Below are 56,986 nucleotides of genomic sequence, written 5' to 3'. Positions count from 1 at the left end.
AAAAACCGACCCGGAGAAGCTCAGGATACGATAACCGGCGTCGGTCCCGGTCTCCAGCATCCAGTCCGCAGTGTCTTCTCAACGAGCAACGCGAGGAGGTCAGCATGAAACAGACTGCGCTCCACCAGAAACACCTGCGTGCTAGCGTTAAACTGACCGAGTTCCAGGGCTGGCAGGTACCGCAGGCTTTTACGGATGCCCAGGACGAGCATCATGCGGTGCGGGGCAACGCCGGCCTGTTCGACGTCGGTTTCCTGGGACGGATCGAGGTCACGGGACCGGCTGCCGTGGAGTTCCTGCAGAAGATGTTCACGGGGAACATCGCCAAGATCCCCGAACACTCTGCGCACTACTGCCTCCTGTGCAACGACAACGGCGGCATCATCGACGATGCTATCGTCTTCAGGCTCTCCAACGCCGGCACATCCATGCGCTTCCTGCTTTCGACGAATGCCGTGAACGCCGAGAAGGTCCTGGAGTGGCTCACTGCTCATGCCTCATCGGGAACACAAATCAGCGATGTGACCGGGTCCCTTGCACAGCTGTCGCTCCAGGGCCCCCGGTCGGCCGGCGTTCTTGAGAAATTCCTCGGCGCTCAGTTCAGGAAATTCAAACCCCGTTCCCTGAAGGAGCTGACCCTCCCCGACCTGCCGCTCCTCGTGGCGCGGACCGGCTACACCGGCGAGCTTGGCTATGAACTCTTTATCGCAGCCGACAAGGCTGAGACCCTCTGGGATTCGCTCCTGAACGCGGGAAGCGACTTCGGGCTGTTGCCCTGTGGTATGGCGAGCCGCGATACCCTGCGGCTCGAAATGGGCTACCCGTCCTACGGATACGATATTGACGAAAAACGCACGCCGCTCCAGGCGGGCCTGACAGCCTTCGTTGACTTTAAAAAGGAATTCATCGGTAAGGAAGCCCTGCTCGCGGAGAAGGCTGCCGGTGTGCGGGAGAAGCTCGCGGGTTTCCTCCTGACCGAGAAGAGCGCGCCCCGGCCGGGCGGCAGCATCTTCTCCGAGAACCGGCAGATCGGTGTAGTGACCAGCGGCGCATTCTCACCTGCGCTCCGGAACGGCATCGGGCTCGGCTACGTGGTGAGCCGGTACGCCCAGCCCGGCCAGGAGATCGAGATCGAACTTCGTGACAGGGAAATCGTCGCCAACATCGTGGAGCTGCCGTTCTACCGGAAGAAGTAAGGAGGTTCCCGTACGGACGGTCCTTGCCCCAAACACTACTGCGCATCATAGTTTTTCCTGGATTCATCGAGTCGTTGTTTTCCGTTCGGCAAGACGTGTTTCCTGTTCATCACACCTGAGAGAGTCAAGTCCTTCCGGAGGGATCGTTTCTCAGTGTACGCAGTACGTTCGCAGATGAACGGCAAAAGTAGCTTCCGACAACGGTACCACGGTACCGTTGCTGTCCCGTCGTGATACAATTGTGATAAAAATAATTAAACCTGTGTGTATCACGGTGATTGCACGTCACGGCACTGAGAAATCGTAACAACATGACCGGTCGTAAGCATCCCTCTCCCCTCGGAAATCCAACACTGTTTTAATCCGGCACGCTATTCCCTATTCCCGCTTTGTCCCTGCCGTCACTTTGTGGTAATATGACCCATGGAAACGAAAAAGGCCGTCATCCCGGTAAGAGGAATGACCTGCGTCAACTGCGCCGCGGCGATCCAGAAGGACCTGTCCAGGCTCATTGGCGTGAAAAGCACGAATGTCAACTACGCGAACGAAAAGGCCGTTGTCGAATTCGACCCTGCGGTCGTCAGCCTTGATCAATTCATCTCCAGCATCCGCGAGTCCGGTTATCAGGCAGTGACCGAAGCCGTCACCATCCCGGTCATCGATCTGGATGTCTCGCGGGTGCCTGAGCTTGAGCGAACTGCCTCGGCTATCGACGGCGTGTTGAACGCCCGGGTAAACGCGACAGCGGGCACTGTCGAGCTGGACTACATCCCTGGCCAGATAAGCCTCCGCGATATCCGCCGGTCGATCGAGCGGGAAGGCTTCCGCATACCCGTCCAGGTAGAGGGCCGTACTGCCCTGGACATCGAAAAAGAAGCGCGGGAGCGCGAGCTCCATGAGCTCAAGACGAAGCTTGTAGTGAGCGCAACCCTTTCCGTCCTCGTCCTGATCGGGAGCATGCAGGACATGATCCCGGGGCTGTCCCTCCTCCCCCGACGGACCATGTGGTTCATCCTGTTCCTGCTCACCACGCCGGTGCAGTTCTGGGCCGGCCGCCACTTCTATCAGAACGCCTGGGCCTCGATCAAACACGGCAGCACCAACATGAACACGCTTGTCGTGGTCGGGACCTCCGCGGCCTATGGGTACAGCGTTGCGATCACCTTTTTCCCCGGTCTGTTCGGGCACATGGGCAGCCACGGCGGCGCGTACTACGACACCTCGGCGATGATCATCACGCTCATCCTGTTCGGAAAGTTCCTCGAGGCCCGTGCAAAGAGCCGGGCCGGTGAAGCGATCAAGAAGCTCATGGGGCTCCAGCCAAAGACGGCGCGTGTCATCCGGGAGCAGGGCGAGCACGACATTCCGATCGAAGAGGTCGAGGCCGGCGACCTGATCATCGTGCGTCCGGGCGAGAAGGTGCCCGTGGACGGGGTGATCCGGAGCGGATCGTCCTCGCTGGACGAGTCCATGCTGACCGGCGAGAGCCTTCCCGTTGACAAACGGACAGGCGACACGGTCATCGGAGCCACGATCAACAAGACCGGAACCTTCACCTTCGAGGCGACCAAGGTAGGCCGGGACACCATGCTCAGCAATATCATCCGCATGGTCCAGGAAGCGCAGGGGTCCAAAGCGCCGATCCAGCGCCTGGCCGATTCCATTTCGAGCATCTTTGTCCCGACGGTCATCAGCATCGGCCTGGTGACGTTCCTGATCTGGTACCTCCTCGGTCCCGCCGAGACGCGGTTCACGCTTGCGCTCGTAAATTTCATCGCCGTGCTGATCATCGCCTGCCCCTGTGCCATGGGACTGGCAACGCCTACGGCTATCATGGTCGGGACCGGCAAGGGTGCCGAGCACGGCATTCTGTTCAAGAACGCCGAGAGCCTCGAACGGGCGCAGCGCATCGATACGATCGTTCTGGACAAGACCGGAACCCTGACCCGCGGCGAGCCGACCGTCACGGACGTGGTCGCGAATGGAATAAGCGAACAGGAGCTCCTTGCCTCTGCGGGTTCAGCCGAGAAAGGGTCCGAGCATCCGCTCGGAGAAGCGATCGTTCGCTGTGCTCTTGGCCGGGGCATCGCTCTCGAACAGCCTGATGAGTTCGAGGCCCTGCCGGGCCACGGAATCCGCGCGATCGTCAAGGGAAAAGAGGTCGTGCTGGGCAACGAAAGGCTCATGTCTGACAGGGCCGTGGTCCTGGGCCGTCTTGCCGTTGAGGGCGAAGGGATCTCTTCCCGGGGGAAAACTCCCATGTTCGTCGCGATCGACGGCAAGGCTGCAGGAATCGTTGCCGTTGCCGATACGCTCAAAGAGCATTCCCGGGAGGCGGTGGAGCGGATGAAGGGACTCGGCCTCGAGGTGTACATGCTGACCGGCGACAACCGGAGGACCGCTGGGGCCATTGCCGGAGAGCTCGGCATCTCCCGCGTACTGGCGGAGGTGCTGCCCTCGGACAAGATGGAGAACGTCAGGAAACTCCAGGCCGGTGGCCGGGTGGTTGCGATGGTCGGTGACGGGATCAATGACGCACCCGCGCTCACTCAGGCCGATGTCGGCATCGCGATCGGGACGGGAACCGACGTGGCGATCGAGGCCTCTGACGTGACGCTGATCAAGGACGACCTGCGCGTCGTTGCTGAGGCCATGAGGCTCTCGCGCAGGACCATGCAGACCATCAGGATGAACCTGTTCTGGGCGTTTTTCTACAACGTCATTGGCATACCCGTGGCCGCGGGCGTTCTCTACCCCTTTTTCGGGGCCGGCGGCCTGCTGAACCCCATGTTCGCCTCCGCTGCCATGGCCTTCAGTTCGGTCAGCGTTGTGACCAATTCCTTGAGATTAAGAAAATTCTCTTAATCGGGGACGAGCATGGTTTAACGGGCCATCGCAAAATTATGTTTGTTCCTTTGCCGTCGTTCCCCAGACAGCGGATTATCGACAGCTTGGACATCAAACCAGTGTTTCGCCACAATTCAACAGGGATACATTCGGACATAAAGCCAACACATGCAAAATCCTTCACTTACTTGGTTTCAATTGATCATTATCCGCGTCCCGTAGTCTTTCTCCTCTTCGTCCTCTGCGGTATAATGTTTCCATGAAGTTCATCGCTGATGTCATGCTGGGCAGGCTTGCAAAGAAACTGAGGCTGCTCGGCTTTGACGTTCTCTATGACCGTTCGCTCGATGATAACGAGATCATCCGGATATCCCTCGAGCATGAGAGGATGATCCTTACCCGCGACAACGGCCTTGCTCACCGTCCCCTGGCCTCCCGTCACCTGTTCATCCGCTCCGACATTGCGCAGGAACAGGTGAATGAAGTGCTCTCGGCCCTTCCCTCTTGCGCCGGCTTCCCGCAGCCCCTCACCCGCTGCTCTCTCTGCAACTCGACGCTTATCCCTCTGGCGAAGGAAATATCCAGGGATCGGGTTCCCGACTACGTGTATCACCATGAGCACGATTTTCTGCAATGCGGATCGTGCGGAAGAGTTTACTGGGCAGGCAGCCATGTCAGGAACATGAAATTGACCGGCCGGGCGCCCGGCGATGGACAATGATTCTGGGGAACCCTTCCACAAACGATAGCCCCGGTCCGTTAATCAGGACCGGGGCTATTTCCATGATAACAGGGCTCGACTGCATGAGCAGAAGGCTTGCCTTCAATCACCCGGAGTGATCGTAATGGTAGGGCGGACCGGCTGGGCGGGGGCAGGCGCCGGCGCAGTTAGATCAGTTGGGGCAGGCGTGGTCGGAAGGGGCGACGAGGCGTTCGTAGCGGTCTGTCCGGTTGCCTCCTGGTTTTGCACCACGGGTCTCGGCCTCGGACGGAGGGGTTGCGGCTGTTTCGGGGCAGGCGGGGGGTTCAGGATACCCGTGCGCGTTATGGCAAGGTCCCTGATCGGTGCGCTCCCTGCATCCCGTACTTCAATCTCCTGGCCGTTCAGGATCAGTTTCAACGCATTTGCACGGCCATAGCTCAGGAGAAACCGCTCGTCGGCGCTCCAGATCAGGCTTTCTCCTTTTCTCAGCACTGCCTTCTTTTGCGGGCTCGTATCGGTGCGGACCAGCAGCCATGTGTCATCCATCGCCACGACTTCAAGATAGAGCTTGCCGGCGTTCAACGTTCCGCCGGCTGAGTCCGTCGGAAGAGACGACAGGAAGGGGGAGCCGGCGTTCTTCTCCTGCTGACGACTCTTACCGCTATGCCTGCCGGGCATGGACGTGAACAGGAGCAGGAGCAATGAGATAGTGATCGCAGCTCCCCAAAGATAAGGTTCGATGGACCTTTTCACCCGGGGGCCGCTCTCCACAGGTTCCTTCTTCTCTTCTGGAGCCGCGCTGACCTCTGCAGCGGGTGCGGCAGCCGGGGCCTTGGGTGTGAGTTCTGCGTATCGTTTCTGCAGCTCGTCCTGGTCCAGGTGGAGGAACTTTCCGTAATTCTTCAGAAACCCCCTGACGAACACGTCGCCGGGCAGTTTTGAAAAATCCTCCTCTTCAAGGGCTTTCAGGTAATTGACGCTGATTCGCGTCTGCTGGGCCGCATCGCGGATATCGATGCCCCTGGCCTCGCGGCCGTTTCGTAGATACTGGCCTAACGTACCCATCAATTTCACCTCAGGGTCTTCAGATAATCTTTTGCCTGACGCGCCAGATCGCTGCCGGGTGTAATCTCGGCGACCTTCCGGAACTCTTCCACTGCCGCCCTCTTGTTGCCGTCCTTGACAAGGGCAACTCCCAGGCTGAACCTGAGGTTAGCGTTCTGAGGAGATATGGCCACCCCCTCCCGGAATTCCGTGATGGACTCCTTTACCCTGCCCGCGTCGAAGAGAGCCGATCCAAGCTCATACATGATGAAGTCGTAACTTGCATACCGCTTTGCTTCGCGGAATGCTGCTATGGCCTTTTCGTAATCCTTCTGCGCCAGGTAGACGCGTCCGATGTTCAGATAGGGAACATGGGGCGTCGCATACAATTTGTTCTCAAGCGCCCTGTTGAAGGCCTTCAGGGCTTCCTTCCACTTCTGCTGCTTGGAATACACCGTGCCCAATGCATTGTAGGCTTCGGAATAATTCGAATCGATCGCCAGCGCTTCCTTGTAATAGGCTATTGCAGCGTCATACTGTCCCCGGCTATCGCTGATCACGCCCAGCATGTAGTAGGATTGCTTGTAATCGCTGTCCGTCTGGATTGAGCGGTTGAATTCTACCGAAGCCAGTTCATATTTCTTCTCCTGGACGTAGGAGAGGCCTTTCATGTAATAGCCTTCGGCCATTTTAGCTTTGTCCGGACCGGTGCCTGAGGTGGTTGCACAGGCCGCTGCAAGAAGGATGACAACAAGTAACGATCGCATCATACATCAGACTCCTTCACATTAAAAGGAGGCCAACAGGCGGGCCAGAGCCTCTTTTTCTCTGCTGACCATACCTGTTGCGCTCCGGACATCCTTCTTGAGCTGCGCCATCGGCGCCTTCACCACGCCTGCCTTCACGGCTTCCTCGAACACGACCTCGGGCGTCACCGTAGTTTCTTGGTGGTCCGGTTCCGGAGCAGGGGCCGGCGCCCGGGGCGGCGCGGCCGCCTGTGCAGGAGGGGCAGCTCTCCGGGGAGACGGAGATGACGGCTGGACCTGCGCCGGGCGCGTTCTGTCGGCTGGTCCCGCAGCAGGAGTCGACGGCTGTTGCGGGGGCTGCGGTCGCTCGACCGGTGCCGGAGGCTGCTCCGGCTGTGATTGCGGGGCCACGGGCAGCTCCTGCGGTTGCATGACTGGCGCAGGCTGGACCGGAGGTGCCGTCTGGACGGGTTTTTCAGCGGGAGGCGCGGCCTGAGCCGCAGCAGCCGGCTGCGCTGCATCTGCTTTTGTCTCTTTTTTTCTGCCCGAGAGAAACTCCTGGTCTTCGATCCATCGCTTCCTCTGATCGGGCGACATTTTAGCGAAATCCAATTCATCAAGCATCGCCCCGAGGCCTTCGGCAAAGCTTCGCGCTTCGTCTTCCACGTCGGCCAGACTTTCTTCCGGGAAGGGATTGCTGGAATGGGAATAGTAGCGCCTCCGGTCGGTGCTGATGAAGTAGAGCCCGACATAGGCCTGGATCTTGCCGCCCTCGCGGAAAAAGAAGACGTAACTGCGCGCCTCCTCGAGGCTTGTTTCGGGGTTCGCCACCTGGTGGTTGTTCATGGAGAACAGCACCCGGATGAGGTTCCTGTCGGCGATCTTCAGATCGGTTATGGTAGCGTCAATCGTAAACATGGCGTTCGGATCGGAACGAGTGGATCAGGGGAACGACGCGCCTGCTGCGCGGAGTTCCGTCCTTTCAGATATCCTCGAAATGCGTGAGCTGCTTGAATTCGCGGTACCGCCCCTCGATCTCCCGGTAATCAAGGCTCCTGAGCCGATCGAGGCTGAAAGCCTCGACATTAAGCGACGCCATGACACTGCCGAAGATCACGGCCTTTCGCATGCTGTCCTCTGAGAAGTTCATCGTGCTCGTGAGATAGCCCATAAAGCCGCCTGCGAAAGTGTCTCCCGCGCCGGTAGGATCAAAAACCGTCTCGAGCGGATACGCCGGAGCACTGAATACGCTGTGGCCGTTGAACATAAGCGCCCCGTAGCTCCCCTGCTTGACCACGACGGTCTTCGGTCCCATGGCCTGCACCGTCCTGGCCGCCTTCACCAGGCTTGCCTCGCCCGCTAGCTGCCGGATCTCCGCCTCGTTGATCGTGAGAACATCGACTTCCTTCAAGGTCCGCTTGAGCGCGTCGGGCTTGCTTGCTATCCAGTAATTCATGGTGTCGCAGGCAACCAGCTTCGGCCTGTTGACCTGTCTCAGTACGTCAAGCTGGATCTCCGGATCGACGTTCGCCAGGAACACGACGTCGGAACTCTTGAAATCGGGGGTGATGGCAGGCTTGAAGGTCGCCAGAACGTTCAGGTGGGTGGCCAGCGTCCTGGCCTCGTTCAGGTCATAACCATACTCGCCCTGCCACCGGAAGGTCTCGCCTGTCTGAACCTCCAGCCCGCGCGTATCGATATTCTTGCTCTTCAGGAACTGGATATGCTCCTTCGGGAAATCCTCGCCGATGACCGCGACCAGCCGGACATCGGTAAAATAGCTGGCAGATGTGGAAAAATACGTTGCCGAACCGCCTAGCGCGTTATCAACGTTCCCGAACGGGGTCTTGACGGAATCAAGTGCGACGGTACCGACAACGAGCAGACTCAAGAATGACCTCCGACAAATAATATATAACCACAGATGAACACTGATGAAACCGGTTCAATGGGTCTCCATCCCTCTAGAGAGAGTCTTCGACATTTTCGCATTCCCTGTGTTCATTTGTGGATACCTGGTTCCCGCATCCCGCTTCACTTCTTCTTCAAATATTTTCCGATGATCGGCGCAAGGTCGTTCTTCGTCTTCGCCGGCATCAGTTTCTGAGGAGTCATGATCGCGTTCCGGAGCGCATCGCCGCAGGAGCAGGACCTGGCCTCCGGCAGTGTCCGTACGGCTTCCCGGATTATGTCCTTGGATGCTTCGATATTGTGCCTCATCACTTCGAGAACGGCTTCGACCGTCACGGCCTCCTCGCTGTGATGCCAGCAGTCGTAGTCGGTCGCCAGGGCGATCGTGCTGTAGCAGATCTCCGCTTCGCGCGCCAGCTTCGCCTCCGTGGCGTTCGTCATCCCGATGACGTCAACGTCCCATTTCCGGTAGGTGAGCGACTCGGCACGGGTCGAGAACTGGGGCCCCTCCATGCAGAGGTAGGTGCCCTTGCGGTGGACCGTTGCTCCTACTTTCAGACCCGCCTCGATGAGCGTGGTGCAGAGGGTCCCGCACACCGGATCGGCCATGCCCACATGGGCCACGATGCCGTTTCCGAAGAACGTTGACCGGCGGTGTTTCGTGTGGTCGTAGAACTGGTCCGGAATGACGATGTGCCCCGGCTCGATCTCCTCCCGCATGCTGCCGACGGCGCTCACCGAGATGATCCGTTCCACGCCGAGCGTCTTCATGCCGCAGATGTTCGCCCGGTAATTGATGTCGGTGGGAAGGATGCGGTGGCCGCGGCCGTGGCGCGGAAGAAATGCCATTCTGATTCCGTGGAGCGTTCCGATGATGAAATCGTCGGACGGCCTGCCGAACGGGGTGGAGAGCCTGACGGTCCTGACCCTGGTCAACCCCTCCATTTCATACAGACCGCTTCCGCCGATCACGCCGACCCTGATCGCTTCTTTTCCTGCATTTCTCTGAGCCATGCCCGAGTGGTCCTTCGGTTTCCGGAATGGAGATACGCTGTCGATGAATTGGTCACTGGTCTGCTGCTGACAGGCAAACGACGTTCCGGATGCGCCGTCGCGCCGCGGATGCGGCGCTCTGAAGCCCTCAGCCCTGAACCGGCTGTTCCTGATCGGCTTTCTTCGCGTCCACCTCCAACAGCTCGATGGGCTTGTCGGGAATGATTGTCGAGATCGCGTGTTTGTAGACGAGCTGCTGGTTGTCCTGCTTCATCAGGATGACAAAGTTGTCAAAGCCCTTGATGGTGCCCGTAAGACGCGCACCGTTCACGAGGTACATTGTAACCGGGATCTTTTCCTTGCGCATCTGGTTCAGGAAAATATCCTGAAGATTCACCTGCGACTTTCCCATCCAGCCCTCCGGGAAGCACATGCACGCTCCGGTGCAGCGCATTCCTGACAAAATAATTTTGATCATCTTATACTAACTTATTTGAAATATCAACGGATTTCTTTATTCGCGCCCCAATTTCCCCGGGTTCGGTCAGGCCGGTCACGTCGATCCACACAGCATTCGGTTCCCGCCGAAACCAGGTGAACTGCCGCTTCGCAAAGCGCCTGGTATCACGCTTGAGCAGCATGATCGCCTCCTCCCGCGTCGTCCTGCCGAGAAAGAAGTTCATGAAGTGCTGATACCCGAGGCCCTGCAGGGACGGAAGTTCGGGGTCGTAGCCCCTCTCCCGGAGCGCCTTCACTTCGTCCTCGAGCCCCGCCGAAAGCATCTGCTCGACCCGTCGCTCGATGCGGGGATACAGCTCCGCCCTGCTTCTCGCCAGGAAAACCAGGGTGAACCGGTACGGTGCGTCCTGGAACGCATGCTCGCGGTGAAAATCCGAGAGCTTCCGGTCACGCAGATAGAACACCTCAAGCGCCCGGACCGTTCTCCGGAGATCATTCGGATGGATCTTGACGGCAGCCTCGGGATCGACCTTCACCAGGTCGGAATAGAGGCAGCCGGGGTCCTCCGATTCCCGTTTGAGGAGTTGTTCCCGGAGATCCAGGTCCGCCGGAGGCCCGTAGAACAGGCCGCGGGTAAGCGCCCGTATGTACAACCCCGTGCCGCCGACAACCAGGGGGACTCCTCCCGAGGAAAGGATACCCTCGATGGCAGTCCGCGCGTCACGGAGATAGTCGCCCACGCTGTAGGGCTGATCCGGCTCGACGATGTCGATCAGATGATGATAGACCAGCCTCCGCTGCTCAGCAGTCGGCTTCGCCGTGCCGATGTCCAGGGAGCGGTAGATCTGCATCGAATCGGCGCTCACGATCTCCGCGCCCAGTTCCCGGGCCAGCTGGATCGAGGCGTCCGTCTTGCCTACGGCAGTCGGCCCGGCAATGATCAGGATAGGTTTCTGCTCGGACATTGATCAGTAGTTGATGGTCTCGATCGGGAACTGGTTCTGGCGCCAGCCCTTCATATGACCGTCCAGGGAATAAATCTTTTCATACCCGGAGAGATACAGGGCCAAGCTGGAAATGCCCGAGCGCGGCCCGTGCTCGCAATAGAGCACCAGGGGATCGGTCTTCGGCAGCCCGAGCGCCGCCAGCCCCGAACGGATGGAATAGAACGGGATATGCACGGCGCCCGGCACATGGTCCCGGTCGTACTCCCCCTGGGACCTGACGTCGACGATCAGCGGCTGCCTGCCCTCCTGCATCTGCTGCAGGAGTTCCTCGCGGGTGATCCCCGTAGCGCAGGATGTGGAAAGGGCCAGTGCCGACACCAGCACAACGCCGGGAGCTATCATTCTTGCCATCATTGCCGCCTTCATAACCGCCTGAATACGCGATACAGGCGATTATATTCTTTTGAACATTTTCCTGATATCATCCACCGAGAAGCGGACCATGGTCGGCCTGCCGTGCGGGCAGGTATGCGGCATGCGGCACCGGGACAGGTCCGTCAGCAGGCGCTCCATCTCGCGGAAATCAAGCTTCCGGTGGACCTTGATAGCCGGGTGACAGGCCATCACGCTCAGGATCTCATCCCGCAGCTGCCCCGCCCTTCCGCTCGTGCCGTGAAGGCCGACCTCGTCAAGGATGTCAAGAAGCAGCCGCTTGTGGTCGGCACCCACGAGCAGTGCGGGCACCGTCTTGATCATGAAGGTTCCGTTCCCGAAATCCTCGACGATGAAGCCGACCGTGCCGAGTTCAGGGATGTGTTCCGCGAGCAGGGCGGCCTGAGCAGGGCCCACTTCGACCGGGAGGGGCACCAGAAGGTCCTGGAGCTGAATATCTCCGGCGGAAAATTGGTCCTGGAGCTTCTCGAACAGGACCCGTTCATGGGCCGCATGCTGGTCGATCATGGCCATGCCGTCCCGCGACTGCGCGATGATAAAGGAACTGTGGATCTGGGCTATGGGAACGAGGATATCGACGAGGTCTTCTCCCGGTAGCCGTTGCTGCACTGCCGAAGCCTGCGCAGCCCCGGCAGCTCCCGGGTCCCGGGGTTGATCCGGTCCCAGATCCGATTTTCTCCGGCCGTACAGGACCGACGGATAGGACCTCTCGTTTGCCCCATTCATCCGTCCCGTTCCGTATGCCGCAAGCGCTTCGCCGACCGATTCTGCACGGACCGTCGAGGCTCCCGGTTCCTGCTGCCCCGCGTGCATGGCCTGACCGCGCAGGCCTTCCCTGATGACATCACGCACAAGATCGTGGACCTGTGGCTGATTCCGGAACCGCACCTCCGCCTTGGCAGGGTGGACGTTCACATCGACCAGCGCCGGGTCAATGGAGATGAAAACAAAGGCCATCGGATGACGATCGCGCATCAGCATGTCGCCGTGAGCACCGTACAGCGCATGGGTAAGCGAAGCATTTCTGATCGCCCTGCCGTTCACGTAAAAGTCCTGGTACGTTCTGTCGGCGCGCGTGACGCCGGGCCTGCCGAGCAGGCCATACACCCGGATGGCATCCCTGCCGCCCGAGAACTCGGCCATCTGATCTGCAATTTCCGCTCCGTACAATTGAAACGTGCGTTCTCGCAGGGACTGCGATGCCGGAAGGTCCAAAACCTGCTTTTTGTTGTGCAATAGGCGGAACCGGACACCGGGGTGGGCCATGGCCAGCCGGGACAGCGCCGTCACGATGTGGGAAAACTCCGTTGCCGGGCTCTTCAGGAATTTGAGCCGTGCGGGAGTATTGAAGAACAAATGCGCTATTTCCATCGAGGTTCCCGACGGTGCAGCCGCCTCCGAAGCGGCTTTGAGCATTCCTCCTTCGATCTCGATCAGGATGCCGGCCGGCGACCCCCTTTTTGCCGTGATCATCCGCACCTGGGACACTGAGGCGATGCTCGAAAGTGCTTCGCCGCGGAAGCCCATGGTCCGAATCGCTTCGAGATCGCCGTCGCTCACAATCTTGTTTGTCGCATGGCGCTCGAATGCCATGCGGGCGTCTTCCCCCGACATCCCTGACCCGTCGTCCGTTACCCGGATCATGCGCCGTCCGGCCTGTTCGATGTCAACCGTGATTTCGGACGCACCTGCATCCAGGGAGTTCTCGACAAGTTCTTTCACGACCGACGCGGGCCGCTCCACCACCTCGCCGGCCGCTATTTTGTTAATGACATGATCGGGAAGAATTTTTATGAGAGAAGGCATAGACGAGAGCAGACTGAATCCACAGATCAATATTTCAGTTTCGCCTTTTCCTGGTTTGCGACGACCACGATCACCAGCCTGTCGGGATGGAGATACTTTCCCGCAACCCGCTGGATGTCTCCGCGCGTGACGGAATTGATCAATCCGGAATACTTCTGCGGATAATCGAGCCCGAGATGATATATCTCGATCGAGGTGAGCAGCGCTGCTATTTTCGCCGACGTGTCCATGCGGAGCGGAAAACTGCCCGTCAGATAGGCCTTGGCGTCGGCAAGTTCTTTTTCGGATACCGGTTCGCTCTGGATCCTGCGGATCTCTTTCAGGGTTTCGGCGATGACCTCGTTCGCCGACTCGTTCTTCGTCTGGATGCTCACCGAAAAGTGGCCGGTCTCCTTCTGTGCTGAAAAGGCACTGTGCACACCGTAGGCAAGGCCCTTGTTGTCACGGATATTGTCCATCAGGCGCGAGGAGAAGCCCCCGCCGCCCAAAATGTAGTTCATGATCAGGACCGCGTAGTAGTCCGGGTTCTCGCGGCTGATGCCGATATGGCCGAGGTCTATGCTCGCCTGGACGACGTTCATGTCGATCTTTTTCACGGTCACGGCATCGATGACCGGAACCGGGACGCTCGTCTCCGCAACAGGCTCTATCCGCTTCCAGCCTTTGAAGTATTCGTCCAGCAGCGGTATGATCTCTTTTTCCGTCACGTCACCGACCACCGCGATGATCGTCCCCGACGGGCTGTACCGGGAACGGTAAAAGTCAAGGATGTCCTGCCGCGTCAGCTTGGGGATGTATGCGGCCACATCATCGTTCGTCCGGCCGTAGGGATGATCGCCATAAACCAGTTTCTCGAACGCTTCACTGGCGACGATTCCCGGCTCCTCCTTCTGCCGCTGGATCTCTGCAAGCGTCGAGCGGACCTTGCGGTCGATCTCCTTCTGATCGAAGACAGGGTGCATGAGCACGTCCGAGAGCAGATCGAGCCCGGTCCGGAGGTCCTTTTTGAGCACTTTCAGGCCGGCCGAAGCGAAGTCGTCGCCGCCTCCCGTGGACAGCGAGCCGCCGATGAAATCGATCTCGCTGCTGATCTTCTGCGCCGTCCGGCGCTCGGTCCCCTGGGTCAGAAGAGCGGCCGTGATCGACGCGAGGCCCGGCTTGTCCGCAGGCACGGCTGCATTGCCCGCCCTGAGCGCGACATTGATCGTGACCATGGGGATATCATGCTTTTCCGAGAGCAGCAGGACCATGCCGTTCTCGAGCACGATGCGCTTCCCGATCGGCTGGGCTGGTGCCGCCAGAGGCAATGCCAAGAGGATCACGATCAGCGTGAGAGAGTTTATTATAGACTTCATAGCGATTGTTCTCCGTTCCTGCAGGGTTGCACGCTGCGGCCGTTAATGGTGTTCCATGATTCCCGACGATGTGTGCCCTCCCCTGTTCATGGCTTTTTCGCCGCTCTCCTTGATGGGCACCAGGATGCCCACCGTCCGGTTGTCTTCCGAAAAATATTCCTTGGCAACCCGCATGACATCGTCCTTGGTTACCGTCCGGATATTGCCGACGTACTTCTCGAGCAGTCTCCAGTCCGCCACGCTCTCGAACTGCCCGATCAGCATGGCCTGGTAAAAGATCGAATCCTGTCCCATGATAAAGCTCGACTCGATCTGGTTCTTAGCCTTCTGGAGCTCGTCGTCCGCGACCGGAACGGTCTTGAGCTTTTCGATCTCGGCATACAGGGCCTTTTCGACCTCGTCCGTTGTTTTGCCCGGCATCACCCCTGCATATACATAGAAGAGGTTCGGATCGTTCGCGATGTTGTCATAATCGCCTCCGGCATAGAGCGCGATCTGCTGATCATAGACAAGCGACCGGTACAGCCGGGAGCTCTTTCCCGACGAAAGGATGCCCTGCAGGACCTCCAGCGCATAGGTGTCAGGATTCTTGATATCGGGCGCGTGGTAGCCCGCAAATACGGCCGGGAGTTCGGCAGGCCTCCTGACCGTCACTCTCCGCTCTCCCTGCTGTTTCGGCTCGACAGCGCCGACCCTGGGAGGAGCAGGCTGGCTCGGGATGCGTCCGAAGTATTTCTCGATCTTGGGCAGGAGCGCCTTCGCGTCAAAATCGCCGGCCACGACGATCGTCGCATTGTTCGGCGCATAGTAGGCCCGGTAATGGGCAAAGAGGTCATCGCGGGTGATATTGTTGATGTCCGCCATCCAGCCGATGACCGGCCATTGATAGGGGTGCGCCATGAACGCCATGGCCATCATTTCCTCGACCATGGCCGAGGTCGGATCGTCGTCGGTCCTCATGCGACGCTCCTCCTTCACGACCTCGCGCTCCGACTGGAACGCGCTTTGTTCGATCAGCAGGTTCTGCATGCGGTCCGATTCGAGATCGAGCGAGATGTCGATGCGATCGGCGGAGAAGTTCTCGAAATACGCTGTGTAGTCCTTGCCGGTGAATGCATTATCATTCCCGCCGTTCCGCATCACGGTCTGGGAAAAGGTCTTGGGCCCGTGCTTGGCCGTGCCTTTGAACATCATGTGTTCGAGTAGGTGGGATATGCCCGTGGTCCCCAGTCTTTCGTTCCGCGAGCCGACCTTGTACCAGACCTGGAACGTCGCTACGGGGGACTTATGGTCCTCCTTCAACAGCACCTTCAGACCGTTCGGCAGCACTTTTTCCGTGACGTTCATGGTCTGGCCGTGAACAGCCGACGACAACAAAAGCGACAGAACGCCTGCAACCAGTAAAACTAGTATTCGGTTCATGCTTCCCTCTCCTGTTTCCCGGCGATGAAAAGACCGCTTCTCAGCAACAGATCAACTCATGGATCATCCATTACCGGCCCGTATGACCGAAGCCTCCGGGGCCTCGCGCGGTCCCGGATAATGATTCTACTTTCACGAACAGGGCCCTTTCCACCTTTGTGAAGACAAGCTGTGCGATCCGGTCACCCCGATGGATAGTAAACGGTTTTTCGCCGAAATTGAACAAAATTATGCCTATTTCGCCGCGGTAGTCCGCATCGATCGTACCCGGCGAATTCAGCAGCCCGATGCCGTGTTTGAGGGCCAGTCCGCTTCGGGGGCGGACCTGTCCTTCATACCCCTCGGGAATCGCGACCGCAATGCCGGTGGGGACCAGCTTCCAGGCACCCGCCGCAATGGCGGTCTCCCCTTCGACCGCCGCATACAGGTCCACGCCGGCTGCATGCTCCGTCTGATAGTGAGGAACGGGCAGCCCTTCGGCATTCGTGAGCTGCGTTATCTTGACCGTGAACTGGTCGAACATTGTTGGCAACCAAACAGTCAGGTAGCAGAAATCATCCGGCAGCATACGATGATATTCTTCTGTCCGCCGTCTCTAAATCTCCAGGACCGAATCCGGAACATCGGACTTGTTCAAGGGGCCGAGGATGGTAAGCGAGATGTTCTCCTTCGTAAAGAGGTGCTGCGCAAGGTGTTGCACCTGCTCGCGGGTAACCTTTTCCACGCCCTTGATGATATCGTCCATGGAAAGGTACTTGCCGAAATAGATCTCCTGGCGTGCAAGCCTGCTCATATGGCTGTTGCTGCTCTCGAGGGAGAGGACAAGACTCCCCTTGATCTGGTTCCTTACCCGCATCTCCTCCGCCGGTGTGATGCCTTCTTCCTGGATATTCCTGATCTCCTTCAGCACGAGTCTCACCACTTCGAGCGCATTCGACGGGTCTGTGCCGGCATAGATCGTGATGAGACCGGTGTCCCGGTACGCGGTAACGTAGGAATAGATGGAATAGGCAAGCGCGTTCTGCTCCCGTATCTCCTGGAAAAGACGGGAGCTCATGCTGTTCCCGAGAACGGTATTGAGCGCCGATGCCACGAAGCGGTTCTCATGAGCATAGTTCAGGCCCTTGCTGCCAATGCAGAGCTGCACCTGTTCAAGCTGTTTCTTCTTGACCGACACATCCCGGGTAAAGGCCGGGGTGGCCTCTTTCTTGGGGATCCCCGTGCGCGACAGTTTTCCGAAGCTCTGTTCCAGGAGATCAACAAGCCGGGCGTGCTCGAAATTCCCCGCAACGGAGATCACGATCTCCTTCGGGCAGTAGTAGTCGTTGATGTAGGACAGGATATCCGCATGCTTGAGCCCCTTGATGGTCTCCCGCGTGCCCAGGATGGGCCTGCCCAGGGAATTGCTGGGCCAGACGGTCGCCGTGAACAGTTCGTGGATGTAGTCATCGGGCGTGTCCTCAACGCTCTTGATCTCCTCAAGGATGACCTTGCGTTCCTTGTCCATTTCAACAGGATCGAACCGGGAGCCGAGGAGGATGTCGGAGAGAAGATCGATCGCGATGGGCAGGTGTTCATCGACGACCTTGACGTAGTACGTTGTCGTCTCCTGCGACGTGAACGCGTTCATCTCGCCGCCTATGGAGTCCATCTCGATGGCGATGTCCTTGGCGGTCCTCTTCTCTGTTCCCTTGAAAAACAGGTGCTCGATGAAGTGGGAGATGCCGCCCAGTTCCGGGGGCTCATGCCGGGAGCCGACCTTGACCCAGACACCGATGGAGACGGACCGGGACTTGGGAAGGGTCTCGGAAACGACCCGGATGCCGTTGGAAAGCGTGTCTTTTCTGTACATGGAGGTTCCTTAATGAGAAGAGGTAGTCGTCGGTGCACTCATCGTCACCGCAGGAACTCCCTCCACGGTAATTCGTCTCAACCCGTCGATGTCTTCGCTTGACGGCTCACGGCATTGTTTCGTTCCATGCCGGGAATATTATTTTTCCTTCTGGTTGTGGTTACCGCCGTGCAACTGGGCGGACCGCTCCTGCATGATCTTCTGAGACAGGTGGCTCGGTACGTCCTCGTACCCGGAGAATTCCATGGTATACATCCCCCTGCCGCTCGTGAGCGAGTTGAGCGACGGGGCATAGGAGAGCATCTCCGACATGGGAACCAGCGCCTTGATGGCCTGCCCGTTCGCCTGGGGAACGACTCCCTGCACTTTGCCGCGCCGGGAATTCAGGTCGCCGATCACGGCTCCCAGGGTGTCGTCCGGCGAGATCACCTCGACGCTCATGATCGGTTCGAGCAGAACGGGCTTGGCGGACTCCACGGCTTTCTTGAAACCCATGGAACCCGCTACCTTGAAGGCCATTTCCGAAGAGTCGACCGAATGATACGACCCGTCGAAAACCGTAACCCGGATGTCCACAACGGGATAGCCGGCGAGGGTACCCTCGTGCATGGCCTCGGCCACGCCCTTTTCCACGGCCGGGATATACTGGCGAGGGATCACGCCGCCCACGACCTTGTCGACGAATTCGAATCCACTCCCCCGCGGAAGCGGCTCGATCTTGATCCATGCGTCGCCGTACTGGCCGTGGCCGCCGGTCTGTTTCTTGTATTTCCCCTGTGCCTCGGCCTTCGCGCGGATGGTCTCCTTATAGGGCACCTTGGGGGTCTTCATCGTTACGTCCGCCCCGAACTTCCGCTTGAGCTTCTCCAGGGTGACTTCCAGGTGGACCTGTCCCATGCCCGACAGCACCATTTCCTTGGTCTGTTCGTCATAGGTGAACCGGAGCGTCGGGTCCTCCTCCAGGAGCTTGTGAATGCCGGTGCTCACCTTGTCGTCATCGCCCCGCGTCTTGGGCGCGATTGCGTAGGACATGACCGGGTCGGCGAACTTTGCGAAGTTCAGGACGATGGGATGCTGCTCCGAGCAGAGCGTATCACCCGTCACGGTTTCCTTCAGCTTAGCGACGGCTCCGATCTGACCCGCGGTCAGGGCCGGGGCGGACACCTGCTTCTTCCCCTGGATATGGAACAGGGTGCCTATTTTTTCTTTCATCTGTTTTGTTGAATTAAAAACCGCGGAGTCAGCCTTCAGGGTGCCGGCATACACGCGGACGAGAGACAGTTTTCCTGCAAAGGGATCGTTGATGGTCTTGAACACCATGGCGGCCAGATGCTCTTCGGCCGCGGGCTTGAGAGTGATCTCGGCTCCCGATTTCGTTTCGGTCCCCTTGATTTGGACGATCCTCGCGTGCTCGGCGGGCGACGGCAGGCACGTGATGATCATGTCCAGGAGCGGCTCGATCCCCATGTTCCTGACCGGAGAGCCGCACAGAACGGGCAGGAGCCCCCCCCCGGTCGTGCCGTGTTTGAGGCCTGCGATAAGATCCTCCTGGGAAAGATCACCCTTGTCCAGATACTTTTCAAGGAGGCTGTCCTCGGTCTCGGCGATCTGCTCCACCATCTTTTTCCGGTATGCGGCAGCCTGCTCCTTCATGTCCGCAGGGACGTCCTTTTCCTCGATCTTGCCGCTTCCGTCGTGGGCGAACATCCTCGCTTTCATCGTGATCAGATCAACAACGCCGGAGAATTTGTCCTCCAGGCCGATGGGCAGCTGGAGAACAACGGCATTCTTGCAGAAGTACTTCTCCATGTCGCCGATGGCCCGGAAAAAGTCGGCGCGTTCCTTGTCGAGTTTGCTGACGAAGGCAATGCGGGGGATCTCGTAATCGCAGGCAAAACGGTAGATCTTTTCGGTCTCTGCTTTCACACCGGAAATGGCCGAGATGATGAGCACGGCGCCGTCAACAGCGCGGAGGGTTCCCTTGGTCTCTTCCAGGAAATTGATGTATCCGGGAGTATCGATGATATTGAGCCTGACGCCCTTCCAGTCGACGTAGCCGAGGGCGGAGGTGATGGTGATCTTCCTCGCGATCTCTTCGGGTTCGTGCATGAAGACCGAGGTGTCATTATCCACGCTTCCCAGGAGCTCAACGGCGCCTCCGGCGAAGACCATGGCGTCGGCAAGCGAGGTCTTGCCTGCCGCCCCGTGCGAGAGAATGGCAATGTTGCGGATGTCCTTGATGTCTGCGCTTTTCATACGACACTCCTTTCGGACGATAATATGCTCTTATGCATTCATGCTACCAGATCTCGGATTTTATCTTGCCTCCCTGTTTCAGCAGTACGTCGACGACGGCTTCGTTGAAATAATTCGTACCACTACGGATGCCTTCATCCACCATGCTCTCATAATACTTCTTCCCCTCCGCCAGTTCGTCGGTCAACACGTCGAAGAGGCTGTCTTTTTCGATCCCCTCCTTGACCTTGGCCTGGTTGTACAGCAGGATATCGGACAGGATCGTCCGTGCCAACCGTCTTGCTTCATCTGGAGTTTTGATCAGTCTCATAGTCTTTCTCGCCCTTTGTGCCTCAGCTCAGGAAAGGATCTCGCCGATCACGGGTTTGTATTTCTGTGTTTTTTCCACCTTCTTATTATAGCCCCGGATGAACATGAAAGATACCACGAGACAGGCGGTCCCGGCGAGAAAAGCCCACAGGTCCGAGTCTGCAGCTCCGTACGCGATCGCCGTCTTCTTCGCCAGGATGGCCCCCGTGATGAATGCGGCCATCGGAATACCGTACAGGATGATCGAGGCCTTGAGATAGATCTGGGGCGCGATGACGACTTTGACCTTCTGGCCCTTCCGTGCCCCGAGCGGGTTCGCGGCCTCCATCAGCTCCTCATCGCCCGGATGACAGACACCGGAAGCGGCGCACTGTTCGCAGGCGCTTTTTTTCAGGATCGCCACTTTGGCCATATCTCCGTAAATTTCCGCTACGATGCCTTCTTCTTCGATCATCTGATAACCTCGACTGACATCAGGGACGGGACCGTCTGGATCCGGGAGGGGAAGCCCTTCGCCGGATCTCTGCCCTTTCAGCCCGGCTCCGGCTCACGGCTTTTTCTTCGCCCGGAGCAGTTTGAATTCAATGCTGTCCACGAGCGCCTGCCAGCTCGCCTCGATCACGTTCTCCGATACGCCGACGGTGCCCCACTTGTTCCTGCCGTCTCCGGATTCGATCAGGACGCGGACCCGCGCGGCCGTCCCCGCGGCGGCGGTCAGGACGCGCACCTTGTAGTCGATGAGCCGTACGCTCTCCAGTCCCTTGCCCGGGAAGTACTTCGGCAGCACCTTGCGAAGCGCCTTGTCCAGTGCATTCACCGGCCCGTTCCCCCAAGCGGCCGTGTGCTCGATATTGCCCCCCACCTCCACCGTAACGGTCGCTTCGCTGACCGCATTGGGATCGACCTTGCGCTTCTCCGTCAGGATGCGGTAGTCGATGCGATCGAACATGGAGAAGACGGACTCATAGCTGTGACCCGCGCGCAGCATCAGGAGCTCGAGCGATCCTTCCGCACCCTCGAATTCATACCCCTCGTTCTCGAGTTCCTTGACCTTTTTGAGGATCGTTCCGAGCTCGGGGCTGTCCCGGGTAAGCCTGATGCCGAGTTCCGCCGCCTTCTGAAGGATGTTGCTCCTGCCCGCCATATCGGAGACCAGGATGCGCCGCCGGTTCCCCACCAGCTCCGGCTTGATATGTTCATAGGTCAGCGAACTCTTTGCCATGGCATCGACGTGCACTCCGCCCTTGTGGGCAAATGCGCTGTCGCCGACGTAGGGCTGGCGCTTGCGATGCGGCAGGTTCGCCAGCTCATCCACATAACGCGACACGTCGCGCAAACGGGACAGGCTGGCGTCCGGGACGCATTCGATCCCGAGCTTCAGTTTAAGCGTCGGGATGAGGGAGCAGAGATTGGCGTTTCCGCACCGCTCACCATAGCCGTTCATCGTGCCGTGCACCTGGACCGCGCCCATCCGTATCGCCGTCAGTGAGTTCGCCACGGCGAGTTCGGCATCGTTGTGCGCATGGATTCCGAAGGGCGTCGCGATCGTCCTTTTCACCCGGGCGATGATCTCTTCGACTTCGTGGGGCAGCGTACCGCCGTTCGTGTCGCACAGGACGAGGCAGTCGGCGCCCGCTCCCTCCGCGGCGAGTAGCGTCTGGACGGCATACTCGGGGTTTGCCTTATATCCGTCGAAGAAGTGTTCGGCGTCGTAGACCACCTCATCAAGGTGTTTCTTCAGGAACGCTACGGAGTCCTCGATCATGTCGAGGTTCTCGTTCAGACTGGTCCCGAGCGCTTTCAGAACGTGCAGGTCCCAGGTCTTGCCGAAGATCGTTGCGACCGGCGCACCTGCGGAGACCAGCGCGCGCATGCTGGGGTCAGCGGCGGCCTTGAGCCGGGCGCGGCGGGTCGACCCGAACGCGGAGAGCTTCGCCTTCCTGAGCCTGACACGCCCCATCTCCTTGAAGAACTCCACGTCGCGGGGGTTCGAGCCAGGCCAGCCTCCCTCGATATAGTGGACGCCGAACTGGTCGAGCTTGCGCGCAACACGGATCTTGTCCTCGACCGAAAAATTCACATCCTCGGCCTGAGCACCGTCGCGGAGCGTGGTGTCGTATAGTTGCACTTTGGGCTTCATAGAATTCCGATAGAGAGTGAGGGTAAAGTTCAAACCCCGGCATTCGGAGGAGCGTCCCCTCCTGGCTCCTCACGGCATCATCACGCAGCTTTGTCCATCTCAAAAGCGTCGTGCAGCACCCGGACGGCAAGCTCCGTATACTTCGCATCGATCACGCAGGAAATCTTGATCTCCGACGTGCTGATCATCATGATGTTGATGCCTTCCTTGGCCATTGCCGAGAACATCTTCGCCGCCACACCGGAGTGAGAGCGCATGCCCACGCCGACGATCGATATCTTGGCAATATCTTCCTTGATGTTCACATTTTTCGCGCCGATCTCGGCCACGACCTTCTTCATGACCTCCAGAATCTTCTTGGCATCGGTCCTCGGCACCGTGAATGACATGTCCGTGAGGCCGCCCTCGCCGATGTTCTGAATGATCATATCAACCACCACGTTGTTGTCCGAAATGGTATTGAAGATATTCGCTGCAACGCCCGGCTTGTCCGGCACACCCTGGACCGTCACCTTCACCTGATTCTTGTCATATGCCACGCCGGACACGACCACCTTCTCCATATCTGCATCCTCCTTGGTCACCAGGGTACCCGGGTTGTCGTTGAAGCTCGAGAGCACCCGCACCGGTACATTGTATTTTTTCGCGAACTCGACGGACCGGGTCTGGAGCACTTTGGCCCCGAGGCTCGCCAGTTCGAGCATCTCGTCATAGGATATCTTGTCGAGCTTTCGCGCCTGCGGGACCATGTTGGGGTCCGTCGTATAGACGCCGTCAACGTCGGTGTAGATATCGCAGACGTCTGCCTTCAGCGCCGCGGCAACGGCCACGGCAGAGAGGTCCGACCCCCCGCGGCCGAGCGTGCTGACATCATCCTTTTCCGTGATGCCCTGAAAGCCCGCAACCACGGCGATCTTGCCTTCCCTGACGGCACACCGCAGCCGTTCTCCGGTGATTTTCTCAATGCGAGCCCGGGTATGGACGCTGTCCGAGATGATCCCGGCCTGCCGGCCCGTGAAGGACTGCGCCTTGTGCCCGAGAGACTGGATCGCCATGGCGAGCAGCGCGATGGTGACCCGCTCCCCTGTGGATACGAGCATGTCCATTTCCCGGGGATCGGGATTCTCGCTCACCTGGTTGGCCAGGTTGATAAGCTTGTCCGTTTCCCCGCTCATGGCAGATACGACCACCACGACGTCATGACCCTCCTCTTTGGTCCGTACAACCCGTCTCGCCACGTTCCTGATACGTTCGGGATTCCCAACGGACGTACCGCCGTATTTCTGAACTATGAGCACCCTTCTCCTCCGTTGTTCTGGTAATAATCGTCGCCACAGAGAGCACAGAGAATAAAATAAATATCGAAATTTGGAATTTTGAACCCTGAATATTTTTTGAGACCGATCTGTCCTCCGCGGCTCAATTTATTTATGCTTCATTTCTTCAAAAAATAATCCATCAGCTGGTACCCTTCTTTGAAGACGAGCGCGTCCTTCCGCAGCGCGATCCGTTCGTCGTAGTGTACCGGATCCCCGGTTCGCTCCTGCCTGTTGTCGAACAGAACGAAGGGGACCGGCTCGCTTGAATGGGTCCTGAGCTCGAGCGGAGTCGGATGGTCCGGAAGAACCAGGATCCGGTACTCGTCAAACTGCTTCATGCCGTGCATGATGTTTCCTACGATGAATTCATCGAAGTCCTCGATTGCCTTCATCTTGTTCTTGAGGTCGCCCGTGTGCCCCGCTTCATCGGGAGCCTCGACGTGGACGTAGACGATATCCCTGGCCTTGAGCGCCCAGAGCGCGTGCTCTGCTTTGCCGACATAGTTCGTATCGATCCAGCCCGTTGCGCCGGGGACATCGATCACTTCAAAACCCGCGTAAATGCCGATCCCTTTGGTAAGGTCGACCGCCGAGATCATCGCCCCTTCCAGTCCATACTTCTCCCGGAAGGTCGGCATGCTCGGCCTTCGCCCCTGGCCCCAGAGCCAGATGCTGTTCGCAGCACGTTTGCCGTTCTCCAGCCTTTTCCTGTTCACGGGATGGGACGTGAGCAGGTCCACGGATGCCTCCATGAGCCCGTTGATCGTCTCCTTGCCCTCACCGCGGGCCAGATAGTCCTGAATTTCCTTGTCCTGGATGTCGTGGGGAGGCGTGCACTCGGTCCCGTCATTGCCTCCCTTCCAGACCATGAGATGACGATAACTCACTCCCGGGTAAAAACGGATGCGGTCCGTGCCCAGCCTGCCGTCGATCTCCTCGATCAGAACGCGCGCCTCCTGGCTGCTGATGTGGCCCGCGCTGAAATCCTCCATGACGGCGCGGCGCCCGCCGCCGGCGGTCATGCCGCCGGTGATGCGGAGCGTAACCAGATTGCAGCGGAAGGCGACATCATCGGGAGCCAACTCAACCCCGATGCTTGCCGCTTCCAGGGGTGAACGGCCGGTATAGTACTTCCGGGGATCATAGCCCATGACGGTTAGGTTTGCCACATCGCTCCCCGGGGGGAATCCTTCAGGCACCGTGTGGACCATCCCCACCTGGCCCGCCGTCGCAAGCTGATCGAGATTGGGCGTCTTCGCCGCCTCCAGACAGGTTTTCCCCCCCAGCATCGCGTGCGGCCGGTCGGCCATTCCATCGCCAAGCAGAATAATATATTTCATAGAAGAACTATCGCCCTGACGCCCAGCATCGATACATCGCAGACCGGGCAGTTCCGTCCGCTCCGACCGCTGGTGTGGTATCCGGCGCGGAACCCTGGCAAAAAAAGGGAATCATCACGCGCCTGGGACGTCCCCTTCCGTGGTTTCGACAGCTACGCCCCGCTCCTTCAGGTACGCAATCCCTTCCTCGAGTTTCTTTTCCGTGCCCTCAAGCTCCAGCACCACTTCACCAACCGACTCGGTTACCTTGGCGCGCCTGATATTCGGCATGATGTCGAATTTTCTGGCCATGGTGAAGATCACCGGCTCCTTGATCAGGTCCTGAGGAAATGTCAATTTGACTCTCTTTGTAGCCATCCTCTTCTCCTTGACCGGCAGCAATCGAATACTTGCGAATGGGATGAGGCAGAGAAGCGGCGATCTCACGAATCCTCGATGCTTCCCGCCAGGAAGGCCGGTCGTTACTTCCCTCCCGCTATGGCCGGTACGATCGATATGTCGTCTCCGTCCTTGAGGGCGGTCTCCTCCCTGTTCACAAAACGGATGTCCTCTTCATTCACATAGATGTTGATGAACCGCCGTATCTTTCCGCCCTCGGACAGCCGCTCCTTCATTCCCGGGTAGTCCCTTTCGAGAGCGTCCACGAGTTCCGCAATGTTCTTCGCACTGCATTCCACTTCGGCCTTGCCGTTCGTGATCTTCTGCAACGGCGTCGGGATCCTAACCTTAATAGCCATGCATTCCTCCTCCTGGATGATGAAACTCCTGTCACCGTCCTTTCCGAGGACGATGACGTTCTCCCGGTTACAGCACCGTCACCGTTACTTCTGCTACCTTGCCTTCTTCTATGGAAAAACCCCGTGCCACCGGTTTGGAGCGGTCCATCAGGGACAGAATGACGTAGATCGCGTCGGGGTAGTTCGGGAGCTGCGTTCCGGGCCAGTAGGCCTGCTCCACATCAACAGAGGAAGGATATGCCTGACCGGTTGGATGGGAATGGAACAGGCCGATCATCTCGAGGCCGCTGTCCCTGATGTTCTTCATCACGCGGAACTGCTCCTCGGGGTCCATTTCGTAGTAATCGGGACCCGGCTTTGCGTTCCTCATGGGATATACCTTCTCCACGCTTCCATTCCTGCCACCCAACATGCCGCAGGCTTCGTTCGGGTAGCCGGCAAGGCAGTGTTCCACGATGACCTGAAGGTCGCTTTTATTTATTTTCAGCATAAGGCCCACGCATTCCAAAATCGAACCGGGCAGCACAACAAGGGCTGCCCCTGCATTCCGCTCTCCGTCATCTCAATGGTGCATGGAGCAGAACTGCTCGTAATCGATCAGTTCGGTTATCGTCGGATGCTCTCCGCAAACAGGGCATTCCCGGTTTCGCGGGACCTTGACAGTGCGGAAGTGCATGTCCAGAGCGTTCCACAGCAGGAGTCTGCCCTTGAGCGCGTGACCTATTCCCAGGATAGCCTTGATGACCTCGGTCGCCTGGATCGTGCCGATCACACCGGTCACGACACCGAGGATGCCGGCTTCCTGGCACGACGGGACCATGCCCGGCGGCGGCGGGACCTCGAAGAGGCAGCGGTAGCAGGGGCCTTCCCCCGGCACGATGGTCATCACCTGCCCCTCGAACCGGAAGACGGCCGCGCTCACCAGCGTTTTCTTGAGCATGACGCAGGCATCGTTCACGAGATACCGCGTCGGGAAGTTATCGCTCCCATCCACAACGATGTCGTAGTCCTTAATGATGTTCTTGATGTTCGCAGACGTGAGCCGCTCCTTGTGGGTCACGACGTTAACGTCGTGGTTCAGCGTCTCGTAGGTCTCCTTGGCCGAATCGGCCTTCAGCACGCCGATCCTGCCCGTATTATGAGCGATCTGGCGCTGGAGATTCGATATTTCGACACGATCGTTGTCGATCACGCCGATGGTGCCCACGCCGGCAGCGGCAAGATAGTATCCGACCGGGGAGCCGAGTCCTCCTGCGCCGACAAGCACGACCTTGGCGTTCAATATCCGTTCCTGGCCGTCGCCCCCCACTTCGGGAAGCAGGATATGCCTGCTGTACCTCAGTATCTGGTCTTCCGTAAATTCCATGATGATCACCTTGTATCCACTGGTCCCGATGTTGTCGGGGCACGCGGAGAAACACAGGAACAATAAATCGAAGCGACTTCCCTCGGTGTTAATCCGTTTTCATCGGTGGTTACACTTATCCTTTTTTCTTCTCTTTCTCTTTTCGAACAAAGATATGCCACTCTTTTTCCGCAGTCTGATCGACCTTCAGAACCTTCTGTCCCTCGTTCTCCATGCTCTTCGGTACGTTTTCGGATGCAGGTTTGTGGTCGGTGACGATCTCGAGCACCTCGCCAAGGTTCATTTTTTCAATGGTCAGCTTGGAACGCACAAACGTATAGGGGCAGACCTGGCCCTTGATATCGAGGATCTTATCTGGCTTGAATTCTTCGGCCATGACAAACTCCCGGGTACCTTACCCAGCAAAATATTAAAATAATGACTATAAGGCAGTTACGACATTTCGACCATAGCATGTTGAAAATCGAACTTTTCGTCTACCCCTGGCTGCTTTCTTCGACCCTGATGACAAGGGTCGGACCGGCCACACAATCCATGGTATTGATCTCATCAAGCGCTTTCCGCACATCACGCTCGACCGCCTCATGGCTCATCATGACCAGCGGCACTGCCGCGGCAGCGCCCCGCCCCTTCTGGATCACGGACGAGATGCTGATATTGTTCCTGCCGAGCACTCCGGAGATCCGCGAAAGAACGCCCGGCCTGTCCATGGCCGAAAAGCGGAGATAGTAACAGGACGTGATGTCCTCCATCTTTCTGATCCTGAGCGGTGCGCGGTCCCGGAAGGCCGCGACCGGGGACCTGTTTACGCAGCCGGCGAGGATGTCCCGACCGATATCGATGATATCGCTCACCACGGCGCTTCCCGTCGGCATGTCGCCGGCCCCCCTTCCGTAGAACATGGTGGAGCCAACGGCGTCGCCAACGACCGAAAGCGCGTTGAACACTCCGTCCACCGTCGCGATCGGATAGGACTCGGGCAGCATGGTCGGATGCACCCTCGCCTCCACTTCACCGTTCACCATTTTCGTGATCGCCAGCAGTTTGATCTTGCACCCCAGTTCCTTCGCGAAATCGATGTCCAGTGGCGTGATCTTGGATATGCCCTCGGTATAGATGTCCTCGAACTTCACCGGTGTGCCATAGGCAAGCATGGTCAGGACGGCAAGTTTGTGCGCCGAATCGATCCCCTCGATGTCGAAGGTCGGGTCCGCCTCGGCATAGCCCATGGACTGGGCCTCCTTCAGGACCTCCTCGAACTTCCTGCCTTCGTTCGTCATGAGCGTCAGGATGTAATTGCAGGTACCGTTCACAATGCCGTAAATGGACCTTAGGTTGTTCGCCGCAAGGCCGTTCCTGATGGCGGCGAGGATCGGGATGCCGCCTGCGACGGACGCTTCGAATCCCAGGGTGACTCCGGACTTCTCTGCGGCAGCATAGATCTCTTCACCGTGCACGGCGAGCAGCGCCTTGTTCGCGGTCACCACATGTTTTTTGTTCCTGATCGCCTCGAGCATGAACTCCCTCGCAGGCTTATACCCTCCGATGAGCTCCACCACGATATCGATGTCAGGATCACTTACGATCTCCTGCGCACTGGTCGTGAGCTTCACCTCACCAAGCCTGATACCGCGGTCGCGCTTGATGTCGAGGTCCGATATCTTCTTCAGGACGACCGGAGCGCCAAGCCTCTTCTTGATGACTTCAGCGTTCTCGATCAGGATGCGCGCCGTTCCCGTCCCGACCGTGCCAAAGCCAATAATGCCCACATTGATTGATTTCTTGGATGACATAGACGTCCACCTTGAGTTGTAAAACTTAAATTCGAAGCCTCATATTCTAAACGATGTAAAACGACAATAGAGGAATGTTGAAAAATCCGCTCAAGATTTAGAAATCAGGATTGAGATTTTATTTCTGCAGCGCCTTCCTGATGCCCCTGGCAGCCTGGCGCAGCCGCTGCTCGTTCTCAATGAGGGCGAAGCGCACATAGTGATCGCCGTATTCGCCGAAACCGATGCCAGGAGAGACCGCGACCTTCGCTTCCCTGATCAAATGTTTGCAGAACTCCAGGGAACCCTTCTTCCTGAAGGGCTCGGGGATCTCGGCCCAGACAAACATGGTTGCCTTCGGCTTTTCTATGCCCCAGCCGGACTTTCCGAGGCCTTCGATGAGCGCGTTCCTCCGCGACTGGTACATGTCGGAGGTCTGCTTGACGCACTTCTGCGGACCATTCAGGGCAATGATCGAGGCGATCTGGATCGGCTGGAACATACCGTAGTCAAGATAGCTCTTTATCTTGATGAGCGCGCCGACGACCTCCCTGTTCCCGACGCAGAAGCCGACACGCCAGCCGGCCATGTTGAAGCTTTTCGTCAGGCTGTAAAACTCCACGCCTACATCCTTCGCACCTTTAGCCTGCAGAAAGCTCGGCGCCCGGTACCCGTCGAAGTTCAGATCGGCATAGGCGAGATCATGGACGACAATGATGTCGTTCTCCCGGGCAAAGTCGGCGATCTTCTGAAAGAACGCGACATCCACGACGGCGGTGGTCGGGTTGTTCGGGAAGTTGATGATCAGCATCTTTGGCCGCGGCCACGTGTTCTTGAAGGCCTCCTGCATGTCGGCAAGGAAGTCTCCTTCCTTCCTGAGGGGAATCGAACGCACCTCGCCGCCCGCGATGATGACGCTGTAGGGATGGATCGGATAGGCCGGTGTGGTCGTGAGAACCACGTCCCCGGGCTCGATTACGGCAAGTGCAAGGTGGGACAGCCCCTCCTTGGATCCGATCGTGACCACGGCCTCGGTTTCGGGATCAAGCTCAACGCCGTAGTTCCTCCGATACCGGTCGCAGATGGCGGTACGAAGCTTTGTTATGCCCCTGGACGCTGAATAGCGATGGTTCCTGGGATTCTGTGCGGCCTCGACAAGTTTGTCCACGATGTGCCGAGGCGTAGGCTGGTCGGGATTGCCCATGCCCAGGTCGATAACGTCCTCGCCGCGCTTGCGCGCCTCAATCTTCATGGCGTTCACGATTCCGAAGACATAGGGCGGCAGCCTCTTGATCCGGGCATAGCGATCAGGCATTTCTATCTCTTTCTTTTTCAATGACTTTAACGGCCCTAACCATGCAATTTAAAAAGTAAAATTGATAATAGAACAGTAGTGAAATTTTGTCAATAAAAAATACTCTCCCCTTCCAGTGCTACGGTGCATAGGTGAAGTTAAAGGGCCGAACCTTTTTGTCAGACTGCTGTCGTGAGCCGACCTGATAGAGTCGTAACCCGCAACCACCCCGTCCAGATGCTCAATTTGGTATTATCGCAATGAGCTTAAGTATAATGGGGCTCATCACTATGCAAGAATGGCTGAACTCAGCGTAAATTTCGATTTGATTTCACCTCTTGATTATGTTGATTTACCAGCCTGATATAAGACTTTATACCTAGGCATGCATCAGCATCTAGCTCCAGCACGGCAATGAATGATAGAGGAGACATAAAATGAAACGGGTCATCTTCAGTTTCTTACTCGCCTTGGTTTTCATTGCCGAGGTCCTGCCCTCCTCTGCTTCAGCTGAATTCAAAAAAAACAAAAATCGCTGTCCTCGACTTCCAGCTCCAGGGGGGGATTCGTGATACCAGCGATATGGGCAAGATCGTCGCTGAATGGCTCATTACCGCCCTCGTGAAGGAGGGCCGATTCGACGTCATCGAAAGACGTCTTGCTGGAAAAGGTCCTGGAGGAGCAAAAGATGCACGCTTCGGGTCTCGTGGACGAGAGCGGCTCCTCGAAGCTCGGCAGGGTCTTGGGCGCGAAGGTTGTGATCACCGGATCGGTGATGCAGTTCCAGAACCTGATGGAGGTGAATGCCAGGATCATCGAGGTGGAGGGCAGCTCGATCGTGGCGGCGGAGAACGTGAAAAGCACGAGCGCGGCCAAGCTGGAGGACCTGGTGGTCCAGATGGCGGACAAGATCATCGGGGACTTCCCTCTGGAGGGATATATCGTCCAGCGTGACGGGAACAAGACCCTGATCGACCTCGGCAAGCGGGCAGGCGTCAAACCGGGCATGCAGTTCATCGTCCACCAGGAGGGCCGGATCATCAAGCATCCGAAGACCGGCGAAGTTCTTGACATCGAACGCAACGAGACCGGAACGATCGAGGTTTCGGTTGTGAAGGCGAAGACCGCTGATGCGACGATCCTGAAGGAGAACGAGGACAATCCAATCGCTGCGGGACAGATGGTCAAGAGCAGCATTGATCTTGCTCCCTCCGCAGAACCGAAAAAGGTAGACTTTGAACGCCCCGCCCCGGCCGCTGCCGACGGCGGCCTCGGTTCCCAACTGGCCGCGGTTAACGCCCAGATCGAGGAACTGCGCCGTCAGAAGATCAACAACGACAGCGGCTGGAAGAACAGGTATAAGGAGATCGACCGCACTCTGTCGGCCCTGGAAAAGCGGAACAAGAAGGCAGCCGATGTCTTTCTTTCTCGGGCCAGGCTGCTGGAGGCCGTAGACAAGCTGGACAATGCGGAGAAATTCATCCACAAGGCGCTTTCCGCACAGCGTCATTACCCCGAAGCATACGAATTGAAGGGCGATCTGTATTTGTGGGACGCCGCGAAACCCAAACCCTCCTACAATAAGAACAAGGCGCTCAAGCGGGCGCTCGAGGGCTATGGGGACGCTGCAAAGTACGCTCCGAACGCGGACTTCCAGGCGGAGATGTACCTCTCAAGATAGGGAACGCCTATGCGTACCTGGGAGAAAAATCGGACAAGGCAAAGGACTTCTGGCAGAAGACTGTCGCAACGGCTCCATCGAGCCAGGCGGCTAAAAAGGCCAAAGAGCGCTTGAAGTAGTCTCGGAACGGCCCGAAGGCTTTTCTTCGGCAATCAATTTCATAGAAGGCCGGAGAAATCCCGGCCCTCAGGTCCCGTGGAGCACAAACGGCACGTCTTTCTTCGGCCGGGCCGGCCAGCTGTCCGGGAGACATCCGATAATCCCTCTGGTACACCCCCTCGAGAGACCAACTCCTTTGTCACGAACCTCCTGAAGGCTCCTGCACTGATAATGATACGTCCCGTCTTCCCATTTTGTGTTTGATTTTTCACTATGACTGTGATATTTTTTGCAAATCATGATCACCGACGACGTTCTTGCAGAGTCTCAACAATATCTGATGAACACCTATGGACGGCAGCCGCTCGTGCTCGTGAAGGGCCGCGGTGCCAAGGTCTACGACTCCGACGGCAGAGAGTACCTTGATTTTGTGTCCGGTGTCGCCGTGAATAATCTCGGCCACTGCCATCCCCGCGTTGTCGTTGCGCTCCAAAAGCAGGCGCAGCGCCTCATGCACGTCTCGAATCACTATCATAACGAACCGCAGATCAACCTGGCAAAGGCGCTGGTCCGGAATTCCTTCGCCGATAAGGCTTTTTTCTGCAACTCAGGGACCGAGGCGGTTGAAGCGGCCATCAAGCTGGCGCGCAGGTACAGCCGCGAGGTGCTGAAACAGGACCGTTACGAGATCGTTACCATGGCAGGTTCCTTTCATGGCCGGACCATGGGATCGCTCTCTGCTACAGCACAGACGAAGATCCATAAAACCTTTGAGCCCCTCCTGGAGGGGTTCCAGTACGTGCCGTTCAATGACCTCACTGCCGCTGAGAAGGCGGTGAACGAACGTACCTGCGCCATTCTCGTGGAGCCGCTTCAGGGGGAGGGCGGCGTTAACATCCCGGAGCCTGGATATTTAGGAGGGCTTCGTGAACTCTGCAACCGGCACAGCATCCTTTTGGTGCTCGACGAGGTCCAGACCGGTATGGGCAGAACTGGCCGCCTTTTCGCATACGAACATACCGGAATTCAGCCCGACGTCGCGGCTCTCGCGAAGGGGCTTGGAGCTGGTATGGCCATCGGCGCGCTGATCGCTACAAACCGGGCTGCGCAGGCTTTTACTCCCGGTTCCCACGGTTCCACCTTCGGAGGTAACCCGCTTGCCTGCGCGGCAGCCCTGGCGTCCCTGGAAGCCCTGCTCGAGGACAACATCATCATTCCTGCCGTGGAGCATCTGGGAAGGCATTTCCGGGAACGGCTTGCAGGGCTCCGGCAGAAATACGCCTTCATCAAAGACGTGCGCGGAATGGGCTTGCTCATCGGCATGGAGCTGGACTTCGAGGGGAAGGACGTTGTCAGCGCCTGCCTCAAGGAGGGCTTCCTGATCAATTGCACGATGGACACCGTGCTCCGGTTCATGCCGCCGCTCATCATAACCGAAGAAGAGATCGACAGCCTGATCGACACGCTGGACCGGATTTTTTCGAAACGCTGATCGGGATCGGGCAGCATCTGCGCACAGGCGGCTTTTCCCGGCCGCCTCGTATGGTTTGGACCCAAATAGTAAGGTGGTTCCGGACGGAACCATTGGAGAGCGAATGAAAAAAGACCTGCTCGCAGTCTCAGACCTGACTCCCCGGGAGATCGAAAATATCCTGAAACGTTCCGCTGCCCTGAAGAAGATGCAAAAACAGGGAAAGAGTCACCAGCCGTTGAAGGGCAAATCGCTCGGTATGATCTTCGAGAAGTCCTCCACCCGCACGCGCGTGTCATTTGAAGTCGGCATGTATCAGCTGGGAGGACAGGCCCTGTTCCTCTCGCCGAACGACCTTCAGATCGGGCGGGGGGAACCCCTCTCCGATACGGCGAGAACCCTTTCCCGGTACCTTGACGGGATCATGATCCGTACATTCGCCCAGTCCACCGTGGAGGAGCTCGCAACGAACGCTTCGATCCCGGTCATCAATGGGCTCTCGGACCTCCATCACCCCTGCCAGGCCCTTGCCGACCTCTTCACGATCAACGAGAAGCTCGGAAAGCTTAAGGGGCTCCGGCTCTGCTATGTCGGGGACGGCAACAACATGGCTCATTCCCTGATAGAGGCATGCGTGGAGACGGGAATGCACGTTTCTCTCGCCTGTCCTCCCGGCTACGAACCTGATGCGGGGATCATGCGCGAGGCCCGGCAGATCGCCGCCGGGACCGGTTCCGAACTGAAGCTCTCAAGCGACCCTGCGAAGGCGGCAAAGGACGCGGACATCGTCTATACCGACGTCTGGGCGAGTATGGGACAGGAGAGTGAACACGCCAAGCGTGTCGACGCATTCCGCGGCTTTCAGGTGAATGCCGCGCTCATGGCCGCCGCCTCGCCGCGTGCGATCGTCATGCATTGCCTTCCCGCGCATCGCGGTGAAGAGATTGCAGCCGAGCTGATTGACGGCCCCCGCTCGGCCGTATTCGACCAGGCAGAGAACCGGCTCCACACGCAGAAGGCCATCCTTGAATTCCTGATGGGATGATTTCCCCCGGCGCCCGTTGTCCCGCGAATCATGCATTATCAGCGCTGCCTGGCCACAAAGAGAGATTGCTAATAAATCTCAAATTAGAATCTCACGCTGACAAGCCCTCCCCAGTATGCTATAAAAAAGACGTGGCTGCTTACGATGACCACGGGGAGGTGCGGGATGAAACCGTTGATCGGCATTACCATGAATCTGGACGTCCAGCCCACGAGGGACCTGAACATCCTTGACCAGGACTATGGTAGGGCGGTGCTCCGGGCAGGCGGCATACCGGTTCCGCTTCTTGGGATCGAGACTTCCATCTCCGATCTCGTGAACCGGCTTGATGGGTTCCTGTTCACGGGCGGTGATGACATCAGTCCCCGGTTCTACAACGAGAGGCCGCTCAAAGACGCGCGCATGCGCCCGTCTCCGGACAAGCGGACCCGTTTCGAACTCAACCTCTTCAGTGCCGTGGCCCGGACAAAAAAACCGGTGCTTGCCATCTGCCACGGCGCGCAGTTGGTGAATATCGCCCTTGGCGGCACCCTGTATCAGGATATTTCCCTCCAGATCAGGAAAGCGCTGAAACACGGACCGGCAAAGCCGGGCGAAAAAGTGTATCATACGGTAAGCGTGTTCGAAGGCACCCGGATATGTCAGATCCTGGGCGGACGCCAAAAAGGCGACTGCTCCCTCAAGGTGAGAAGTTCGCATCACCAGAGCATCAAAAACCCCGGACGGGGGCTGAGGCTTGCCGCCGTGTCGTCGGACGGTGTCTTTGAAGCCCTGGAATCCCGCGGAAAGAACACCTTTCTGATCGCTGTCCAGTGGCATCCGGAAAAAACGATCAATGACCGGTACACAAAAAAGCTTTTTACGGCGCTTATCAACGCGTCCCGGAAATGACGGGGCATTCACACGCGCACTGCTGTTCCTTATCGCGTTCATCCTGATCTCGGTTTTCCCCGCTGCATGCCGGAAAGCCGACGACAGTCTGCTTCCCGGCTACCTCTATCTCCGGCTGAACACCAATCCGACCACGCTTGATCCCGCACTCATCACCGATGTCATGGGCGGCTCGATCGCCGCAAAGCTCTTCAACGGACTGGTCCGCTTCAACGAAAATCTCGACATTGTGCCTGACATAGCCCGGTCCTGGTCGCTCTCTCCGGATCAGCGGACCTACACGTTCCGCTTGAGACGGGACGTCCGCTTCAGCAACGGCCGCCGGGTGACAGCGGACGATTTCCGCTACTCCTTCGAGCGGGTCCTGACGCCCGCATCAAAGGCGCCTCTTACCTGGGTCCTGGACAAGATCGAGGGAGCCGACGATTATCTCGCCGGCAGATCCCGGAAGATATCCGGAATCCGGGTCGTTAATGATCACACCCTGGCGCTCACTCTCAGGCAGCCCTTCGGACCCTTCCTGTCGCTTCTGGCCATGACGACCGCCTATGTCGTACCCCGGGAGGAAGTTGACCGGCTGGGACAGGATTTCGGCACTCATCCGGTCGGCAGCGGACCCTACGTGCTGACCGAATGGAAACACGGCCAGTCTATCACCCTTTCTGCGAGGGAGGACTACTTCGAAGGACGTCCAAAGCTGAACGGCATCTCGTACCGGGTCATACCCGAGGATCTCACCGCCGTCGTGGAATTCGAAACCGGCAGGCTCGACATCCTCCAGATACCTTCCTCCGAATACAGGCGCTACACCACCGATCCAGCATGGCGGGATCACGTCTACGGCAAGCCAGGGTTGAACAGCTACTATCTCGGTCTGAACTGCACCCGTCCCCCCTTTGACGATATCCGCGTACGGCAGGCTGTGAACATGGCCATTGACCGGCAGCATATCCTGAATACCCTCTTTGAAAAAAGGGGTGTGCTCGCTTCAGGCCCGATCCCTCCCGGACTCTGGAAGAACGACCGGCTGACGCTGATCTCGGGCGGGTATCAATACGATCCGCGGAAGGCAAAAGAATTGATTGAGGAGGCGCGGGCGAAGGGAACTGACGTCAGGATCTACATCCCGGCAGATCCCGAGGTGCTGGATATCGTGGAAGTCATCCAGCGTTATCTCGGGAATGCGGGATTGAACGCCACGATCACCCAACTGGACTGGAGCGCTTTCAAACACGCGGTGAACGAAGGAGAGCCTGACGCCTTCTGGCTCTCGTGGTGGGCGGACTACCCGGATCCGGAGAACTTTCTCTTCCCGCTGTTCCATTCGGCAAGCGTCGGCTCCGGAGGCAACCGTACCCGGTGCAACGACCCCGAACTCGACCGGCTGATCGAGGCTGCACAGCACACTATGATCGAACGCCAACGGTATGCGCTCTACCGCAAGGCCGAGGACCGCATCATCCGGAACGCGCCCTGGGTTTTCATGTGGCACCGGGCCGATTATTTCGTCGTTCAGCCCTGGGTCAAGGACTTTAAGATATATCCTATCTATTCCATCGACAAACGGGTTGATGTTACCGTGAAACGATAAGAGGGAAGGCAGTTTGCCGTCTTCCCTCCCTCACAGCATGTCATGCTGTCTTCTTCTGCAGCCCCTCCCCGCTCCACGTGCGGATAGACCGTTTTACGCGGGCCGCCATCTCCGGTGAAAAATCCCTGATTCCATGAACTTCTCGCGCATGAACCGCTGTGCCGTCAGCGATCAGTTCTTCGGTCATCGCGATATATTTCCACCTGCAGCCGGGGCCAAGGTCACAGTCATACACCTTCATCCCGGCAGCAGTTGCCTCGGCAACTGCCTCTGGCCCCGCCGGGGAATAGGCCTTTTTTATGCTCCCCAGCAGTTCAGGAGTCACCGCTGGTATGCCATGGACATCCCGCAGATGGAGCGCGACCATGTCGGCGAGCAGCTCTTCCGTTGCAACATGTCTCCACGAACACTTGTTCCCTAGACTTGCACATCTGAATTCTCTCATGGGGCACCTCCCGGGTTCAAACCTGGACCGTAAAGGGACTGTCTGTCTTGGTTAAAGTATAGCATATCGATCAAGCGGAGCCTTGGTTGGACCGGCGGATTCCAGGACCGTGAAAAAAGAAACGCCGGCATCGTGATCGATGTCCGGCGTCCTTGCTGTCGATGTGGGAAGGGATGCCTTAATTCATGCCACCGTAGGAATGAAGACCGGAAAGAACGAGATTGACACCCAGATAGGTAAAGATAACCGCGAGGAAACCGACCGCGGAGATAACCGCCATCTGGCTGCCCTTCCAACCTCGGACATACCGTGCGTGGAGATAGATGGCGTACACGAACCAGGTGATGAGCGACCAGGTCTCTTTCGGGTCCCAGCTCCAGTACGTTCCCCAGGCGCTGTTTGCCCAGACCGCCCCGGTGATGATGCCGGCGGTCAGCAGCGGCCAGCCGATCGCGATCATTTTGTACGTCACATCGTCCAGCTGGTCCATCGTCGGCATGTACTGATGCAGGAAGGACTTCAGACGCATTCCCCGCAACCAGACGATCACGAAGATCGCGATGATGACCGCCCAGCTGACGAGCACCACCGGCAGCGAGGAACTGACGAAGGTGGCTTCGAACATGTGTTTCTTGAAAGACTCCCCGGCGGCCAGATTCTTGAGCTGGATGAGATAAACGAAATCGATGCCCATGGCTATCAGCAGGCCGACCGCCAGCGTCACGCAGAACGACCAGAAAAGGAAGACCTGCGCCTTGTGGCGGGAACCGGAGACGATGAGGAAGATGAACCACGCCAGTACCAGTACTCCAAGGCCCAGCCAGAATGAGGTTTTCATGCCATGACCCGCCATGATATAGCCGAGCGTTGCAAGGGCAAGGATCGCAACGATGCCAGAGACCATATTGAAGGACGTGCCGCGGTCCTCGGTGTCCATGAGCAGATAGAGCATGCTGATGGCGAAGGCGATGCCGAACGCGGCGTACCCGAGGAAGCTCACGAGTACATGGTAGAACAGCCAGTTGCTCTTGAGGGCAGGGACGAGCGGCGTGATCTCGCTGCTGATGCCGGAGACATTGATAAACGCCAGCGCTAGAAACGCCACGGGCAGAACGAAGGCACCAAAGACCCTCGTCTTGTACTTCAACTCGACGATGATGTAGATGAGAACCGTGCTCCACGTGAAGAATACGAGTGATTCGAACAGGTTCGACAAGGGCACCCTGCCGATGTCCATCTGGTAAGACTCCCACCACCGCGTGAACAATGCAGCGGTCTGGATCGCGAACCCGGTATAGGTGATAATGGATGCAGTCTTTCCGATGGCTTCCTTCTTGAATGCCAGAAAGCTGATGTACAGGACCATGGCAACGAGGTAAGCCAGTGTGGCGATATTAAAAAGTAAGGAGCTATTCATCAATCGATTCCTCCCTGAAATTACTACCTGATCTTGTCAACGATCCGGCTGAACTCCCGCTCGAATCCGATCCGGTTGCGGTTGGACGAGCCGGCCACCGTGACGACCGCCTGCCCTTTCCGATCCTGGATCCTCACCCAGAGCTTACGATGGGAGCCGAAGAATGCGATGAGCGGACCAATGCAGAGCAGGATAAAACCCGTATAAACGATCCATACGCCGGGGTCCTTCGTCACCTGGAGTCCCGTGTAACGGGCGCCCCAGTACTCCACGAAGCTGATCACATAATCCTCGGGAAGGGAAGGCTGGAGTGGGTCGATCTTCAGCAGATAACTCCTGGAGACAAGCGTCGTGCCCTTCAGTATCTCCACTTCTACCGTCGGGTTGATCAGTTCGTCGTTCTCGGTGTGAAAGAATTGGACTTGGCCGGTTGCCGGGTCGCGCATTCCGTAGGGGGCGAAGCTGACTGCTTTGATCGTCCGGTCGATCGACGGCACATACTGCGCTTGACCGGGATCCAGAGCGATCGTTTCGCCTTCGGACCGGGGACTGTCCTTGCGGCGGACGTTCAGGACGATCTTGCCGCGTCCGTCGGGGATCATGCCGTAGCTGGACTGATAGAAGGTAATGCCGTGAAAGGTCAGCGGATCGTTCACGCGGATCCGCTTGTCGAGTATTTTTTGCCCGTTCTGGTCGAACACGCTCAGCGTGCTGTGGTACTCGGAAGGCATGCCGGTCGGCATTCCTTTGGCATTGATGTAGTAGTCGACGTCGAAGTTGTCGCAGCGGACGAAATAACCCAGCGGCATTGCCGGCAGGCCTCCTTCCGCGCTCGGGATGACAGGACTTTTAGCAACTCCCAGCGAGTCCACGATCTTGTCCCACATGGGCTCGTTCCTGAGATATACGACTTTCGATGCGCCGCCCTCCGGCAGGTTCAAGAACGCCTTGAACCCGAAAAACGCCCCGATCAGGGCGCCGATGAACACGAGCAGGATGCTGACATGGGTGATGATGTATCCGAGACGGCTGTAAGCGCCCTTTTGCGTCATAAGCTGAATGGCCCCTGCTCCGTGATACTCGCTGACCCGGTAGTGGTGGGCGGCAAGCGTACGGGACACGCGCTCCAGTGCCGATCCAGCATCCCCCTTGAAGACGATCTCCTGCTTGAACGGCAGGGCCTTCAAGCCCTCGTCCTCAATCGGTTTGAGAGGCGCTTTGATGATTCTCCAGGTCGGAGGGAACCGGTCGAGCGTGCAGACCGTCAGGTTAGCCGTAAGCAGGAACAGAAGAAGCACGAACCACCACGTGTGATACATATCGAAGAAGCCGATCGCCTCGAACAGCGTGACGGTGGTCTGGCTGTATTCGCGCAGATACCTTTCGGGGGATTCATTCTGCTGGATGACCGTGCCGATGACCGATACGATGGCCAGAATAATGAGCAGTATGACAGCGAGCTTTACTGAGGAAAGGAATTTCCATACCTTCTCCGCGGCAATTTCCACAAGCCCTTTTTGATTTTCCAATGCAGCGCCTCCCGCCTGGCACAAAAGATTTTTAAAATTAACATACTAGCGTAATCGGTGTCAAGGCTTTTCAGGCATCGCAGCGAGCGTCACTCGTTGCCCGTTCCTGCTGGGGACCGCCGGTGCCGCCAGAAAGCCGCCCTGCAGACAGGGCGGTAAGGGAAAAAAGAATGGAAACAACTTTTGACTTTACAGCAAGGTTGCTGCGAGTTCGGCGAGATCCGATCGCTCACCCTTGACCAGGGTGATGTGTCCCGCGAGCGACTCAGATTTGAACCGTTCAACAACATAGGAAAGGCCGTTGCTTGAAGAGTCAATGTAGGGGTTGTCGATCTGGTAGGGGTCGCCCGTGAGCACGACTTTTGTGCCCTCGCCGGCCCGCGTTATGATCGTCTTGATCTCGTGGGGCGTCAGGTTCTGAGCTTCGTCGACGATCAGATACTGGTTGGGCATGCTGCGACCGCGGATATACGTGAGCGGCTCCACCTCGATCATGCCGAGGTCGAAAAGGCTCTGCAGGTCCTTTTTCCCCTTCGCCCTGCCCGGCTGCGCCGAGGAACCAACGAGGAAGTCGAGGTTATCGCGTATCGGCTGCATCCAGGGCTTGAGCTTCTCTTCGATATCGCCCGGCAGGAAGCCGATGTCCTTCCCCATGGGGAATACGGGGCGGGATACGACGAGGCGCAGGAATGAACGGGAATCGATGGTCTTCTCAAGTCCCGCCGCCAGCGCCAGAAGAGTCTTGCCGGTGCCGGCTTTGCCCACCAGCGTCACGAGGCGGATGTCATCATTCAACAGCAGATCGAGAGCAAATTGCTGCTGTTTGTTCCGGGCGGTGATGCCCCAGACCCCGTGCTTCACGTTGGCGATCGGCACAAAGGAGAACTTCTGCTGGCTGTACCGGGCAAGAGCGGTCTGCGATGCATTGGCCTTGTTCTTGAGGAGCACGAACTGGTTTGCGTAAGGCCGGGGATCGGCTGCCGGCAGTTCCCCATTAGCGTAGAACTCCTCGATCGCGGAGGGCTCGACGGCAAGCTCCAGTTCTCCGGAATAGAGCTCATCGATCATGATCGTCTCGGACTCGAAGTCCTCGGCATGGATGCCCACGGCATCTGCCTTGATCCTCAGGTTCGTGTCCTTGGTCACGAGGACCACGGGAAGATCATCATGCTTCAGGTTCAAGGCCGTCGCGAGGATGCGGTTGTCTGCCTTGGCCGCGATCAACTCGTGCGGGAGATATTCCGGAGATTGGTGGTTCAACTCAACGCGGAGGTTCCCGCCGCCCTCAAGCGTCACCCCTTGGGAGAGCTTTCCCTTCTGACGGTATTCATCAAGGATTCGCGACACCTGGCGGGCGTTCCTGCCGATTTCATCGATCCCCTTTTTGAACTTGTCCAGTTCCTCGATCACCACGATCGGGATCACGACATCATTGTCCTCGAACGCAAAGATCGCCCGCGGGTCATGGAGCAACACATTGGTGTCCAGCACAAAAACTTTTTTCATCGTCCGTCCTTTTCAGAGCCGAAGTTCGCCGCGGCTTCGGGGAACCATCGATTGCTGTCGTATGAAATGGGATCGTCCAACTCGCGACCGGAAGGCTGCAGTCCCGGAAAGCGGCGCGGTCCGATTTACGGTGAAAGCCTCACAGCCCCCTCGCGAATAACGCACACACGGCCCGTGCTCACATCGGCGATGGTGGAGGGTAGGCCCCCGGGCGCTGCTCCGGCGTCGAGGATCAGATCCACCTGCGAGCCCAGGGACGAGGCCGCTTGTTCCGCCGTAGTGGGGCTTTCCTGGCCGGAGCGATTTGCGCTCGTTCCGGTAAGCGCGGTGCCGATGAACGAAAGCAGCTGCCTCGTCAGTTCACTGCCCGGCACCCTGATCCCGATGGTGCCGCTCCCCCCTGTCAGCAGGGGGAGCACCCGGCTCCCTGCGGTGAACACGAGCGTGAGTGGCCCCGGCCAGTAGGCCGCCATCAGTCGCCGGCCTTCGGCGTTCAATTCAGCGACCCAGTTCCCTACCTCAATGCCGTCCCTGATCAAAAGGAGGATTGGCTGGTCCACGGATCTCCCCTTGATGGAAAAGAGCCTCTTGACAGCCTCGGCATTGGCGGGGTCGACTCCCAGACCATAAAAGGTATCCGTGGGATAGATGACAACCCCTCCCCGCGAGATCACATCCCTGCAGCGGACAAATGCAAATTCCGGATGGGCGGGATCAATCTTGATGATATCAGCGGCCATCCCGGGCTCTCCTGCACACAATCAACCGGATGCGATCCGTGTTCCGATGTCTCACCCGTTCCTCATCAGAACGATGTCTCCGTTGTTCCGCTTAAGCGCCCCGGCCACGACAGGGCACTTGACCTTGAACAGGAAAAATATGCGGTCGTTGTCCTCCTTCGCGAGAGTCTCGTAGTTGGCCTGTCCCTTACTGACGATGAGATCCGCCGAAAAATACGCGGCCAGGAAGCGCGGGGAGCAACATTCCAGCAGCGTTCCGATCCCGTCGTTGCCGTTGTCAATGACCTCCGCGAATTCGGACAGCCCGACAGCAGCGGCATCCTCAAGCGTGGCATCGTTGATCACCGGGGATCCCTTCACAACGGCCGTCACGGACCGGCCCTGCTCCCGCAGGGCTTGGATCAGGATGCGGTCGAAGACGATCTCGCCGGCGTTGTCGCAGAGATAGAGAATGTTCCGAGATCCCTCGAGCGCCTGGGCGAACGCAGCATAGTCCGCATGCGACAAGGGAAGTGAGAATGAGTCATCGATCGCCCGTTCGAGATCGATGCTGTCGTAGATTCCGAAATCAATGACATTTCCCGCGATCGCCGCACGGACCGCTCCTTCCAGCCGGTCCGACACGGCCAGGGCGCGGGCCTCTACACCCGGCAGTATTTCGAGGGCGATCCGGTTGTACTCATCCTTCAGCCGCTGGTAGGGGTCGATCCCGGTTTCCCGGCGCAGAAGTCTGTGGATAATGGTGGTCGTGCGAGCGGGAACCTCATCGAGCGAAGCCTTGTTAATGATCGCTTCGGCCCTGCGGGCTATCTCCCGTCCTCGCTCGCCGTTCACTCCTGCATGGGTGAGCGTGCGCCGGACCTGCCCGAAGAAGCAGGGCAGGCATTCAAGCTCGGTCTTCACGATGCCGGCCCTTGTGGCGCGGAGCCTGCCGGCTTTTTCTTCCAGCGCCGGCGGCGGGATTTCTTCTTTGCCGGACCGGCGCCTGCAGCCTCAATGGGAGCCGCCTCCTTCTGGGCCGTCGAAACCGTCGAAATCGCCTGGAGCCGCCTTGCCTTGTCCTCCACGTCCCGTTCCATCTCCACTTTGAAGACCTTTATCCGGTTCGCGACCTTCACATCGCCAACGCCGATGATCTGTGCTGCAAATACGCCTGCGTTTTTCGCGCCGCCTTTGCCCAGTGACATCGTTGCGACCGGCACACCGCCGGGCATTTGGGCAGTCGCAAGAAGTGCATCGAGCCCCTTGAGCGGTGAAGAATCGATCGGCACGCCGATCACCGGCAGCGTGGTATGAGAGGCAACGACGCCGGCCAGATGGGCGGCCCAGCCCGCTCCGGCGATCAGGACCTTCAGTCCGCGCTTCTCGGCGCTCTGGGCATATTCCAGCACTTTCTTCGGCGTACGGTGGGCTGAGGCTATCGTCATCTCATAATCGATGCCGAACTCCTGCAGCATCGCTGCCGCCTCCTGCATGATCGGGAGGTCCGAATCGCTCCCCATCAGTATTCCAACCAGTGGTTTTCCCATGATGAACTCCTCTGCAATATTAGAAATGTGAACTTTTCGTGCGTCGTTTCGTTACGTACCCGTCTCGAGCGCCCGTGCGCCGATGTCCCTCCGGTAGTGCGCCCCCTGAAAAGAGATATCGTGAACAGCCGCATAGGCGCTGTCGATGGCCGCGGCCACCGTAGGGCCGAGCCCGGTCACGCCGAGCACCCTTCCGCCGTCGGTTACGATCTTTCCATTCCTGACCGACGTCCCCGAATGAAAGACCATGGCATTGCTGCGCTCCGCCGCCCGCTCCAGCCCGGTAATCTCGACGCCCTTCTCATAGTTCCCGGGATAGCCCCCCGATGCCATGACAACGCACACCGCGGAATCCGGCTTCCACCGGATATCGGTCTTAGCGAGTCTGCCGGCCAGAATGGCCTCGATGATGTCGATGAGGTCCGTGTCGAGACGGGCCATGATGGGCTGTGTCTCCGGATCGCCGAAGCGTGCGTTGAACTCCAGCACCCTAGCCTCCCCGTTGTGTATCATGAGCCCGGCGTACAACACTCCCTGGAACAGCCGGTCTTCCTTCTCCATGGCCCGCACCGTTGGAATCATGATCGTCTCCATGACCTGGCGTTCCAGTTTCGCCGTCACGATCGGGGCCGGAGAGTAGGCCCCCATACCGCCCGTGTTCGGCCCCTTGTCCGCATCGAACACCCGCTTATGGTCCTGCGATGACGCCATCGGCACGACGGTCTTGCCGTCGGAAAAAGCCATGAACGATGCTTCTTCACCCTTGAGGCACTCTTCGACCACGACCCGTTCTCCGGCCGCACCGTAGGCCTTCTGCGCCATGATGAGGTCCAGGGCGTTCACTGCATCTTCAACGGACTCGGCCACGACGACACCCTTGCCCGCGGCCAAGCCGTCGGCCTTGACCACGATGGGCGCCCCCTTATCCCGCACGTAGGCTTCTGCCCGGGCTTGATCGGTGAAAACCGCATAGTCCGCCGTCGGGATATCGTACTTCTTCATCAGGTCCTTGGAGAACCGCTTGCTTCCCTCGATGATCGCCGCCTTGCCGCTGGGTCCGAAGATGCTGAGACCGGCCTTCGTGAACTCGTCCACGATTCCCATGGAGAGCGGCCCTTCAGGCCCGACCAGTGTCAGATCAACGGCCCTGGATCGCGCGAATTCCAGCAGCCCCTTGATATCTTCAGCTTTAATCGGGACGCATTCCGCGAGGTTTGCAATGCCGGCGTTCCCCGGCGCCGCAAAGATACGCTTCACTCTCGGGCTCTGCGCAATCTTCCAGACCAGCGCATGCTCCCTTCCCCCGCCGCCTACGACAAGCACCTTCATGCACTACTCCTTTGTGATGAGGGTCCATGAGCCACGAGGGATGATACGGCATCCTTTCATGGTTTCCTGCATCCTGCATCGAGCATCATTTTTTCCCGGCTCCCCGCTCCGCCTTCTGTGTGTCGGAGGATGCCCTCATTCATACTGCCCGTCCGATACCCTTCGAGATCGATGCAGACGTAGGTATAGCCGAGCGCCTTGAGTCCGCTTACTATGGTCCGGGCCGTCTCATCAGAGAGCAGCAGGCTGAAATCACGCCGGTCTATCTCTATCCTTGCCGTATCGCCATGATGACGGACGCGCACCTGGCCGATGCCGAGTGCATGGAGGTGGTCTTCGGCCGACAGGATGGTCTTCAAAATGTCCGGTGTTATCCTTCTACCGTAGGGTATGCGGGAAGACAGGCAGGCCGCGGACGGCTTGTCCCAGAGAGGCAGAGCCAGCAGCCTGGCGCAATCACGTACGTCATTCTTGGTGAACCCGGCTTCCCTCAACGGGCTTCTGACCCTGAACTCCGCTGCGGCCCTGCTGCCCGGCCGGAAGTCCTTCAGGTCATCGGCATTCGAACCATCCAGGATGAAGGGGATCCCCTCGCCCCCGGCAATATCCTTCAACTTGCCGAACAGCTCCTTCTTGCAGAAATAACAGCGATCGGGAGGATTGGCCGCAAATTCCTCGCAGGCAAGTTCGTCGGTTTGAATGACGCGGTGATCGACGCCGAGGGAGCGGGCGAACCCGCTTGCTTCAGCGAGTTCGGCCGGAGGATAGGTTTGGGAATCCGCGGTGACGGCTATGACACGTGGACCCATGACCTCAACGGCGGCCCTCAGTACCAGGGAGCTGTCAACGCCGCCGGAGTAAGCAATGACTGCGGAGCCCATCTCGCGGAGCAGTTCCTTGAGATGTTCCCATTTATGTTCAATCGTCATTGTCGCGATAATAACACAGCTGGAGCGGAAGTGTCAATAACAGGATGAATTCTAAAGGATTGCGGAGGCCGTGATAATGCATCCCCGCGGATAGAACCCCTCGCATGGAACGGACAGGCAGATCATTTTTTCCCCGAAGGGGCGATGTAGCCGAGTTTCGACGAGAGGGCCTTGCCCGCCTCCTGGATGAAGGAGAGAACACCGCCATTTTCAAGCCGCTCATCGGTCAGCCGGGCGGACGGAGCTACGATTCCGATCGCAGCGATGACATTTTTCGAGAAGTCCCTGACTGGCACTGCCGCGCTCCTTACATCCAGATCGCACTCCTCGTTCTCGATGGCGTATCCCTTGTTTGCGGTTTTCCGCAATTCCGTCAGAAGAGCCTCCCTCGTTTTGATGCTTTTTTCGGTCATGGGCTGCAGGGACGCTTCAGGGTAGAGCCGCTCTATTTCCTCAACGGGAAGGACGGCTAGCTGGGCTTTGCCCATGGCGGTGCAGTGAGCGGGAAGCATCGCTCCAATGCGGGATACGGCGCGGACCGTCCTGTTCGTCTCGACACTGTCCATGTAGATGACCTTGATCCCGCGAAGCACGGCAACGACCGCTGTCTCGCCGGACCGGGCCATGAGGTTCTCTATGATGGGACGCGCCTGGCGGCGGCATTCACGCTGCTCGATGAAAATGGCGCCGATCTGGAGAGTTTTAGGGCCGAGCCGGTAGTTTTCGGTAGCCTTGTTCTGATCGATGTAGCCGCGGTGCTCCAGCGTAGCGAGCAGCCGGAAAACATTGTTCTTGTGCAGTCCCAGCCGCTTTGATAATTCGGTCACACCCAGTTCGTCCTCGGTCTTCGTGAATGACTCGAGTATGTCGAGGGCGTGAGAAACGGATTGGATCGTATAATTTGCCTTTTCCCGCTTCGTGACCATTGTGATCTGCTCCTTGACTCTGCCCGGATAACAGCGGCCCCGGCCAGCGAAACCCTCGTTCTAAAACAAGTGTTTAATAGTATTGCAGCCACGAACGCTTGTCAAGAGCAAACAGTCAATGCAAGGCGGCAGGTATCAGTACGAGAGGCATGCCGGTCGGGAAGGAGGGTGGACCATCGGGCTCTCACCATCATTTACCCATCTGCTGCATCACAGGCCCATATAATCCCCAGAGCCCGAAAAGGATGAAAACGACGGCTGAGAACCATTTGATTTGTTTTTCCGGTATCCTTTTGTGCAGTACAACTCCGATGACGATACCGAAAGCGTCCGCGATCAGCATTCCTGCTGTTGTCCCCACCCATACCGGTATGACGGCATTGAAATCGGCGGCAAGTGCCACGGTGGCCAGCTGGGTCTTATCCCCCATCTCGGCCAGGAAAAAAGCGGCCGTTACCGTCCAAAAGGGGCTGAAGTTGAACCGCTTGTCCTCATCATGCAGTTTGTCCCCGCGGATGGTCCAGAGCCCGAAGAGAATGAACGATACCGCTGCACCGATCTTAACGGAGGAGAGAGGGATGAACGATGTAAGGTACTTCCCGGCCAGGACAGCGAAAAAGTGGTTCGCGGCCGTTGCGGCCAACACCCCCCCCATGACCGTCTGCCAGCGAAACCTCGTGGCAAAGGCCATGGCCAGGAGCTGGGTCTTGTCACCCATCTCGGCAAGAAATACAATCGCCAGCGACGTGAGGAACGCCGTCATCTGAGCAGGTCTTTCTGCTTCTTCACCAGTGCCTTGATGCCTTTCTCTCCGAGGGCGAGGAGCTTGGCCAGTTCGCTTTTCGAGAACGGCTCGCCTTCCGCTGTTCCTTGCACTTCCACGATCTTGCCCTTGCCCGTCATCACGAGGTTCATGTCCACTTCAGCCCCGGAGTCCTCGGCGTAGCACAGGTCGAGCATGGGCGTTCCGCCCACGATCCCGACGCTGATCGCGGCGAGAAAGTCCATGAGCGGGGTCGTTTCGATGAGTCCCTGTCTCTTGATATGACGGAGAGCATCCGCCAACGCAACATAGGCCCCCGTGATGGATGCCGTCCGCGTTCCTCCGTCCGCCTGGACCACGTCGCAGTCGATCAGCACCGACCGTTCTCCGAGCGCGGTCATGTCCACGACGGAACGGAGCGATCTGCCGATGAGCCGCTGGATCTCGTGCGTGCGGCCGCCCACCTTGCCCCGTTCCCGCTGAATGCGCTGATAGGACGAGCGCGGCAGCATGGCATACTCGGCGGTCACCCAGCCTGTTCCTTTGCCCCGAAGAAAGGGCGGAACAGAATTATCAACCGTTGCCGTGCAGATGACCTTGGTATCGCCCATCTCGATCAGCACCGAGCCTTCGGCGGATTTAATATAGTTTCGTATTATCTTCACTTTGCGGAGCTCGTCCGCCTTCCTGCCGTCAACGCGCATGTCGATCTCCCATGAACATGTCAATATTCCTGCCGAGATGCAGTGGTAACATAAGGAAAGCCAAACGACACACCGTGATTGCTATTGATCATCGCCAATCCAATATAAACAATCTGTGTAAATGGATCTTCTCCGTAGCTCCGTGCCTCTGCGGTGGATTTTAGAACTGAAAGTATTTTATATTGCTCTTTCCCGGCGGCTCCGCGGTTGTCAACATCTTATCCACAAACTGTTTTGACTTTTCCACAGCCTTTTCCACAGGCAATCCCTTTGCTATGAACACGGCAATTGCCGAGGAAAGAACGCACCCTGTGCCGTGAAACTGGCCTCTTCTTCGGGGTGTGGAAAAGCTGAGCACGCTTCTGCCTCCATAGAGAGTGTCCGCTGCCGGACCGATTCGGTGGCCGCCTTTGATCAGGACATATTTCGGGCCGAGGTCCATGATCTTGCCCGCAGCATGATCCATGTCCCCTTCCGATGTTATCGAAATTCCGGCCAGAACCTCCGCCTCGGGAATATTCGGAGTAACGATCATCGCAAGAGGAAACAACTTTCCGGCGAGTGATTTAAGAGCTCCAGGCTGAAGCAAGGGTCTGCCCGAGCTCGATTTCAGCACAGGATCGACAACAAGGCTCTTGATCGAGTATTTATTGATGGTCGTGGCAACGGTCTCCACATTCCGTTTCGTCAAGAGCATGCCGGTCTTAACTGCATCTGGCAAGATGTCGGAAAGGAGGGCGTCAAGCTGTTTTGACAGCATGCCGGGAGTAATGCCTTTAACGCCGAAAACACCGCGGCTGTTCTGGGTCGTGAGCGCAGCAGGCAGGGCCATACCGAAGACGCCAAGGGCTTGGAACGTTTTCAGGTCAGCCTGGATGCCCGCACCGGAGGACGGATCGGAGCCTGCTATGGAGAGGACTTTTCGCATGCGCTCTCTTGTTCACTATCAAGACACAATGTAATATTTTTATCGGCTCCGCAGCTGAGAGGCAAGTCCGGTCTCATTCCAACTTCAGATGTACCAGTTCCAGCGGGTCTATACGCGCGCCCTGCACCCGCGCCCCCCAGTGCAAGTGCGGTCCCGTGGCGCGGCCCGTGGAGCCGACAAGCGCAATGACATCACCTTTCTTGACTTCCTGTCCCGGCTTGACGAGGACCTTGGAGAGGTGGAAGAACATGGTGTAAATGCCCTGGCCGTGGTTCAGCACCAGTGCCTTGCCGGCAAAGAACTGGTTGTCGACGAGGGCAACTACTGCGTTATTCGGTGCGATTATTTTATCTCCTTTATTTCCCTTGACATCAACGCCGGTGTGCGGGCTTTTCGGAATGTTATTGATGATCCTCCGGACGCCGAAAGGCGTTATAATCTCGCCTTCAAGAGGATTGACAAAGTCTCCCGTCCATGAACGGCCGGTTTCGTTGGGCCAGATAGCCGCCATTTTTTGCTGGTCCCGCTCAGCGCGCGCCTCGTCTTTGGCAGACAGTTCCACCATGTGTTTGGGGAGAGTCAACTGCTGGACCTCATATTCCTTCTTGATGACTTCCACGACCTGTTTGAGAGTAGAGCCATTCGAAGAAATTTCGAGATCGTACTTCCCGGGTTCGGTAAAGTAATCGATGGCGACTATTGCCTTGAACGAATCTTTCGAAGGATTGAAGTAGATCTTCTTGTTGTTAAACTTACCTTCCGGCGTCCCTGGTGCGTTCTTGATGGTAACGACCAAAAGATCTCCCGGTCCGGGCTTCGCTGGTTCAAGGATGATCTCGGGCTGGAGCGCTTTTTCCTGCGCATGAGCAATATACGGCAGGCACAGTAACGATGTGAGAATGAAGATTTCTTTGAATCTGTTCATGTTTGGTACCTTTCGCTTAACAGGAATTGCCCTATGGTTTTGTTACTTCTGCTTTCCGGCTACGGTCTTCCTTCTTCAGGTACTGCGACATGCCCTTCATGGAGCAGAACTCGCCGCACATGGTGCAGACGTCCGATTCCTTCGGCATGCTCGATTCGCGCAATTTTCGCGCGCGTTCGGGATTCATCGACAGCTCGATCTGACCTTTCCAGTCAAGCGCCTTGCGACGCCGTGCCATTTCCTTGTCCCAGTCCATTGCGCCCTTTACACCTTTTGCGATATCGGCTGCGTGGGCCGCGATGCGGGAGGCGATGACTCCCTCGCGCACGTCATCAAGGTCCGGCAAACGAAGATGCTCGGACGGCGTTACATAGCAGAGGAAGTCGGCACCGGCGGCCCCCGCAATGGCGCCGCCGATGGCGGAAGTTATATGATCATAGCCGGGAGCCACGTCGGTCACGAGCGGCCCGAGCACATAGAACGGCGCTCCCTTGCAGAGTTCCTTCTGGATCTTCATGTTCGTCTCGACCTGGTTGATCGGCACGTGGCCCGGTCCTTCGATCATCACCTGCACCCCTCCTTCATGGGCGACGTCGCGCAGTTCTCCCAGCGTGATCAGCTCTTCGATCTGGGCACGGTCCGTGGCATCGGCAAGACACCCCGGCCGCATGCCGTCGCCGAGCGAAAGGGTGACGTCATATTTCTTGGCAATCTCGATCAGCCGGTCGTACTGCGTGAACAGCGGGTTCTCCATCCCATTATAGATGATCCATTCTATGTGGAAAGCGCCCCCCCGGCTGACGACGTCCATGATCCTGCCCTGTTTCTTGAGCCGCTCCAAGCTCGAGGTGGTGACGCCGCAGTGCACGGTCACAAAATCCACGCCTTCCTCTGCCTGCTGCTCGATCACCCGGAACAGGAGGTCGGGGTCCATCTGGACTATCGGTTTCCCCTGTTCAACGGTCTCGACCGCAGCCTGATAGATCGGCACGGTGCCGATGGAGACAGTGGAGTGCTTCAGGATCTCCCTGCGTATCCCGACAATAGGTCCGCCGGTCGACAGGTCCATGACCGCATCAGCGCCAGCGACTACGGCAACTTTCAGCTTTTCGAGCTCGCCTTCAATAGACATCCGGTCCTTCGAGGTCCCGATGTTCGCGTTGATCTTGGTCCGAAGTCCCTTTCCGATGCCGAGCGGGCTTATTGACGCATGCGTCTTGTTTCTGGTAATGACGATCGTGCCCCGGGCCACTCCATCGATGATATGGTCAATGCCGACTCCTTCAGCCCGGGCCACAGCTTCCATCTCGGGTGTGATATTGCCTTTCCTTGCTTCAAGAATCTGCGTCATAAGATCACCTCGATTGTGTCGGCACGGCGGATACCCTCAGAGTACCCATGGGTGGCCGCCTTGTCATTGCATCAGTTCCGGCCTGCTTCTCCCACCGCTGTTTCAGCAGCCTTCTGGATGTCATCAGCAGTAAAGATTGCCGAGATCATGGAAACACCATAGGCGCCGTAAGCAATGACTTGTTTTATATTCCCACTTTTTAAGCCACCAAGCCCATATATAGGGATTAATACTGCATTGCTAGCACTTTTCAGATATTCCAACCCCACTGCATCTCCAAAGCTTGCTTTTGATGGAGTAAAAAATACAGGCCCAAAGGTTATGAAATCCGCCCCTCCTGCTTCAGCTGCCTTTGCTTCCAGAATGTTGTGCGTCGATACCCCTATGATCCTGTCCCTGCCCACTATCTTTCTGACCGCTTCGGGCGGCATACTCTGATGTCCGAGATGAATTCCGTCTGCATCGACCGCAACGGCGACATCAACGCGGTCATTGATGAAAAGCTTTGCACCGAATTGCCGGGTCAGTTTCCGGAGTTCATGGGACAGGTCAAGAAGGTCGCGTACGGGAAGATCCTTCTCACGGAGTTGGATCGCCCTGACGCCGCCCTGGAGCGCCATCCGTACCGCATCAGGCAGCGGAACCTTCGTCTGTTTCCGGTCGGTAATGAGATAGAGTTTAAAATCCAATTTCATTGCACATGTCAAATTGCAGACCGGAAAGTGGAAGACCCGGGATCACATTCACATTTGCACTCAGCCACTTTGCAATGAATCATGAGCTCCCGATCACTCCTTCCAGCGGACTGCTGGCCGTGGCATAGAGCTTTTTCGGTATTCGTCCCGCTTTATACGCGAGACGGCCGGCGAGGACGCCATACTTCATGGCCTCAGCCATGGCAATCGGGTCCTGGGCCCCGGCTATGGCCGTGTTCAGAAGCACCGCGTCGCACCCCAGCTCCATGGCGAGCGCAACGTCCGAAGCCGTTCCGACGCCGGCGTCGACAATGATGGGAACCTTCACGGTCTCCATGATGATCCGGATATTGTAAGGGTTCCTGATGCCGAGACCGGAGCCGATCGGCGCGGCGAGCGGCATGATCGCCGGACAGCCGATATCGACGAGCTTCTTTGCCATGATCGGATCATCACTGGTATAGGGCAGCACGATCAGCCCCTCCTTGACCAGGACCTTCGCCGCTTCGAGCGTCGCCTCATTGTCCGGGAACAGTGTCTTCGCATCGCCGATCACCTCGAGCTTGACGAGCTTGGTGATCCCCGCCTCGGCAGCGAGCAGCGCTGTCCGGATCGCGTCCTTGGACGTGTAACAACCGGCCGTGTTCGGCAGGATCTTGTACTTTGTCGGGTCGATGTAGTCGAGCAGGTTCTCCTTGCTCTTGTCGATGATGTTCACGCGCCGGACCGAGACCGTGACCACGTCCGTCCCGGAAATCTCGATCGCCTTCTTCGTCTCCGCAAAATCCCTGTACTTCCCGGTCCCAACCCAGAGGCGTGAGTGAAACTGGATTCCCGCTATGACAAGCACATCGTTCATTTCCCGTTCCTCGCTTTTACTTCTCTATCTTCTTATTAAACGTTCCCCGAAAGGGACCGGTACGGACAACCATTGCTGAAAAACCTCCGCCGCCCATGAAGCTGACGACTTCTAGAGAATCGCCGTCCCTGACAACGGACTGTTCATAGCGTTCTTTCCTGACAATCATCTCGTTCAGCTCAACGGCCACGCGCTGCGGCTGGATATTCAGATGTGCGAGCAGGGAGCCGACCGTCAGTTCGTCGGGGACTTCCCTTTTTTCTCCATTCAGAACAATATGCATGCCCGGTTCCCGATTCCCCTGCGCTCACCTGCAACAGGTACTACCGCACCGCTGAAATAAAAAAACCGTACCCGGAAGGATACGGCTTGCATGTGCTGCTGAGATGCTTTCCTTGCCTTCCCTACGCCGGCACTATCCGGATCAGGTTCTAAGGGTCGTCCCTTCAGGACTCTCAGCCATTCGGCTCCCCCAGGTTTTTATGATCCCACAATACAGCAGGGAATTGGCAAAGTCAACGTTTTTCCTGTCACCCGTTCAGGAGCTTGACAACCGCCATGCCGTCATCAAAGTAGTCGATGATATTGAGGGCCCCGAAAGACTGCTCGATCCGGAACAGGTTCCGGAGATCAAGGCCCAGGGCGTCGGCGAGGACCACCCGGTTCACGCCGCCGTGCAGCAGCATGGCGATTTCTTCTCCGGGATGGGTTATCACCGCCTTCCGGAACACTGGCAGGACGCGGTCGCGGACATCGAGCAGGCACTCGCCGTTCGGCGGCCGGTAATTGAGGAAGTCCGAGCGCCAAGCCGCGTATTCCCCGGGATACCGGTCCCTGATCTCTTCGGCGGTCAGCCCTTCCCAGACGCCAACGCTCCGTTCCCGGAGCTCCCGGAGGGCCGTCCGGCCGGTGCCGCCGAGTGCCTGCGCTATGATCTCCGCTCCCCGCAGGGACCGGATAAGGTCGCTGGAATAGACCTCGGCAACCGGCTTTCCCGACAGGAGGCCGGCGAGCCGATGCATCTGCTCGACGCCTTTCCCGGTTATGTCGATATCGATGTGGCCGTTGTACCGCTTCTCTCCGCCGTTCTGCACTTCACCATGGCGCATGAGATAGACCCGCGTGACCGTCATGTTAATTCCCGCTTGAGAAGATGACGAAGAGAAGCAGTACCAGCACTTCGTTCAGTTCGCTCACCGCGCCGATAGCATCGCCGGTCACGCCCCCCAGCCTGCGCTTGAAATACCAGCGGGCCAGGAAGGTCAGAAGCAGAACGCAGGCGAGCATGCTCAGGATGAGGATCAGCGTGCGGGCGTCCATGCGAAAGGCGACGAATGCAAGAAGGCCGAGTGCGATGGCGGTGGCGGCAGTGAGCCCGCTGGCCCGGAGACGCCCCACGAACGCCTTGCCCATGCCCTCTTCCCTGCCGTATTCCGCATTGAACAGCATCAGCGTCTGGGACCAGCGGGCAAGTACCGGTGCCGTCAGGAGCGCGGCGACCCGCTCGCTCTCGAACAGGTTGTTCAACGACAGGTACTTCACGGACAGAACGAAGAAAATCCCGACCGCTCCCGCAGTGCCAAGCCTGCTGTCCCTCATGATCGCAAGACGCGATGACGGGTCCCGCCCCCCCATGAGGCCATCCATAGTATCGGCCAGGCCGTCGATGTGTAGCGCGCGGGTCACCAGCACGGAAAGCCCGACCAGGAGGAGATTGGCGATGGTCTGCGGCAGCGCGACCAGCATCATGAGCTTGTCGGCATTGATCAGGATAAATCCGATCAGGAACCCGACGATGGGAAAATACACTATGGACCGGGCAAGACTCCGCTCTTCATCCTGATACTCACGGTGGACCGTAAAGATCGTAAGGAACTGGACCGCTGTTATAAGGTTCTTGATCATGAGATCCCTTTCCCTGTCCGTGGCAGGGTTGCGCTTCTTTGGCCGCTACGTGCTGACCTGCTCTTCGCTCTTCTCGGCAACGCCGGCCGAAGCGAACGTCGCCATCTCGGCAAGCACCTTCAATCCGGCCTCGACCAGCGAGATGCCGAGCGCCGCGCCGGTTCCTTCCCCGAGCCGAAGGTTCAGGTCTAGAAGCGGCACCTGCTCCAGGTGCTCCAGCATCTTCCGGTGCCCTACATCGTTGGTACGAGTTTCTGCTTACTTGATCCTCACCGGGATTCCGGCCGCGGTAAAATATGCTTCGTCCGCCAGATGGGCCATTTTCTGGTTCAGCATGCCGGCAAGATCGCGGAATTTCCGGGCCAGCGGGTTGTCGGGCACGATGCCGAGGCCCACTTCATTCGAAACGAGGATGCAGCTCCCCTTGAAGCCCCTGACCGCGGCCGCAAGTTCATCGGTCCGGGAGACAACGCTCCCGTCGCTTCCGGTATGGGCCATGACGTTGCTGAGCCACAGCGTGAGGCAGTCAAGAAGCGTCACCGAGTACCTGCCAGAAAGCTTTCCGAGCAGCTCAGCGACCGCGAGCGGTTCCTCATAAGTGTCCCAGACCGTGCCCCGGTCCCTGCGATGCTTCGCGATCCGGGCGGCCATTTCCTCGTCCAGGGCCTGCGCCGTCGCGATATACGCCCGGCTGCCGGCCATCGTTCCTGCCAGTTTTTCTGCGAAGGCCGATTTGCCCGACCGGGCGCCGCCCGTGATGAAATAAATTCTGTCCGCCATCTGCTGTTGTTTCCTGTTTGAGTAGGTGAGGCTCCCCGGACAAAAAAACCCTCCCTGAACGAACAGGAAGGGGTCGGTTTGCGAAGGAGTTGCCGCTACGAAAGCGAAAATGGAGCGGGCGACGGGTCTCGAACCTGTCAAACCTCACTCAGAAAATGGACCCGACCCTGTGGAGAAGGATAATAAAACAAGCAGATAGCATTGTCAAGACAATACAGGTGTTGCAAAAATTCATCGGACAAGACTCGGACAAATCATCTCCGGGTCTTATTGCCGAGTACAAGGAATTCCGGAAAGACAAGAGCCCGAACACCCAACGCGCCGATGTGCTGGCCCTCCAGAAACTCCTCGACTTCTACGGCAACCGAACCATGGTCGGCATCAAGGCTAAGGTTCTTGACGAGATCAGGACTCACCTGTTCAGCCTGGACGCAGAGCGCTCTGGTAAACAGGTCGAAACCAACACGGTCAACAAATGGATCCGCCATCTCCGGATAGCACTCAAGGCCCGAGGATATGTATGATCAAGACCTGAGTAATCCCTTTTAGGGAAGCAAGCAACCGCGGCTAGCAAACCAGATCACAACGCAAACCAGGCTACCGGAACAACTTGAGAAAGAACGATTAGCAGATACGTGCAGTTAACACCTTAAGGGGTGCCAGTAACAATGCCGCTGTTTA

At 58.0% G+C, this 56,986-nt stretch carries 56 protein-coding genes, 2 pseudogenes and 1 riboswitch (1 of these 59 cut by a window edge); of the genes and pseudogenes, 10 read left to right on the top strand and 48 right to left on the bottom strand.

Annotated features, from left to right (window positions below):
* The 4 genes from mtnA to VL197_06205 form a co-directional block, all read left to right on the top strand.
* Positions 1 to 34: the final stretch of an S-methyl-5-thioribose-1-phosphate isomerase gene (gene mtnA / locus VL197_06220; protein ID HUJ17570.1), read on the top strand. 1,028 nt of this gene lie to the left of the window's left edge; the window shows 34 of its 1,062 coding nt (coding positions 1,029–1,062); its start codon lies off the left edge, out of view; its stop codon occupies positions 32 to 34.
* 70 nt (positions 35 to 104) lie between these two features.
* Positions 105 to 1,196 carry a glycine cleavage system aminomethyltransferase GcvT gene (gene gcvT / locus VL197_06215; GenBank protein HUJ17569.1) on the top strand — a complete coding sequence of 364 codons (1,092 nt, stop codon included), beginning with the start codon at positions 105 to 107 and terminating at the stop codon, positions 1,194 to 1,196.
* A 423-nt stretch (positions 1,197 to 1,619) separates the two neighbouring features.
* The gene (locus VL197_06210; protein ID HUJ17568.1) at positions 1,620 to 4,061 is read left to right on the top strand and encodes a heavy metal translocating P-type ATPase; all 2,442 of its coding nucleotides are present in this window, start codon (positions 1,620 to 1,622) and stop codon (positions 4,059 to 4,061) included.
* A 241-nt stretch (positions 4,062 to 4,302) separates the two neighbouring features.
* Positions 4,303 to 4,764: a Mut7-C RNAse domain-containing protein gene (locus VL197_06205; GenBank protein ID HUJ17567.1), complete on the top strand. Its 462-nt coding sequence runs from the start codon at positions 4,303 to 4,305 to the stop codon at positions 4,762 to 4,764.
* 102 nt (positions 4,765 to 4,866) lie between these two features.
* Here VL197_06205 and VL197_06200 read toward each other — a convergent pair whose 3' ends face one another.
* The 26 genes from VL197_06200 to VL197_06075 form a co-directional block, all read right to left on the bottom strand.
* A complete protein-coding gene (locus VL197_06200) occupies positions 4,867 to 5,811 on the bottom strand; it encodes a RodZ domain-containing protein (protein ID HUJ17566.1) in 945 nt (314 codons plus the stop codon).
* Between the two features lie 5 nt (positions 5,812 to 5,816).
* On the bottom strand, positions 5,817 to 6,560 hold the full coding sequence (locus VL197_06195; GenBank protein HUJ17565.1) for a tetratricopeptide repeat protein: 744 nt from the start codon (positions 6,558 to 6,560) through the stop codon (positions 5,817 to 5,819).
* A gap of 18 nt (positions 6,561 to 6,578) precedes the next feature.
* The gene (locus tag VL197_06190; protein ID HUJ17564.1) at positions 6,579 to 7,454 is read right to left on the bottom strand and encodes a hypothetical protein; all 876 of its coding nucleotides are present in this window, start codon (positions 7,452 to 7,454) and stop codon (positions 6,579 to 6,581) included.
* Positions 7,455 to 7,518: 64 nt separating this feature from the next.
* Positions 7,519 to 8,427 carry a PfkB family carbohydrate kinase gene (locus VL197_06185; protein HUJ17563.1) on the bottom strand — a complete coding sequence of 303 codons (909 nt, stop codon included), beginning with the start codon at positions 8,425 to 8,427 and terminating at the stop codon, positions 7,519 to 7,521.
* Positions 8,428 to 8,570: 143 nt separating this feature from the next.
* Positions 8,571 to 9,461: an S-methyl-5'-thioadenosine phosphorylase gene (gene mtnP / locus VL197_06180; protein HUJ17562.1), complete on the bottom strand. Its 891-nt coding sequence runs from the start codon at positions 9,459 to 9,461 to the stop codon at positions 8,571 to 8,573.
* Positions 9,462 to 9,588: 127 nt separating this feature from the next.
* Positions 9,589 to 9,852, bottom strand: a complete 264-nt coding sequence (gene hfq, locus VL197_06175; protein ID HUJ17561.1) for an RNA chaperone Hfq — start codon at positions 9,850 to 9,852, stop codon at positions 9,589 to 9,591.
* A gap of 67 nt (positions 9,853 to 9,919) precedes the next feature.
* On the bottom strand, positions 9,920 to 10,864 hold the full coding sequence (miaA, locus tag VL197_06170; protein HUJ17560.1) for a tRNA (adenosine(37)-N6)-dimethylallyltransferase MiaA: 945 nt from the start codon (positions 10,862 to 10,864) through the stop codon (positions 9,920 to 9,922).
* Positions 10,865 to 10,867: 3 nt separating this feature from the next.
* Positions 10,868 to 11,260: a rhodanese-like domain-containing protein gene (locus VL197_06165; GenBank protein ID HUJ17559.1), complete on the bottom strand. Its 393-nt coding sequence runs from the start codon at positions 11,258 to 11,260 to the stop codon at positions 10,868 to 10,870.
* A gap of 39 nt (positions 11,261 to 11,299) precedes the next feature.
* Positions 11,300 to 13,105 carry a DNA mismatch repair endonuclease MutL gene (gene mutL, locus VL197_06160; protein ID HUJ17558.1) on the bottom strand — a complete coding sequence of 602 codons (1,806 nt, stop codon included), beginning with the start codon at positions 13,103 to 13,105 and terminating at the stop codon, positions 11,300 to 11,302.
* A gap of 26 nt (positions 13,106 to 13,131) precedes the next feature.
* A complete protein-coding gene (locus tag VL197_06155) occupies positions 13,132 to 14,460 on the bottom strand; it encodes a pitrilysin family protein (protein ID HUJ17557.1) in 1,329 nt (442 codons plus the stop codon).
* A gap of 42 nt (positions 14,461 to 14,502) precedes the next feature.
* The gene (locus VL197_06150; GenBank protein ID HUJ17556.1) at positions 14,503 to 15,882 is read right to left on the bottom strand and encodes a pitrilysin family protein; all 1,380 of its coding nucleotides are present in this window, start codon (positions 15,880 to 15,882) and stop codon (positions 14,503 to 14,505) included.
* A 70-nt stretch (positions 15,883 to 15,952) separates the two neighbouring features.
* Positions 15,953 to 16,405, bottom strand: a complete 453-nt coding sequence (gene dut, locus VL197_06145) for a dUTP diphosphatase (GenBank protein HUJ17555.1) — start codon at positions 16,403 to 16,405, stop codon at positions 15,953 to 15,955.
* A gap of 72 nt (positions 16,406 to 16,477) precedes the next feature.
* Positions 16,478 to 17,734 (bottom strand): pitrilysin family protein, encoded by a 1,257-nt coding sequence (locus VL197_06140; protein HUJ17554.1) that lies wholly within the window; start codon positions 17,732 to 17,734, stop codon positions 16,478 to 16,480.
* Between the two features lie 138 nt (positions 17,735 to 17,872).
* Positions 17,873 to 19,990, bottom strand: a complete 2,118-nt coding sequence (gene fusA / locus VL197_06135; protein HUJ17553.1) for an elongation factor G — start codon at positions 19,988 to 19,990, stop codon at positions 17,873 to 17,875.
* A 43-nt stretch (positions 19,991 to 20,033) separates the two neighbouring features.
* Entirely contained in the window at positions 20,034 to 20,300 is a 267-nt protein-coding gene (locus VL197_06130) for a hypothetical protein (protein ID HUJ17552.1), read from the bottom strand.
* A gap of 27 nt (positions 20,301 to 20,327) precedes the next feature.
* Positions 20,328 to 20,753 (bottom strand): SoxR reducing system RseC family protein, encoded by a 426-nt coding sequence (locus VL197_06125; GenBank protein ID HUJ17551.1) that lies wholly within the window; start codon positions 20,751 to 20,753, stop codon positions 20,328 to 20,330.
* 93 nt (positions 20,754 to 20,846) lie between these two features.
* Positions 20,847 to 22,439: a citramalate synthase gene (gene cimA / locus VL197_06120; protein HUJ17550.1), complete on the bottom strand. Its 1,593-nt coding sequence runs from the start codon at positions 22,437 to 22,439 to the stop codon at positions 20,847 to 20,849.
* A gap of 80 nt (positions 22,440 to 22,519) precedes the next feature.
* Entirely contained in the window at positions 22,520 to 23,737 is a 1,218-nt protein-coding gene (locus VL197_06115; GenBank protein ID HUJ17549.1) for an aspartate kinase, read from the bottom strand.
* Between the two features lie 137 nt (positions 23,738 to 23,874).
* Positions 23,875 to 25,098 carry a cofactor-independent phosphoglycerate mutase gene (locus VL197_06110; protein HUJ17548.1) on the bottom strand — a complete coding sequence of 408 codons (1,224 nt, stop codon included), beginning with the start codon at positions 25,096 to 25,098 and terminating at the stop codon, positions 23,875 to 23,877.
* 114 nt (positions 25,099 to 25,212) lie between these two features.
* A complete protein-coding gene (locus VL197_06105; protein ID HUJ17547.1) occupies positions 25,213 to 25,455 on the bottom strand; it encodes an NIL domain-containing protein in 243 nt (80 codons plus the stop codon).
* A gap of 104 nt (positions 25,456 to 25,559) precedes the next feature.
* Entirely contained in the window at positions 25,560 to 25,835 is a 276-nt protein-coding gene (locus VL197_06100; protein HUJ17546.1) for a MoaD/ThiS family protein, read from the bottom strand.
* Between the two features lie 67 nt (positions 25,836 to 25,902).
* A complete protein-coding gene (locus VL197_06095; protein HUJ17545.1) occupies positions 25,903 to 26,325 on the bottom strand; it encodes a M67 family metallopeptidase in 423 nt (140 codons plus the stop codon).
* A 72-nt stretch (positions 26,326 to 26,397) separates the two neighbouring features.
* Positions 26,398 to 27,204: a molybdopterin-synthase adenylyltransferase MoeB gene (gene moeB, locus VL197_06090; protein ID HUJ17544.1), complete on the bottom strand. Its 807-nt coding sequence runs from the start codon at positions 27,202 to 27,204 to the stop codon at positions 26,398 to 26,400.
* Between the two features lie 112 nt (positions 27,205 to 27,316).
* Positions 27,317 to 27,577 carry a sulfurtransferase TusA family protein gene (locus VL197_06085; protein HUJ17543.1) on the bottom strand — a complete coding sequence of 87 codons (261 nt, stop codon included), beginning with the start codon at positions 27,575 to 27,577 and terminating at the stop codon, positions 27,317 to 27,319.
* A gap of 100 nt (positions 27,578 to 27,677) precedes the next feature.
* Positions 27,678 to 28,994: a homoserine dehydrogenase gene (locus tag VL197_06080; protein HUJ17542.1), complete on the bottom strand. Its 1,317-nt coding sequence runs from the start codon at positions 28,992 to 28,994 to the stop codon at positions 27,678 to 27,680.
* A 118-nt stretch (positions 28,995 to 29,112) separates the two neighbouring features.
* Positions 29,113 to 30,288, bottom strand: coding sequence for an aminotransferase class I/II-fold pyridoxal phosphate-dependent enzyme (locus VL197_06075; GenBank protein ID HUJ17541.1), 1,176 nt, complete (start codon positions 30,286 to 30,288; stop codon positions 29,113 to 29,115).
* A gap of 637 nt (positions 30,289 to 30,925) precedes the next feature.
* Between VL197_06075 and VL197_06070 the strand changes: the two genes are divergently transcribed.
* From VL197_06070 to VL197_06050, 5 genes are all read left to right on the top strand, one after another.
* Entirely contained in the window at positions 30,926 to 31,948 is a 1,023-nt protein-coding gene (locus tag VL197_06070) for a FlgT C-terminal domain-containing protein (protein ID HUJ17540.1), read from the top strand.
* Positions 31,949 to 32,345: 397 nt separating this feature from the next.
* Entirely contained in the window at positions 32,346 to 33,539 is a 1,194-nt protein-coding gene (locus VL197_06065; GenBank protein HUJ17539.1) for an acetylornithine transaminase, read from the top strand.
* 103 nt (positions 33,540 to 33,642) lie between these two features.
* The gene (gene argF, locus VL197_06060; GenBank protein ID HUJ17538.1) at positions 33,643 to 34,563 is read left to right on the top strand and encodes an ornithine carbamoyltransferase; all 921 of its coding nucleotides are present in this window, start codon (positions 33,643 to 33,645) and stop codon (positions 34,561 to 34,563) included.
* A 165-nt stretch (positions 34,564 to 34,728) separates the two neighbouring features.
* Positions 34,729 to 35,454 (top strand): gamma-glutamyl-gamma-aminobutyrate hydrolase family protein, encoded by a 726-nt coding sequence (locus tag VL197_06055; protein HUJ17537.1) that lies wholly within the window; start codon positions 34,729 to 34,731, stop codon positions 35,452 to 35,454.
* Positions 35,399 to 37,045, top strand: coding sequence for an ABC transporter substrate-binding protein (locus tag VL197_06050; GenBank protein HUJ17536.1), 1,647 nt, complete (start codon positions 35,399 to 35,401; stop codon positions 37,043 to 37,045). The genes VL197_06055 and VL197_06050 overlap by 56 nt, the downstream gene beginning before the upstream one ends.
* Positions 37,046 to 37,085: 40 nt before the next feature.
* Here the strand turns inward: VL197_06050 and VL197_06045 are convergent, their stop codons facing one another.
* The 22 genes and pseudogenes from VL197_06045 to cobU form a co-directional block, all read right to left on the bottom strand.
* Positions 37,086 to 37,490, bottom strand: coding sequence for a DUF1059 domain-containing protein (locus VL197_06045; protein ID HUJ17535.1), 405 nt, complete (start codon positions 37,488 to 37,490; stop codon positions 37,086 to 37,088).
* A 178-nt stretch (positions 37,491 to 37,668) separates the two neighbouring features.
* Positions 37,669 to 38,907, bottom strand: coding sequence for a cytochrome c biogenesis protein CcsA (gene ccsA, locus VL197_06040; GenBank protein HUJ17534.1), 1,239 nt, complete (start codon positions 38,905 to 38,907; stop codon positions 37,669 to 37,671).
* 23 nt (positions 38,908 to 38,930) lie between these two features.
* Positions 38,931 to 40,436, bottom strand: coding sequence for a cytochrome c biogenesis protein ResB (locus VL197_06035; protein HUJ17533.1), 1,506 nt, complete (start codon positions 40,434 to 40,436; stop codon positions 38,931 to 38,933).
* A gap of 189 nt (positions 40,437 to 40,625) precedes the next feature.
* The gene (locus VL197_06030; protein ID HUJ17532.1) at positions 40,626 to 41,942 is read right to left on the bottom strand and encodes a PhoH family protein; all 1,317 of its coding nucleotides are present in this window, start codon (positions 41,940 to 41,942) and stop codon (positions 40,626 to 40,628) included.
* Positions 41,943 to 42,067: 125 nt separating this feature from the next.
* The gene (locus tag VL197_06025; GenBank protein ID HUJ17531.1) at positions 42,068 to 42,682 is read right to left on the bottom strand and encodes an L-threonylcarbamoyladenylate synthase; all 615 of its coding nucleotides are present in this window, start codon (positions 42,680 to 42,682) and stop codon (positions 42,068 to 42,070) included.
* Between the two features lie 51 nt (positions 42,683 to 42,733).
* Complete coding sequence (locus VL197_06020; GenBank protein ID HUJ17530.1) at positions 42,734 to 43,585, bottom strand: ARMT1-like domain-containing protein; 852 nt, start codon at positions 43,583 to 43,585, stop codon at positions 42,734 to 42,736.
* Positions 43,586 to 43,716: 131 nt separating this feature from the next.
* Positions 43,717 to 44,211, bottom strand: a pseudogene (gene purE / locus VL197_06015) (5-(carboxyamino)imidazole ribonucleotide mutase).
* 51 nt (positions 44,212 to 44,262) lie between these two features.
* Complete coding sequence (purD, locus tag VL197_06010; protein ID HUJ17529.1) at positions 44,263 to 45,540, bottom strand: phosphoribosylamine--glycine ligase; 1,278 nt, start codon at positions 45,538 to 45,540, stop codon at positions 44,263 to 44,265.
* A gap of 56 nt (positions 45,541 to 45,596) precedes the next feature.
* Complete coding sequence (larE, locus tag VL197_06005) at positions 45,597 to 46,469, bottom strand: ATP-dependent sacrificial sulfur transferase LarE (GenBank protein ID HUJ17528.1); 873 nt, start codon at positions 46,467 to 46,469, stop codon at positions 45,597 to 45,599.
* Between the two features lie 122 nt (positions 46,470 to 46,591).
* On the bottom strand, positions 46,592 to 47,395 hold the full coding sequence (locus VL197_06000; GenBank protein ID HUJ17527.1) for an IclR family transcriptional regulator: 804 nt from the start codon (positions 47,393 to 47,395) through the stop codon (positions 46,592 to 46,594).
* A 190-nt stretch (positions 47,396 to 47,585) separates the two neighbouring features.
* Positions 47,586 to 48,158 (bottom strand): TMEM165/GDT1 family protein, encoded by a 573-nt coding sequence (locus VL197_05995; GenBank protein ID HUJ17526.1) that lies wholly within the window; start codon positions 48,156 to 48,158, stop codon positions 47,586 to 47,588.
* Positions 48,155 to 48,862: a ribonuclease PH gene (gene rph / locus VL197_05990; protein HUJ17525.1), complete on the bottom strand. Its 708-nt coding sequence runs from the start codon at positions 48,860 to 48,862 to the stop codon at positions 48,155 to 48,157. The genes VL197_05995 and rph overlap by 4 nt, the downstream gene beginning before the upstream one ends.
* 160 nt (positions 48,863 to 49,022) lie before the next feature.
* Entirely contained in the window at positions 49,023 to 49,790 is a 768-nt protein-coding gene (thiD, locus tag VL197_05985; GenBank protein HUJ17524.1) for a bifunctional hydroxymethylpyrimidine kinase/phosphomethylpyrimidine kinase, read from the bottom strand.
* Positions 49,791 to 49,863: 73 nt separating this feature from the next.
* Complete coding sequence (locus VL197_05980; protein ID HUJ17523.1) at positions 49,864 to 50,715, bottom strand: M23 family metallopeptidase; 852 nt, start codon at positions 50,713 to 50,715, stop codon at positions 49,864 to 49,866.
* 31 nt (positions 50,716 to 50,746) lie between these two features.
* Complete coding sequence (gene thiC, locus VL197_05975; GenBank protein HUJ17522.1) at positions 50,747 to 52,066, bottom strand: phosphomethylpyrimidine synthase ThiC; 1,320 nt, start codon at positions 52,064 to 52,066, stop codon at positions 50,747 to 50,749.
* A 71-nt stretch (positions 52,067 to 52,137) separates the two neighbouring features.
* Entirely contained in the window at positions 52,138 to 52,761 is a 624-nt protein-coding gene (thiE, locus tag VL197_05970) for a thiamine phosphate synthase (protein HUJ17521.1), read from the bottom strand.
* Positions 52,762 to 52,840: 79 nt separating this feature from the next.
* Positions 52,841 to 53,620, bottom strand: a complete 780-nt coding sequence (locus VL197_05965; protein HUJ17520.1) for a thiazole synthase — start codon at positions 53,618 to 53,620, stop codon at positions 52,841 to 52,843.
* Between the two features lie 16 nt (positions 53,621 to 53,636).
* Positions 53,637 to 53,903 (bottom strand): sulfur carrier protein ThiS, encoded by a 267-nt coding sequence (gene thiS, locus VL197_05960; GenBank protein HUJ17519.1) that lies wholly within the window; start codon positions 53,901 to 53,903, stop codon positions 53,637 to 53,639.
* Positions 53,904 to 54,004: 101 nt separating this feature from the next.
* Positions 54,005 to 54,104: riboswitch (TPP riboswitch) on the bottom strand.
* 46 nt (positions 54,105 to 54,150) lie between these two features.
* The gene (locus VL197_05955) at positions 54,151 to 54,753 is read right to left on the bottom strand and encodes a histidine phosphatase family protein (GenBank protein ID HUJ17518.1); all 603 of its coding nucleotides are present in this window, start codon (positions 54,751 to 54,753) and stop codon (positions 54,151 to 54,153) included.
* 1 nt (position 54,754) lies between these two features.
* Positions 54,755 to 55,525 (bottom strand): adenosylcobinamide-GDP ribazoletransferase, encoded by a 771-nt coding sequence (gene cobS / locus VL197_05950; GenBank protein HUJ17517.1) that lies wholly within the window; start codon positions 55,523 to 55,525, stop codon positions 54,755 to 54,757.
* Between the two features lie 45 nt (positions 55,526 to 55,570).
* Positions 55,571 to 55,771 (bottom strand): annotated as a pseudogene (locus tag VL197_05945) (nicotinate-nucleotide--dimethylbenzimidazole phosphoribosyltransferase).
* A 12-nt stretch (positions 55,772 to 55,783) separates the two neighbouring features.
* Positions 55,784 to 56,305 carry a bifunctional adenosylcobinamide kinase/adenosylcobinamide-phosphate guanylyltransferase gene (gene cobU, locus VL197_05940; protein HUJ17516.1) on the bottom strand — a complete coding sequence of 174 codons (522 nt, stop codon included), beginning with the start codon at positions 56,303 to 56,305 and terminating at the stop codon, positions 55,784 to 55,786.
* Between the two features lie 218 nt (positions 56,306 to 56,523).
* Here cobU and VL197_05935 point away from each other — a divergent pair, with 218 nt between their 5' ends.
* Positions 56,524 to 56,829, top strand: a complete 306-nt coding sequence (locus VL197_05935) for a hypothetical protein (GenBank protein ID HUJ17515.1) — start codon at positions 56,524 to 56,526, stop codon at positions 56,827 to 56,829.
* The last annotated feature ends 157 nt before the right edge of the window (positions 56,830 to 56,986 follow it).

The sequence above is a fragment of the Nitrospirota bacterium genome (genome assembly GCA_035516965.1).
Lineage (GTDB): Bacteria > Nitrospirota > UBA9217 > UBA9217 > UBA9217 > MHEA01.
This window is presented reverse-complemented; position numbering and strand designations above follow the sequence as displayed.

What these genes read in the sequence shown, in the direction of transcription:
- gcvT (HUJ17569.1), top strand. Translation starts at nt 105, where the DNA reads ATGAAACAGACTGCGCTCCACCAGAAACACCTGCGTGCTAGCGTTAAA.
- VL197_06210 (HUJ17568.1), top strand. Translation starts at nt 1,620, where the DNA reads ATGGAAACGAAAAAGGCCGTCATCCCGGTAAGAGGAATGACCTGCGTC.
- VL197_06205 (HUJ17567.1), top strand. Translation starts at nt 4,303, where the DNA reads ATGAAGTTCATCGCTGATGTCATGCTGGGCAGGCTTGCAAAGAAACTG.
- VL197_06200 (HUJ17566.1), bottom strand. Translation starts at nt 5,811, where the DNA reads ATGGGTACGTTAGGCCAGTATCTACGAAACGGCCGCGAGGCCAGGGGC.
- VL197_06195 (HUJ17565.1), bottom strand. Translation starts at nt 6,560, where the DNA reads ATGATGCGATCGTTACTTGTTGTCATCCTTCTTGCAGCGGCCTGTGCA.
- VL197_06190 (HUJ17564.1), bottom strand. Translation starts at nt 7,454, where the DNA reads ATGTTTACGATTGACGCTACCATAACCGATCTGAAGATCGCCGACAGG.
- mtnP (HUJ17562.1), bottom strand. Translation starts at nt 9,461, where the DNA reads ATGGCTCAGAGAAATGCAGGAAAAGAAGCGATCAGGGTCGGCGTGATC.
- hfq (HUJ17561.1), bottom strand. Translation starts at nt 9,852, where the DNA reads ATGGGAAAGTCGCAGGTGAATCTTCAGGATATTTTCCTGAACCAGATG.
- miaA (HUJ17560.1), bottom strand. Translation starts at nt 10,864, where the DNA reads ATGTCCGAGCAGAAACCTATCCTGATCATTGCCGGGCCGACTGCCGTA.
- VL197_06165 (HUJ17559.1), bottom strand. Translation starts at nt 11,260, where the DNA reads ATGATGGCAAGAATGATAGCTCCCGGCGTTGTGCTGGTGTCGGCACTG.
- mutL (HUJ17558.1), bottom strand. Translation starts at nt 13,105, where the DNA reads ATGCCTTCTCTCATAAAAATTCTTCCCGATCATGTCATTAACAAAATA.
- VL197_06155 (HUJ17557.1), bottom strand. Translation starts at nt 14,460, where the DNA reads ATGAAGTCTATAATAAACTCTCTCACGCTGATCGTGATCCTCTTGGCA.
- VL197_06150 (HUJ17556.1), bottom strand. Translation starts at nt 15,882, where the DNA reads ATGAACCGAATACTAGTTTTACTGGTTGCAGGCGTTCTGTCGCTTTTG.
- dut (HUJ17555.1), bottom strand. Translation starts at nt 16,405, where the DNA reads ATGTTCGACCAGTTCACGGTCAAGATAACGCAGCTCACGAATGCCGAA.
- VL197_06140 (HUJ17554.1), bottom strand. Translation starts at nt 17,734, where the DNA reads ATGTACAGAAAAGACACGCTTTCCAACGGCATCCGGGTCGTTTCCGAG.
- fusA (HUJ17553.1), bottom strand. Translation starts at nt 19,990, where the DNA reads ATGAAAAGCGCAGACATCAAGGACATCCGCAACATTGCCATTCTCTCG.
- VL197_06130 (HUJ17552.1), bottom strand. Translation starts at nt 20,300, where the DNA reads ATGAGACTGATCAAAACTCCAGATGAAGCAAGACGGTTGGCACGGACG.
- VL197_06125 (HUJ17551.1), bottom strand. Translation starts at nt 20,753, where the DNA reads ATGATCGAAGAAGAAGGCATCGTAGCGGAAATTTACGGAGATATGGCC.
- cimA (HUJ17550.1), bottom strand. Translation starts at nt 22,439, where the DNA reads ATGAAGCCCAAAGTGCAACTATACGACACCACGCTCCGCGACGGTGCT.
- VL197_06110 (HUJ17548.1), bottom strand. Translation starts at nt 25,098, where the DNA reads ATGAAATATATTATTCTGCTTGGCGATGGAATGGCCGACCGGCCGCAC.
- VL197_06105 (HUJ17547.1), bottom strand. Translation starts at nt 25,455, where the DNA reads ATGGCTACAAAGAGAGTCAAATTGACATTTCCTCAGGACCTGATCAAG.
- VL197_06100 (HUJ17546.1), bottom strand. Translation starts at nt 25,835, where the DNA reads ATGGCTATTAAGGTTAGGATCCCGACGCCGTTGCAGAAGATCACGAAC.
- VL197_06095 (HUJ17545.1), bottom strand. Translation starts at nt 26,325, where the DNA reads ATGCTGAAAATAAATAAAAGCGACCTTCAGGTCATCGTGGAACACTGC.
- VL197_06085 (HUJ17543.1), bottom strand. Translation starts at nt 27,577, where the DNA reads ATGGCCGAAGAATTCAAGCCAGATAAGATCCTCGATATCAAGGGCCAG.
- VL197_06080 (HUJ17542.1), bottom strand. Translation starts at nt 28,994, where the DNA reads ATGTCATCCAAGAAATCAATCAATGTGGGCATTATTGGCTTTGGCACG.
- VL197_06075 (HUJ17541.1), bottom strand. Translation starts at nt 30,288, where the DNA reads ATGCCTGATCGCTATGCCCGGATCAAGAGGCTGCCGCCCTATGTCTTC.
- VL197_06065 (HUJ17539.1), top strand. Translation starts at nt 32,346, where the DNA reads ATGATCACCGACGACGTTCTTGCAGAGTCTCAACAATATCTGATGAAC.
- argF (HUJ17538.1), top strand. Translation starts at nt 33,643, where the DNA reads ATGAAAAAAGACCTGCTCGCAGTCTCAGACCTGACTCCCCGGGAGATC.
- VL197_06055 (HUJ17537.1), top strand. Translation starts at nt 34,729, where the DNA reads ATGAAACCGTTGATCGGCATTACCATGAATCTGGACGTCCAGCCCACG.
- VL197_06050 (HUJ17536.1), top strand. Translation starts at nt 35,399, where the DNA reads ATGACCGGTACACAAAAAAGCTTTTTACGGCGCTTATCAACGCGTCCC.
- VL197_06045 (HUJ17535.1), bottom strand. Translation starts at nt 37,490, where the DNA reads ATGAGAGAATTCAGATGTGCAAGTCTAGGGAACAAGTGTTCGTGGAGA.
- ccsA (HUJ17534.1), bottom strand. Translation starts at nt 38,907, where the DNA reads ATGAATAGCTCCTTACTTTTTAATATCGCCACACTGGCTTACCTCGTT.
- VL197_06030 (HUJ17532.1), bottom strand. Translation starts at nt 41,942, where the DNA reads ATGAAAAAAGTTTTTGTGCTGGACACCAATGTGTTGCTCCATGACCCG.
- VL197_06025 (HUJ17531.1), bottom strand. Translation starts at nt 42,682, where the DNA reads ATGGCCGCTGATATCATCAAGATTGATCCCGCCCATCCGGAATTTGCA.
- purD (HUJ17529.1), bottom strand. Translation starts at nt 45,540, where the DNA reads ATGAAGGTGCTTGTCGTAGGCGGCGGGGGAAGGGAGCATGCGCTGGTC.
- larE (HUJ17528.1), bottom strand. Translation starts at nt 46,469, where the DNA reads ATGACGATTGAACATAAATGGGAACATCTCAAGGAACTGCTCCGCGAG.
- VL197_06000 (HUJ17527.1), bottom strand. Translation starts at nt 47,395, where the DNA reads ATGGTCACGAAGCGGGAAAAGGCAAATTATACGATCCAATCCGTTTCT.
- VL197_05995 (HUJ17526.1), bottom strand. Translation starts at nt 48,158, where the DNA reads ATGACGGCGTTCCTCACGTCGCTGGCGATTGTATTTCTTGCCGAGATG.
- rph (HUJ17525.1), bottom strand. Translation starts at nt 48,862, where the DNA reads ATGCGCGTTGACGGCAGGAAGGCGGACGAGCTCCGCAAAGTGAAGATA.
- thiD (HUJ17524.1), bottom strand. Translation starts at nt 49,790, where the DNA reads ATGCGAAAAGTCCTCTCCATAGCAGGCTCCGATCCGTCCTCCGGTGCG.
- VL197_05980 (HUJ17523.1), bottom strand. Translation starts at nt 50,715, where the DNA reads ATGAACAGATTCAAAGAAATCTTCATTCTCACATCGTTACTGTGCCTG.
- thiC (HUJ17522.1), bottom strand. Translation starts at nt 52,066, where the DNA reads ATGACGCAGATTCTTGAAGCAAGGAAAGGCAATATCACACCCGAGATG.
- thiE (HUJ17521.1), bottom strand. Translation starts at nt 52,761, where the DNA reads ATGAAATTGGATTTTAAACTCTATCTCATTACCGACCGGAAACAGACG.
- VL197_05965 (HUJ17520.1), bottom strand. Translation starts at nt 53,620, where the DNA reads ATGAACGATGTGCTTGTCATAGCGGGAATCCAGTTTCACTCACGCCTC.
- thiS (HUJ17519.1), bottom strand. Translation starts at nt 53,903, where the DNA reads ATGCATATTGTTCTGAATGGAGAAAAAAGGGAAGTCCCCGACGAACTG.
- VL197_05955 (HUJ17518.1), bottom strand. Translation starts at nt 54,753, where the DNA reads ATGACGGTCACGCGGGTCTATCTCATGCGCCATGGTGAAGTGCAGAAC.
- cobS (HUJ17517.1), bottom strand. Translation starts at nt 55,525, where the DNA reads ATGATCAAGAACCTTATAACAGCGGTCCAGTTCCTTACGATCTTTACG.
- cobU (HUJ17516.1), bottom strand. Translation starts at nt 56,305, where the DNA reads ATGGCGGACAGAATTTATTTCATCACGGGCGGCGCCCGGTCGGGCAAA.